The 57,671-nt window shown below is 57.3% G+C and carries 44 protein-coding genes (1 of these 44 running past the window's edge); 19 read left to right on the top strand and 25 right to left on the bottom strand.

Annotated features, from left to right (window positions below):
- Positions 1 to 165: the final stretch of an outer membrane homotrimeric porin gene (locus tag ACE3NW_RS08625; protein WP_374282429.1), read on the top strand. The gene continues 1,362 nt to the left of window position 1, outside the view; only the last 165 of its 1,527 coding nucleotides appear in the window; its start codon lies beyond the left edge, outside the window; its stop codon occupies positions 163 to 165.
- 335 nt (positions 166 to 500) lie between these two features.
- Here the strand turns inward: ACE3NW_RS08625 and pstA are convergent, their stop codons facing one another.
- The 3 genes from pstA to ACE3NW_RS08610 all read right to left on the bottom strand — a co-directional run bounded on the left by pstA (position 501) and on the right by ACE3NW_RS08610 (position 3,353).
- Complete coding sequence (pstA, locus tag ACE3NW_RS08620; RefSeq protein ID WP_374282453.1) at positions 501 to 1,319, bottom strand: phosphate ABC transporter permease PstA; 819 nt, start codon at positions 1,317 to 1,319, stop codon at positions 501 to 503.
- 242 nt (positions 1,320 to 1,561) lie between these two features.
- Entirely contained in the window at positions 1,562 to 2,452 is an 891-nt protein-coding gene (gene pstC, locus ACE3NW_RS08615) for a phosphate ABC transporter permease subunit PstC (RefSeq protein WP_374282427.1), read from the bottom strand.
- An 82-nt stretch (positions 2,453 to 2,534) separates the two neighbouring features.
- Positions 2,535 to 3,353, bottom strand: a complete 819-nt coding sequence (locus ACE3NW_RS08610; RefSeq protein WP_374282425.1) for a PstS family phosphate ABC transporter substrate-binding protein — start codon at positions 3,351 to 3,353, stop codon at positions 2,535 to 2,537.
- 247 nt (positions 3,354 to 3,600) lie between these two features.
- On the opposite strand from ACE3NW_RS08610, the gene ACE3NW_RS08605 reads away from it, so the two are divergent.
- The 4 genes from ACE3NW_RS08605 (at position 3,601) to phoU (ending at position 7,892) form a co-directional block, all read left to right on the top strand.
- Complete coding sequence (locus tag ACE3NW_RS08605) at positions 3,601 to 4,278, top strand: response regulator (RefSeq protein ID WP_374282423.1); 678 nt, start codon at positions 3,601 to 3,603, stop codon at positions 4,276 to 4,278.
- Positions 4,279 to 4,383: 105 nt separating this feature from the next.
- Positions 4,384 to 6,240, top strand: coding sequence for an ATP-binding protein (locus ACE3NW_RS08600; RefSeq protein WP_374282421.1), 1,857 nt, complete (start codon positions 4,384 to 4,386; stop codon positions 6,238 to 6,240).
- Entirely contained in the window at positions 6,237 to 6,992 is a 756-nt protein-coding gene (gene pstB / locus ACE3NW_RS08595) for a phosphate ABC transporter ATP-binding protein PstB (protein ID WP_374282419.1), read from the top strand. Before ACE3NW_RS08600 ends, pstB begins: the two co-directional genes overlap by 4 nt.
- Before the next feature lie 93 nt (positions 6,993 to 7,085).
- Positions 7,086 to 7,892, top strand: a complete 807-nt coding sequence (gene phoU / locus ACE3NW_RS08590) for a phosphate signaling complex protein PhoU (protein ID WP_374282417.1) — start codon at positions 7,086 to 7,088, stop codon at positions 7,890 to 7,892.
- 90 nt (positions 7,893 to 7,982) lie between these two features.
- Here the strand turns inward: phoU and dapA are convergent, their stop codons facing one another.
- The 16 genes from dapA to ACE3NW_RS08510 form a co-directional block, all read right to left on the bottom strand.
- Positions 7,983 to 8,861, bottom strand: a complete 879-nt coding sequence (gene dapA / locus ACE3NW_RS08585) for a 4-hydroxy-tetrahydrodipicolinate synthase (RefSeq protein WP_374282415.1) — start codon at positions 8,859 to 8,861, stop codon at positions 7,983 to 7,985.
- A gap of 112 nt (positions 8,862 to 8,973) precedes the next feature.
- Positions 8,974 to 9,249 carry an HU family DNA-binding protein gene (locus tag ACE3NW_RS08580; protein ID WP_291332992.1) on the bottom strand — a complete coding sequence of 92 codons (276 nt, stop codon included), beginning with the start codon at positions 9,247 to 9,249 and terminating at the stop codon, positions 8,974 to 8,976.
- Between the two features lie 113 nt (positions 9,250 to 9,362).
- Entirely contained in the window at positions 9,363 to 10,175 is an 813-nt protein-coding gene (locus ACE3NW_RS08575) for a MinD/ParA family protein (RefSeq protein WP_374282412.1), read from the bottom strand.
- Complete coding sequence (locus ACE3NW_RS08570; RefSeq protein ID WP_374282410.1) at positions 10,175 to 10,987, bottom strand: GGDEF domain-containing protein; 813 nt, start codon at positions 10,985 to 10,987, stop codon at positions 10,175 to 10,177. Before ACE3NW_RS08570 ends, ACE3NW_RS08575 begins: the two co-directional genes overlap by 1 nt.
- Positions 10,971 to 12,084 (bottom strand): peptide chain release factor 2 gene (prfB, locus tag ACE3NW_RS08565; protein WP_374282408.1). Its coding sequence is split into 2 segments (ribosomal slippage): positions 10,971 to 12,008 and positions 12,010 to 12,084, totalling 1,113 coding nucleotides; the frame shifts between segments, so codons are not numbered across the junction. The genes ACE3NW_RS08570 and prfB overlap by 17 nt, the downstream gene beginning before the upstream one ends.
- A 100-nt stretch (positions 12,085 to 12,184) precedes the next feature.
- Complete coding sequence (lnt, locus tag ACE3NW_RS08560; protein ID WP_374282406.1) at positions 12,185 to 13,789, bottom strand: apolipoprotein N-acyltransferase; 1,605 nt, start codon at positions 13,787 to 13,789, stop codon at positions 12,185 to 12,187.
- Complete coding sequence (locus ACE3NW_RS08555; protein ID WP_374282404.1) at positions 13,786 to 14,649, bottom strand: hemolysin family protein; 864 nt, start codon at positions 14,647 to 14,649, stop codon at positions 13,786 to 13,788. The genes lnt and ACE3NW_RS08555 overlap by 4 nt, the downstream gene beginning before the upstream one ends.
- A 79-nt stretch (positions 14,650 to 14,728) precedes the next feature.
- On the bottom strand, positions 14,729 to 15,661 hold the full coding sequence (locus tag ACE3NW_RS08550; protein ID WP_374282402.1) for a hypothetical protein: 933 nt from the start codon (positions 15,659 to 15,661) through the stop codon (positions 14,729 to 14,731).
- 37 nt (positions 15,662 to 15,698) lie between these two features.
- Positions 15,699 to 17,645: a tRNA uridine-5-carboxymethylaminomethyl(34) synthesis enzyme MnmG gene (gene mnmG, locus ACE3NW_RS08545; protein WP_374282400.1), complete on the bottom strand. Its 1,947-nt coding sequence runs from the start codon at positions 17,643 to 17,645 to the stop codon at positions 15,699 to 15,701.
- Positions 17,638 to 18,879 carry a M20 family metallo-hydrolase gene (locus tag ACE3NW_RS08540; RefSeq protein ID WP_374282398.1) on the bottom strand — a complete coding sequence of 414 codons (1,242 nt, stop codon included), beginning with the start codon at positions 18,877 to 18,879 and terminating at the stop codon, positions 17,638 to 17,640. The genes mnmG and ACE3NW_RS08540 overlap by 8 nt, the downstream gene beginning before the upstream one ends.
- A 159-nt stretch (positions 18,880 to 19,038) precedes the next feature.
- Complete coding sequence (locus ACE3NW_RS08535) at positions 19,039 to 19,305, bottom strand: PxxKW family cysteine-rich protein (RefSeq protein ID WP_374282395.1); 267 nt, start codon at positions 19,303 to 19,305, stop codon at positions 19,039 to 19,041.
- A gap of 194 nt (positions 19,306 to 19,499) precedes the next feature.
- Positions 19,500 to 20,210 carry an ABC transporter ATP-binding protein gene (locus tag ACE3NW_RS08530; RefSeq protein WP_374282393.1) on the bottom strand — a complete coding sequence of 237 codons (711 nt, stop codon included), beginning with the start codon at positions 20,208 to 20,210 and terminating at the stop codon, positions 19,500 to 19,502.
- A 3-nt stretch (positions 20,211 to 20,213) separates the two neighbouring features.
- Complete coding sequence (locus tag ACE3NW_RS08525; protein WP_374282391.1) at positions 20,214 to 20,984, bottom strand: ABC transporter ATP-binding protein; 771 nt, start codon at positions 20,982 to 20,984, stop codon at positions 20,214 to 20,216.
- Positions 20,981 to 21,952 (bottom strand): branched-chain amino acid ABC transporter permease, encoded by a 972-nt coding sequence (locus ACE3NW_RS08520; protein ID WP_374282389.1) that lies wholly within the window; start codon positions 21,950 to 21,952, stop codon positions 20,981 to 20,983. Before ACE3NW_RS08520 ends, ACE3NW_RS08525 begins: the two co-directional genes overlap by 4 nt.
- Complete coding sequence (locus ACE3NW_RS08515; protein WP_374282387.1) at positions 21,949 to 22,854, bottom strand: branched-chain amino acid ABC transporter permease; 906 nt, start codon at positions 22,852 to 22,854, stop codon at positions 21,949 to 21,951. The genes ACE3NW_RS08520 and ACE3NW_RS08515 overlap by 4 nt, the downstream gene beginning before the upstream one ends.
- Before the next feature lie 157 nt (positions 22,855 to 23,011).
- A complete protein-coding gene (locus tag ACE3NW_RS08510) occupies positions 23,012 to 24,133 on the bottom strand; it encodes a branched-chain amino acid ABC transporter substrate-binding protein (RefSeq protein ID WP_374282385.1) in 1,122 nt (373 codons plus the stop codon).
- A 638-nt stretch (positions 24,134 to 24,771) separates the two neighbouring features.
- On the opposite strand from ACE3NW_RS08510, the gene ACE3NW_RS08505 reads away from it, so the two are divergent.
- The 5 genes from ACE3NW_RS08505 to ACE3NW_RS08485 all read left to right on the top strand — a co-directional run bounded on the left by ACE3NW_RS08505 (position 24,772) and on the right by ACE3NW_RS08485 (position 35,255).
- Positions 24,772 to 26,994: an amylo-alpha-1,6-glucosidase gene (locus ACE3NW_RS08505; RefSeq protein WP_374282383.1), complete on the top strand. Its 2,223-nt coding sequence runs from the start codon at positions 24,772 to 24,774 to the stop codon at positions 26,992 to 26,994.
- A gap of 10 nt (positions 26,995 to 27,004) precedes the next feature.
- Complete coding sequence (locus ACE3NW_RS08500) at positions 27,005 to 28,366, top strand: glycosyltransferase (RefSeq protein WP_374282381.1); 1,362 nt, start codon at positions 27,005 to 27,007, stop codon at positions 28,364 to 28,366.
- Positions 28,366 to 29,622: a glycoside hydrolase family 57 protein gene (locus tag ACE3NW_RS08495; RefSeq protein WP_374282379.1), complete on the top strand. Its 1,257-nt coding sequence runs from the start codon at positions 28,366 to 28,368 to the stop codon at positions 29,620 to 29,622. The genes ACE3NW_RS08500 and ACE3NW_RS08495 overlap by 1 nt, the downstream gene beginning before the upstream one ends.
- Before the next feature lie 28 nt (positions 29,623 to 29,650).
- A complete protein-coding gene (gene glgP, locus ACE3NW_RS08490) occupies positions 29,651 to 33,907 on the top strand; it encodes an alpha-glucan family phosphorylase (RefSeq protein WP_374282377.1) in 4,257 nt (1,418 codons plus the stop codon).
- Between the two features lie 178 nt (positions 33,908 to 34,085).
- Positions 34,086 to 35,255 (top strand): serine hydrolase domain-containing protein, encoded by a 1,170-nt coding sequence (locus tag ACE3NW_RS08485; protein WP_374282375.1) that lies wholly within the window; start codon positions 34,086 to 34,088, stop codon positions 35,253 to 35,255.
- 90 nt (positions 35,256 to 35,345) lie between these two features.
- Here ACE3NW_RS08485 and ACE3NW_RS08480 read toward each other — a convergent pair whose 3' ends face one another.
- The 3 genes from ACE3NW_RS08480 to ACE3NW_RS08470 all read right to left on the bottom strand — a co-directional run bounded on the left by ACE3NW_RS08480 (position 35,346) and on the right by ACE3NW_RS08470 (position 42,317).
- Complete coding sequence (locus ACE3NW_RS08480) at positions 35,346 to 37,589, bottom strand: GGDEF domain-containing protein (protein ID WP_374282373.1); 2,244 nt, start codon at positions 37,587 to 37,589, stop codon at positions 35,346 to 35,348.
- Positions 37,590 to 38,130: 541 nt separating this feature from the next.
- A complete protein-coding gene (locus ACE3NW_RS08475) occupies positions 38,131 to 38,802 on the bottom strand; it encodes an adenylate kinase (protein ID WP_374282371.1) in 672 nt (223 codons plus the stop codon).
- 131 nt (positions 38,803 to 38,933) lie between these two features.
- On the bottom strand, positions 38,934 to 42,317 hold the full coding sequence (locus tag ACE3NW_RS08470) for an AsmA-like C-terminal region-containing protein (protein WP_374282369.1): 3,384 nt from the start codon (positions 42,315 to 42,317) through the stop codon (positions 38,934 to 38,936).
- Between the two features lie 146 nt (positions 42,318 to 42,463).
- On the opposite strand from ACE3NW_RS08470, the gene ACE3NW_RS08465 reads away from it, so the two are divergent.
- Positions 42,464 to 43,516 carry a glycosyltransferase gene (locus ACE3NW_RS08465; protein WP_374282367.1) on the top strand — a complete coding sequence of 351 codons (1,053 nt, stop codon included), beginning with the start codon at positions 42,464 to 42,466 and terminating at the stop codon, positions 43,514 to 43,516.
- Between the two features lie 80 nt (positions 43,517 to 43,596).
- Here the strand turns inward: ACE3NW_RS08465 and ACE3NW_RS08460 are convergent, their stop codons facing one another.
- Positions 43,597 to 43,980: a hypothetical protein gene (locus tag ACE3NW_RS08460; protein ID WP_374282365.1), complete on the bottom strand. Its 384-nt coding sequence runs from the start codon at positions 43,978 to 43,980 to the stop codon at positions 43,597 to 43,599.
- Positions 43,981 to 44,063: 83 nt separating this feature from the next.
- Here ACE3NW_RS08460 and ACE3NW_RS08455 point away from each other — a divergent pair, with 83 nt between their 5' ends.
- The 7 genes from ACE3NW_RS08455 to ACE3NW_RS08425 all read left to right on the top strand — a co-directional run bounded on the left by ACE3NW_RS08455 (position 44,064) and on the right by ACE3NW_RS08425 (position 55,007).
- A complete protein-coding gene (locus tag ACE3NW_RS08455) occupies positions 44,064 to 45,482 on the top strand; it encodes a radical SAM protein (RefSeq protein ID WP_374282363.1) in 1,419 nt (472 codons plus the stop codon).
- A gap of 314 nt (positions 45,483 to 45,796) precedes the next feature.
- Positions 45,797 to 46,243, top strand: coding sequence for a flavodoxin (locus ACE3NW_RS08450; protein WP_374282361.1), 447 nt, complete (start codon positions 45,797 to 45,799; stop codon positions 46,241 to 46,243).
- A 164-nt stretch (positions 46,244 to 46,407) separates the two neighbouring features.
- On the top strand, positions 46,408 to 47,394 hold the full coding sequence (galE, locus tag ACE3NW_RS08445) for a UDP-glucose 4-epimerase GalE (protein WP_374282359.1): 987 nt from the start codon (positions 46,408 to 46,410) through the stop codon (positions 47,392 to 47,394).
- 302 nt (positions 47,395 to 47,696) lie between these two features.
- A complete protein-coding gene (locus tag ACE3NW_RS08440) occupies positions 47,697 to 48,713 on the top strand; it encodes a bifunctional methionine sulfoxide reductase B/A protein (RefSeq protein ID WP_374282358.1) in 1,017 nt (338 codons plus the stop codon).
- 541 nt (positions 48,714 to 49,254) lie between these two features.
- Complete coding sequence (locus ACE3NW_RS08435) at positions 49,255 to 53,916, top strand: EAL domain-containing protein (RefSeq protein ID WP_374282356.1); 4,662 nt, start codon at positions 49,255 to 49,257, stop codon at positions 53,914 to 53,916.
- A 323-nt stretch (positions 53,917 to 54,239) separates the two neighbouring features.
- Positions 54,240 to 54,398: an Arm DNA-binding domain-containing protein gene (locus ACE3NW_RS08430; RefSeq protein WP_374282354.1), complete on the top strand. Its 159-nt coding sequence runs from the start codon at positions 54,240 to 54,242 to the stop codon at positions 54,396 to 54,398.
- Positions 54,399 to 54,452: 54 nt separating this feature from the next.
- Positions 54,453 to 55,007 carry a tyrosine-type recombinase/integrase gene (locus ACE3NW_RS08425; RefSeq protein ID WP_374282352.1) on the top strand — a complete coding sequence of 185 codons (555 nt, stop codon included), beginning with the start codon at positions 54,453 to 54,455 and terminating at the stop codon, positions 55,005 to 55,007.
- 252 nt (positions 55,008 to 55,259) lie between these two features.
- Here the strand turns inward: ACE3NW_RS08425 and ACE3NW_RS08420 are convergent, their stop codons facing one another.
- Together ACE3NW_RS08420 and ACE3NW_RS08415 are read right to left on the bottom strand one after the other, a co-directional pair.
- Positions 55,260 to 55,943: a GTPase family protein gene (locus tag ACE3NW_RS08420; protein WP_374282350.1), complete on the bottom strand. Its 684-nt coding sequence runs from the start codon at positions 55,941 to 55,943 to the stop codon at positions 55,260 to 55,262.
- Positions 55,944 to 56,009: 66 nt separating this feature from the next.
- Positions 56,010 to 56,999 carry a GTPase gene (locus ACE3NW_RS08415; RefSeq protein ID WP_374282348.1) on the bottom strand — a complete coding sequence of 330 codons (990 nt, stop codon included), beginning with the start codon at positions 56,997 to 56,999 and terminating at the stop codon, positions 56,010 to 56,012.
- 521 nt (positions 57,000 to 57,520) lie between these two features.
- Here ACE3NW_RS08415 and ACE3NW_RS08410 point away from each other — a divergent pair.
- Positions 57,521 to 57,671, top strand: a 151-nt coding sequence (locus ACE3NW_RS08410) for a helix-turn-helix domain-containing protein (protein ID WP_374279632.1), incomplete at its 3' end; no start/stop codon positions are given.

Genomic DNA, 57,671 nt, shown 5'->3' with positions numbered 1-57,671 from the left:
CTTGTGAACTCCTACAAGATCTACGAAAACCTGGAAATGAACCTGGAGTTGGACTACCTGGTCAACTGCATGGACAACAGCACCTGGAAGAAGGCCCAGAATCCTACCTCCTTCCAGAAGCAGGACATGTACTCCGCCAAAGTGGTCTTCGCGTACACGTTCTAATTCAGGCGTCAGTCGTCTCGCACGACAGTATACGCATTCAAAGGGAGGCCTTCGGGCCTCCCTTTTTGCATTTGTTGCCTCATCACAGGCTGCAAAAGGAGCCACGAGGGAGGCAGACTCGGAGCATTGCCGGGCTTGCATGCTGGCCAGTACCCCGTGAGCAGGATGATCTGTGCGCGGGGCGAGGCACGGGACATGTTATCCACACCTGAAGCAGCACGCCTTGCCGCTGCCTGCAACACGGCCAAAGCAGGCAGAGCCCGCTTGCGCGGGCCCTGGCAGAGAGAGGAAGATGAGAGGGATTTTGGAGAAGGAGGCAGGAGGGTGTTGAGATATCAGCGGCGCTTCTGAAGCCTGTCGCGCAAAATAATGGCGATCAGGTTCATGCCCAGCACCAGCAACAGCAGTACAAGGCCTGTGCCGTATTGCAGGGGGCGGGTTTTGTCTATTTCCGTACCGGCAGTGGCAAGCACATACATGTGGTAGGGCAGGGCCATGACCGGGCTGAAGATGGAATCTGGCCCCTTGGGCGTGTAAAATACCGAAGCCGTGAACATGATGGCGGCTGTTTCGCCCGCAGCGCGGGCCACGCCAAGAATGGCACCTGTCAGCATGCCGGGCAGTGCGCAGGGCAGAATAACGCGGGCAATGGTCTGCGATTTGGTAGCACCCAGCGCAAGCGAGGCTTCACGGTAGGTATCGGGCACGTTGCGCAGCGCTTCTTCTGCCGTGCCGATAATCACCGGCAGGGTCAGCACAGCAAGGGTGAGCACGCCAGAAAGAATGCTTACCCCAAACCCGCAAAAAGTAACAAAAAATGAAAGGCCGAACAGGCCAAAAACCACAGAAGGCACACCAGCCAGATTGTTTACCCCAAGACGCACAAAGCGGGCAAAGGCGTTGCGCTTGGCGTATTCATTCAGATACACCGCCGAGGACACGCCCAGGGGAAAGGCAATAAGCAGCGAACCAAGCGAAAGAATGGCCGTGCCGATTATGCAGGGCAATATGCCACCCTTGGTCATCATCTGCCGGGGGGCTTCTGTCAAAAATGACCAGCTCAGGGCTGGCAGTCCGTTCTGGAACAAAAACGCGCATACGGCCAGCAGTGCCATAACATTACAGGCGGCCACGGCCCGCAGCAGCCAGAACATGAATGTCTGATATTGGGTACGTCCCCTGCCGCTGGCAAACTGCATGCGCACACCCTCCGTTACCGAGGGGGCTGCATCGTGGTTCAGGAGGTCCTGTTCAAGCGGGCGCGGTGCAAGCTTGATATTGGGCCCTTCGGTGGCAACTGGGGTGAGGCGACTTGTGGCTGACATGAATTATTCCTCGTGTAAGCTGGCTTCAAACTGCGTGCTGCTTAGTGCTCATTACTGTGCCTGCACACGGCCTAGAGGCTGGATGTTCCAACCTGGCGGTGCTTTTCGGCAATGTATCCGGCGGCCAGATTGAAGGCCAATGTCAGGAAAAAGAGTACAATGCCGATGGCGAACAGGGCGTGGTAGTGCTCGCTGCGAAAGGCCGCTTCGGCCATTTCTGCGGCAATACTGGCTGGCATGGGGCGCACCGGGGCCAGCAGCGAAGTGGGTATGATGCCAGCACCGCCCGCCACCATGAGCACAACCATGGTTTCACCAATGGCGCGCGACATGCCAAGCATCACCGCCGTGCCAATGCCCGAAAGCGCTGCGGGTATAACCACCCGCACAGTGGTTTGCCAGCGTGTTGCGCCCAGGGCCAGCGAGGCCTCGCGCAGATCGCGCGGCACGCCAAACAGGGCGTCTTCCGAAACAGAGCAGATGGTCGGCACACTCATGAGCGCCAGCACCAGCGAGGCGTTGAGCAGATTGAGCCCCGAATCGGCATCCAGAAAATCCTGCAAAAAGGGCGCAAGCACCACCATGCCCAAAAAACCCAGCACAACTGAGGGCAGGGCGGCCAGCAGCTCCACAAAGGGCTTGATGACACGCCGCACCGTGGGGTGGGCAATTTCTGTCAGGTAGACCGCCGTCAGCACGCCCATGGGCACAGCCAGCAGCGATGAGAGCACCGTTACCGCCAGCGAGGCTACAAGCAGGGGAAAAATGCCAAACAGGCCCGGTTCCTCAGTAGGATACCACAGGCTGCCGAACAGAAAATTGAAGAAGGAATACTCGCTGAACAGCGGCAGGCCTTCCATAAAGAGAAAAATAACAATACCGGCCAGGGCCAGCAGAGAGCTGCCTGCCAGGGCGGTAAGGGTGACCCGCACCGATTTTTCCTTGATATCTCTGGAGCGCATTGCGCTTTCTCCCCGGCGGTTGCGGGCGGCCCGTAGCCGTCCGCTCCGCCGATGCTGTGGGTGTATGGTGGTAGCCTGCTACCTACTTGCCCAGGGGCACATAACCCACTTCAAGCACGTCCTTCTGGCCCTTGCCGGGGTCCAGCAGATATTCCACAAATGCCTTGGCACCACCGGCAGGAGCACCGTTGGTGAACACAAAAAGTTCACGCGCGATGGGCCACTGCTTGGAAAGAGCGGTCTGGGCGGTGGCGGTCACGTCATTGACCTTGAGGCCCTTGGTGGACTTGTCCATGTAGCCAAGGCCCACATAGCCAAGAGCGTTCTTGTTCTTGGAAATGGTCTGCACCACCGCGCCGTTGGAGGCCTGCATAAGGGCAGCGGGGCTCACGCGTTCTTCCTTCATGATCAGTTCCTGCCAGCATTCAAACGTACCAGAAGAGGTGTCGCGCGAGATAACAACGATCTTGCCGTCGGCGCCGCCCACTTCTTTCCAGTTGGTGATCTTGCCGCTGTAAATGTCGCGCAGCTGGGCAGAAGTGAGGCCGGTGACGGGGTTGGCGGGGTTGACCACGGGCACGATGGCATCCACGGCAATGGTAATGCGGTTGGGGGTCACGCCGTTTTTCTTGGCAGCGTCAACTTCTTTTTCCTTGATGTCGCGCGAGCTCATGGCGATGTCGCACTGTTTTTCAATGAGGGCCTTGATGCCGTTGCCGGAACCGCCGCCGGAGATGCTCAGTTCCACATCGGGGTGTGAGGCCATAAAGGATTCGCCAGCCTTTTGCACAACGGGCAGCACCGTGGTGGAACCATTGATGACGACCTGCTGGGCAGCCATGGCGGGAGCGCTGAGGCTCAGAACCGTAAGTGCGGTGGCGAACAATTTTCCGATAGTCATGGAGTTTCTCCTCTATATGTCTGGGTTGATACCGGGTAGCTCCCCGGTACGTTTCCCTTTTTGCCCTCCTCTGTTACAGAAATATGACGAAACGGAGAAGACTGCGTGAAGCTGTGGCTTGCGTGATTAACCAATTAAAATATAAAGAAATATTTTAAAATATCTTCGTCACGCAATTGTAACATGCCCTCCATGAGTTTGGCGCACAAAGTGGTTTTACTCTGCTTGCGTCATAGAGGTGAAACATATGAGCCAGCAAATATTGATAGTTGAAGACGAAGCCGACATTCGCGAACTTTTGCGTTTCAATCTGGAGCGTGAGGGGTTCACGGTACACGAAGCAGCCGATGGCACGCAGGGATTGGCCCTGGCCCGGCAATACACGCCCGATTTGGTCATGCTTGATGTGATGCTGCCGGGAGTGGACGGATTTGAAGTGTGCCGCCGCCTGGGCGCGCAGTCAGAAACGTCGCACATTCCTGTGCTTATGCTTACGGCCAGAGGGGAAGAAGTGGACCGCGTGGTGGGCTTGAGCCTTGGGGCAGATGACTATGTGGTCAAACCCTTCAGCGTGCGTGAGCTGATGCTGCGGGTCAAGGCCGTGTTGCGGCGCGGCGGGCGCACAGCCGAAAGCCCCGTGCTCGAGCGTCACGGCATTCGCGTGCGAACCGAGGCGCATTCCGCAGAGGTGGGCGGCGAACTGCTAAATCTTACTGCTACGGAATTTCGCCTGCTCGAAGACCTGTTGCGCCACGCCGGGTCGGTACGCACCCGTGAGCAGCTGCTCAACAACGTGTGGGGGTATTCCTTTGAAGGCTACGCCCGCACAGTGGATACACATGTGCGCAGGCTGCGGGCCAAGTTGGGCGAGGCGGCCCCCATGCTGGAAACAGTGCGCGGCGTGGGCTACCGCATCAAGGAATAAACGGCAAGACTGACGTATCTGGTGTAGTGGAGCAAGGCCGCCCAGAGGGGCAGACGCATGCCTGGGTATGGCGGCCATGACAGCATGTTACGAGTGAGAAAAATCATGCTTTCCTTTAGAACACGAATTTTTTGCAGCGTGCTTGTGGCAGCACTCATTGCTTCGGGAATAGCCGTGTACTACGGCAGGGCTTCCTTTGAGCAAAGCCAGGTAGACGCTGCCCGCGAGAGGCTGCTGCGCGAAACCACGCTGGCGGCTGCGATTCTTGACAAGATAGGGCCAAGCCCGGCTGGTGTGCGCGAGCTCTCAACCATACTGCGCATGCCGCAAGAGCGCCTTTCGCTGCTCGACAACAGCGGCAACGTGCTGGCAGATACAGCCCCAGGCGCGCAGCCGGTGTCAAAGCTCGACAACCATGCCGACAGGCCAGAAGTTCAGGCCGCCATGCGTGAAGGGCAGGGCTTTTCCATCCGTTCAAGCGGCACGCTTGGCACAGATATGGCCTATGCCTCGGTGCGCATAAACGATGGGCATCTGCTACGCATTGCCCTGCCGCTGGCCAGTTTGCAGCAAGAAATTGAAAGCCGCGTGGCGGTTTTTACCAGAATTGCCATTGTTACCCTGGTGCTTTCGCTGGTGCTGGCGGGGCTGCTTTCTGGCGCATTGCGCAATTCGCTATCGCAGATGGTCTCTGTGGTCGAAGCCATATCGCTGGGCAATTTTCAGCGGCGCCTGCGTCGCATTCCCGGCAGGGAATTTGCCCCGCTGGCTGAATCCGTGAACCGCATGGCCGAAAATATCGAAGACCATGTGCGCACGGCGGCAGAGCAGACCGCACAGCTTGAAAGCATACTCGAAACCATGAGCGACGGCGTGCTTGTTTTGGGGCCGCACGGGCGCATACGCAGATGCAACCGCGCGCTGGCTCGGGAATTTCCCGCTGCCGCGTCGGCTCTGGGCGCACAGGTGGTAGAGGTCATACCTTCACCCCAGCTCCAGGCAGCGGTGGATGCGGCCATGGCTGCGTGCCCTGCCCCCGCCCAGAAGGATGCAGCTGCAAACGGTATGGGAGAAATCTCTGGTGAAGGGGACAGCCTTGCCGCCAGTGACGAGCACGCTGGCTGCCGTCAGCAGCGCTATCTGCAACTGGAGCTTTCTTCCGGCCAGGTCATGTCGGTTTGCATATCCCGCCCCAGCGGGCTTGAACATCTCGGCCAGACAGGCATCGGCGCGGTGGCGGTATTTCATGACATTACCGAGCTCATGCGGCTTGAGCGCGTGCGGCGCGACTTTGTGGCCAATGTGTCGCACGAGCTGCGCACGCCGCTCACGGCCATACAGGGCTATGCAGAAACGCTCATCAGTCTGGACGCTTCGCCCGAATGCCGCCGCTTTGGCGAGATCATTCTCAAGCACGGTGTCAGCCTCAGCCGCATGGTAGAAGATCTGCTCACTCTCGCCCGTCTTGAGGGCAAGACCGGCAGCCTGGAACTCAACCCCATCGACCCGCGCGAGGCAGTGTCGCAGGCGGTTGGCATGTGCCGCGAGGCTCTTGAACGCCGCAAGTGCTCGGTTGTGGTAGATATTCCCGAAACCTGCCGGGTGCGGGCAAGTCTGCCACATCTGTCACAGGTATTCAGAAATCTTATCGAAAATGCCGGGCGCTATGCACCAGAGGGCAGCAGTGTGCGCATCAGCGCGCGCGAGAGCGGCCCCGATGTTGTCATCCGCGTGGTGGATGACGGCCCCGGTATTCCCAAGGCTGACCTGGAACGGGTTTTTGAACGTTTCTATCAGGTAGAGCGGCACAGAGGGCAGGCCACCACCGGCCTGGGGCTGGCCATCTGCAAACACATAGTTGAGCGGCACGGCGGCCGTATAAGGGCTGAAAGCCCCACACCGGATGGCAGCACGGCCCTTGTTTTCACCCTTTCTTCCGTCCACGGAGCGGCACTTTCATGAACGAGCATCTGCTGGCACGCAACGTCAGTGTGTACTATGGGCAAAACAAGGCCCTGCACGAGGTGAGTCTCAATTTTGAGCCGCGTAGGGTTACAGCCCTCATTGGGCCTTCTGGCTGCGGCAAATCAACCTTTTTGCGCTGCCTCAACCGCATGAATGATCTGGTTCCCGGCGCGCGCGTCGAAGGCGAAATTCTGTTGGACGGGCAGGATGTCAACCGGCCCGATACGGATGTTGTTTCGCTGCGCTGTCGTGTGGGCATGGTTTTTCAGAAACCCAACCCCTTTCCAAAAACCATTTACGAAAATGTGGCCTACGGTCTGCGGGTCAATGGCCTGCGCGACGAAAGCCTTATAGCCGAAAAAGTGGAACTCTCGCTGCGCCGTGCGGCCATTTTTGAAGAAGTGAAGGATCGCCTGCAAGGCCCGGCCCTTGGCCTTTCTGGCGGGCAGCAGCAGCGCCTGTGTATTGCCCGTGCTCTTGCGGTGGAACCAGAGGTGCTGCTTATGGACGAACCAGCCAGCGCCCTTGATCCCATTGCCACACAAAAAATTGAAGAAAGCATACGCGAGCTGCGCGAATCGCTCTCCATCATTATTGTCACGCACAACATGCAGCAGGCGGCCCGCGTGTCGGACTACACGGCATTTTTCTACATGGGCAGGCTCATCGAGCACAATGCCACCGATGTGATGTTTACCCGGCCAGCCAAAAAGCAGACAGAAGACTACATTACAGGCCGCTTTGGCTAAACGGGCCGCATCCGGGCCAGGCACAGATGTGCCGGGCAAATGGCAAGCAACGAAAATTTTACATTCAAGCGTAGTTGTTCCGGGAGAACGATCATGCAGCAACAGGCCAATTATCTGCAACAATTGCTCGTGTCTTTGCGTACCAGGCTGCTGGTCATGTGCGCCAGCGTGGGCATTGCCCTTGAAGACGCCGGCAAGGCCATGGCCGCAGGCGACCCTGGCAGGGCAGCATCTGTCATCGAGAATGACGCCGCAGTGGACGCCCTTGAAAATGAAATAGACGAGATGGCCCTGCAACTGCTGGCCCGCACACAGCCCGTGGCCAGAGATCTGCGTTTTGTGGTCAGCGCCCTGCGCATGGTTGTTGACCTTGAGCGCATCGGCGACGAGGCCGTGAGCATGGCCGAGCAGGCCATATTGATGCAGGACAAACCCGGCTTTGGCGTTATTACGCATGTGCGCGAGATGTTTTATAAAGCCAGCGATGCTTTTGACAGGGCCGTGCGCGTTTTTCGGGAGAACAACGCAGAAGAAGCCCTGCACATGCTGCGCGGTGATGAAGAAGCCGTGCAAAGCGAAGTGCGCATCATTCAGGAAATTATGGAAGGCCTTTCCGACCCGGAATCCAGCCTTGAGCCCTATCAGGCCATGCACGTCATACTGGTGGCCCGCTCGCTCACGCGCGTGTGGCGGCGCTCCATCAACATTGCCGAGCAGGTCTACTTTATCAATCAGGGTGAAAGCCTCAAGCACAAGGGCGACGACCGCAGCGATGAAGCCCGTGCCGCAGCAAAAAACGCTGCCGTGGCAAATGCAGCCGTAGCGCAGCACGAGGCTATACTGCACGAAGCCGCAGACGATGACGAGGCTACAGAAGCAGGCCAGGATGAAAGAGGCTAGGCCGTAGCCGCCCTGTAGCATCTGCCGCAAATGCAAAAGCCCCCGAACCTGTGCGGTTCGGGGGCTCTGTTTTTGTGCAGCAGGCTGGCGCTAGATAAGGTTTTGCTGGCGCAGCACTTCAATAAGCTTCTGCTTGGTATCCTGGGCCATGGCCCAGAGGGGCAGACGCACTTCGGCATCCATGCGGCCCATGAGCGCAAGGGCGGTCTTGGCCGGAATGGGATTGCTCTCGAAGAAAAGGGCCTCGTGCAGGGGAAAGAGCGAATGGTGGATGCGCGCCGCTTCCTTGAGGTCGCCCTTGTTGAAAGCATTGCACATGGCCGCCACGCGACCGGGCACAAGGTTGGAGGTAACGGAAATCACACCCGTGCCGCCAAGCGCCATAAGGGAGAGGGCGGTGAGGTCGTCGCCGGAAAGCACGCTGAAGTTTTCGGGGCAGCTTTCAAGCACGCGGCTGCCCTGAATCATGTCGCCGGTGGCTTCCTTGACACCCACGATGTTTGAAAAATCGTGGGCCAGGCGGGCCAGGGTGGCGGGCAGCAGGGTGCAGCCCGTGCGGCCAGGCACGTTGTAAGGCACCAGCGGCATGTCCACAGCCTGGGCAATGGCCTTGAAATGCTGGTACATTCCCTCTTGCGTGGGCTTGTTGTAGTAGGGGGTGATCAGCAGTGCGCCGTCGGCACCCGCCTTTTTCGCAAACTTGGTCAGGCGGATGGCCTCCGCCGTATTGTTGGAACCGGCACCGGCCAGCACGGCCACGCGGCCCTTGACCTGATCAATGCAGATTTCAATCACTCTTTCGTGTTCTTCGTGGGTCAGGGTGGCAGATTCGCCGGTGGTTCCGCAGGGAACCAGACCGTGAATGCCCTCGCTGATCTGGTGTTCAATAAATGCGCGGTAAGCTTCTTCGTCCAGCTCGTTGTTTCTGAACGGGGTTACAAGCGCGGTCAATGCACCTGAAAATTGCATTACATGCTCCTGTGTGTCCACACGCTGCAAAAAGCGAACAAAAGCCCGCGCGAAGGATTGACCTTCGCAGGCAGGGCGGCCCTCTGGGCCTCAGTTCGGCAGCGTTAAGGCCTTACTGATTGATAAATTCTTTCAATTCCTTGCCCGCTCGGAAAAAGGGCAGGCGTTTCGAGGCAACTACGACGCTTTCGCCGGTTTTAGGATTGCGGCCGGCGTAGCCTTCGTACTCCTTGATTTTGAAGCTGCCGAAGCCGCGTATTTCAATACGCTCTCCAGAAAGCAGCGATTTTTTCATGGCGTCAAAAAAGGTGGTTACCACCAGCGACGCATCGTCAAGAGGAATGTTGGTTTCGTCGGCCAGTGCCTTGATAAGCTCGCTCTTGTTCATCATGCCTCCGTGACCGCGTTACATGTTTGCCCAATGGGGGACAAGCTGGGGCATTTATTAGTAATTTAACCTTATACCTTTTTTCGGACAAGGTAAACTGTTTGGCGCAAAAACTACTCCTGAACCTGCATGGGCTGCAATATGTTGCGGGGCCCAAGCCAGTCAAGCATTCCCAGGCGAATGCGCTGCAAGCGCCCGGCCAGAGTCTGCAAATCGTGGGCAGCTGGGCTGCCGGGGGCGTGCATCATCAGCGGTTTTTGCAGGCATACGGCTTCGGGCAATTTTTTGTCCGAGCGCACATGACCAAGCAGCACCGGCTCGATATGCAAAAAATGTTTGCACGCTCCGGCCAGTTTGTCGAACGAAGATTTTGCCTCGGCCTGCGAGGTGGCCTGGTTGACCAGCACCATGAAATCGCGCAGGCCATAGCGGTTGTTGAGCACCTTGATGAGGGCGTAGCTGTCGGTGAGCGATGTCGGCTCGGGGGTTATGACAACAAGGCGCACCGATGCCATGGCGGCAAAGGTCTGCACCGTGCCCGAAATGCCCGCGCCGATATCCATGAAAACAAAGTCGTACTTGTGCAGCACGGGTTCAAGACGTGCAAGCAGCAGATCGCGCGCGTCAGGTTGCAGCTCGGTAAGTTCGGGAACCCCAGATGCGGCGGGCAGCATGGCAAAGCTCTCGCCATCAATCTGGCAGAGCACATCAGCGATGTCGGCCTCGCCCAGAAGGGCGGTCTGCAAATTGCCTTCGGGCGTAATGCCAAGCAGCACATCAAGGTTGGCAAGGCCAAGATCGCAGTCCATCAGCAGGGTTTTAAAACCCATCTGGTGCAGTGCGCAGGCTATATTGAGCGACATGTTTGTTTTGCCCACGCCGCCTTTGCCGCTCAGCAGGGCAATGCTCAATGTCGTATTGGCCATCAGTTTCCCCCAAAGAAGAGAAAGCGTTTTTCGCTGGATTGTACAAGCGTGTTTCTGGATTCAAGGGCAGCGCCGCCCGCAACGCAAATATGCCCGTGCTTTTGTGCAAGGGCCTCATGCATGGCCTGCGTGGCCTTGCCCAGCAGGGCCTCTGGGGTCGGTCGGCCCCCCTGGTCTGCACAGGCAATACCCAGGGCGCACAAGGCCTTGACGGCATTTTTGCCCTTGCCTGAGCCTGCGGTCACTTCTGCCGCGTGGACAGCAAATATCTTTTGTATCTGTTCGCCCATCAGCCGGGCACGCAGCACGCCCACCCCCGGCAGCAGCAGGGCAAAGCGCCCTGCCCCGGTACAGCCCAGGGTGTCGCATTCTTCGCGGCATTGGCGCAGGCAGTCCACAAGCCGGGCCTCAAGGGCCAGAACCGTGGGCAGGCCCAGCCGTGCCTCAAGATGTTCCCGGTCGCACAGGCCTGCCTCGACCAGCGCAAGGTCACCGCCTGTGCGGGAAAGGCGCAGCAGTTCGCGCTGTATCTGCACGGTAAACATTTCTGCCATGAGCAGATGGGCAAGATGGTCGGGCGCATTGCCAGTGCCGCCGCCCATGTCGGGCAGCAGGCCCGGCCCGGCGGGCAGGGCACACCAGCGGCCTGTGGGGTAGCGGCGCAAAAATTCCTGCCACCTGGTTACGCTGAAACCCGGCAGCAGACGAGCCACCAGCACAGATTCCGTGCCGGAACGCGAGGCTGTGCCGTCTGCCTGTCGCAGGGCGCGCAGCTCGCTGGCCAGTGCGTCAAAATCAGCGTTGTTGCTCATGGCGGTGCAGCAGGTAATCGTGCTGGAACTGGTCGATTTGGCCGTTCAAAACGGCTTCCACATCTCCTGCTTCTGAGCCGGTGCGGTGGTCCTTGACCAGCCGGTAGGGCTGAAGGGTGTAAGTGCGTATCTGACTGCCAAAGGCAATGGCATCCTTGCCGGCATATTCTGCCTGGCGCTCGGCCTCGCGCTTTTGCAGCTCAATATTATAGAGCCGCGCACGCAGCACGCGCATGGCGGCATCCTTGTTGTGGTGCTGCGATTTTTCGTTCTGGCACTGGGCCGAAACACCCGTGGGAATGTGGGTTACGCGTACCGCCGAGCTGGTGGTATTGACGCTCTGCCCGCCGGGGCCGCTGGAGCGGAAAATATCCACCCGGATGTCGGCTTCCTTGATGTCCAGTTCAATGTCGTTGCCAACATCGGGGATGACATCCACCGAGGCAAACGAGGTGTGGCGGCGGCCAGAAGAATCAAAGGGCGAAATGCGGATAAGCCGGTGGATGCCCCTTTCGCTTTTAAGAAAACCAAAGGCATGCGGGCCCGAAATGCGCAGGGTTACGCTTTTGACCCCGGCTTCGTCGCCGGGCAGATAGTCCAGCTCTTCAACGCTGTACTTGTGGCGCGCGGCCCAGCGGGTGTAAAGGCGCAGCAGCATTTCGGCCCAGTCTTGCGATTCGGTACCGCCAGCGCCGGGGTGGATTTCAAGAATGGCATCCTGATTGTCTTCTTCGGCAGAGAGCAGCATCACAAGTTCTGTTTCGTCCAGCATTGCGGCGAGGTCGCGGGTTTGCTGTTCGAGAGATTCCAGGGCTTCGGGATCTTCGCTTTCAGAGGCCAGGGCCAGCCACTCGTTCATGTCGTCGTGGCAGGTCTTGAGGCGGGAAAGGCGCTCGATTTCTTCTTCAAGACGGCGTTTTTCCTGCAAAACGGGGGTCAGGGCCTCTGGATTGTCCCACGCGCCGGGGCGCGAAATTTCGTGTTCTATATCTTGCAGGCGCTTTTGGCTGGCGGCAACGTCAAAGACGCCCCCAAAGGGTGGCAAAACGTTGGGAAAGGGGCTGGCAGGTGGCGCGCAGATCACTGAGTTGCAGCATTGTGGGTACTAGGGGTTAAAAGTGACTGTTTACAGGTGTAGCGTGGTTTGGCGGTGCGATATGTTACGGCCAGCTGCCCGGTGGGCGCGCCCTTGCCGCATCAGGGATGCGGTGCGGCAATACGCCGCGCAATGCTGCCCCCTGGGCCAAAAAGCAGCAGACCCAAAAAGGCCGCTGCCGCAAGCGGCAAAAGCCAGGGTGAAACAACGTGGAACACGCTTGGCGCAGTGGTCAGTGCGGCTTTGCCCCACACGGCCTGGGCCTTGAACTGCCCCCCCTGCATGGCAAGGCGGCCACGAGGGTCTACCACCACAGAAATGCCCGTGTTGGTTCCGCGCAGTATCCAGCGGTTCTGTTCCACCGCCCGCAGGGCAGTGAGATAGAGATGCTGGCGGGCAGCCGGAGTATTGCCGAACCAGCCGTCATTGCTGATATCTACAAGAATATTGGCCCCGTCCGCCACGCGGTTCTGGGCAAGCCAAGGGAATATTCCCTCATAGCAGATGAGCATGCCCAGGGCAAGATTGTCATGGCGCAGGGGAGCGATGGCCGTACCTGTCTGGTACACGCCCACGCCTTGCAGCAGGGCCTCCAGAAAACTCATGTTGAGCCACTCCGGCAGATATTCCCCAAAAGGAACAAGGTGTTCCTTGTCGTAATAGCCCACGGTATCGCCGTTGGGCCCCAGCAGAAAGGCCCGGTTGAACACGTCGGGCTCACGCTTGCCGGGGCGGCGCTCCATGCCGGGCGCACCAAAAAGCACAGGGCTTGCGCTGTGGGCGGCAAGCTCGCGAATGCGGGGAGAATGCAGGCCATTGGCTTCAAAAAAGAAGGGCAGTGCCGTTTCTGGCCAGATTATAAGGGGTTTTGCCCCTGGGTGTTCTGCCAGCCCCTGATAGGTGAGGCCCAGATACAGGTCTACGGTTTGCCGCTGAAAGGCCGGAACCCACTTCTGGTTCTGGTCCACATTGCCTTCGACAAACAGCACGTCGAGGCTCTGGGGGCCAGTGGGGTTGCTGTTGAGCGGGTTGGCGTACAGCCGCCAGCCGCCGTAGCCCAAAAGCACAGCTGCCAGCAGCAGGCCGGGTATCAGGCTTGCCCTGTTGGGGCAAAACCGCCGTGCGGAATCGGCAAAACCAAGGCAGCACAGCAGGGCAGCCATGGTCCACAGGCCGGCAAGGGCATAGCCACCCACCACATCCGCAGCCTGCACCAGCACTGGCCAGGGCGAAAGCGCCCCCGCCATGTCAAGCCAGGGAAAACCCAGCGCATAAGCGTAGACGGTTTGCAGCATGTACCAAAAAAGCCCCAGCAGCACGGCCTGAACCCAGGCTGGGCGGGCGCGCAGCATGTGGGCCGCCACTGCAAACAGACCGCCCACACTGCCAATGCATGTGACAATGAACAGTGCGCAGGGAATGGCCAGCAGCCAGGGCAGGCCCCCCACGTTATGTACGGGCAGTGTCAGCCAGTAGAGGGCGGCAATGCCCCCGGCAATGGTGGCAAGCCAGCCCATGCGCAGGGCCGAGGCACGGCTTGAGGCCTCGCGGCCAATCAGAGCAAGCGCCGCAGGCCATGCAAGCACCAGCGGCGGAAAACTCATGAAATCGTTGGGAAAACCCAGCCACAGCCCCACAGCGGCAGCAAGGCACAACAGCCAGCTGCGCAACGAGGGCCTCGCGGCTTCCAGGTGGGATAGCTTCATGCTTTGGCCGCTTCTTCCTCTTCTGTTCCGGGGGCGGCGTGATCGGCTGGCTCCATGCGCAGGCGGATAATGAGCTTCCTGTCTGCTTCAAGCACGGTAAAGGCCCAGCCGCGCAGGGTAAACCTTTCGCCGGGGCCGGGAACATGCCCCGCCTCCATGCTCAGGTAGCCGCCAATGGTATCAACCTCGTCCGAATCCAGGTCAACGCCAAGGTCTTCCAGGTCTTCCAGCAGGGCGCGGCCAGTGAGTTCGTAAACATTTTCGCCGAGGGGGCGAATGTCTTCCTGACGCGGCGCATCGTGCTCGTCTTCAATATCGCCCACAATTTCTTCCAGCACGTCTTCAATGGTGATGAGGCCAGAAGTGCCGCCGTATTCGTCAAGGGCAATGGCAATGTGCTGCTTGCGGGCGCGAAACTCTTGCAGCAGGGTGCGTATGGACTTGGTTTCGGGCACAAAGAAGGGTTCGCGCATGACAGCAGATACCGAGGGTGCGTCGTCGCCCTGGTCGAGCAGGCTGCTCAGAACGTCCTTGGCGTGCAGAATGCCCACGATATTGTCGCGGGTGTCCTTGTAAACGGGAATGCGTGAATGCCCGGAGCGCACAATGATGCGTGCCACTTCCTGAAGCGGCATGTCGTCGGGGACACAATCTATGTCGGTGCGGGGGATCATTGTGTCCTGCACCTGTAGATCGTTGAAGCGCAGGATGCCAAGGAGCATGGATTCCTCGTAGGGTTCCACCTCACCGTCGGCTCGTGCTTCCAGAATTGCTTTTTCGAGGGATTCCTGATCGTCGTGCCCAAACAGTCTGCTCAGGCGCGACCAGATGGTACTGTGACCTTCCGTGCCGCCGTCCAAAATAACCTCCTAGGTTGGCGTGCCGAATATGCGCGGTGCGCGTGCGCCGGGGGCAAGGCCTTCCGGCAAAAAATTCCATCTATCCTGTCAGCTTGCGCTGCTGGATATCCATTTGCATAACCCACTGGGTAATGGGCGAAACACCGCTCTTGGGGGTGCTGTGAAACCAGTTGATATCACACTTGCCCTGTTCCAGCACTGCCCAGTTGCTGAATTCCGTACCCAGAACCAGGGCCGGAACGGGCTCCTTCTGCATACGGATGTTGAGCACATCGCAGGTACACCAGAAGGTTACGACACGGTCTTCCTTGTTCACCTGATAGATGATGAGACAAAGTAACTGTGAACCTTTATCGAGGTCAACTGGCTTGTCTTCGACCGATTCGGCGGGAAAGCGCAGGGCCATGCCAGTGGCAGAAATATCGGCCACCTGAACCAGCTCGTTTTCCATGCCTGCCTTGTAGTGCAGCAGGGGCCTGCCTATCTCGCAGGTGTTGCGGGGTATGGGTTTGGCGGGGTCCATCTCCCACACGCCGATAACGCGCACCAGGTCTTTGGGCGGCTTGACGCGTATGAAGTGACGTTTTTGCCCGGCGTCTATTTCTTTGGGCATGGAGAGCAGTATGTACGATTTTTCGTAGCTGCCCTTTACCTGCTGTATGGTAGACTGAAATTTGAAAAAGGCGGGGCCTTCGGGCAGCATGGCCCGAAAATAGACTTCTGCCTTTGTTCCTTCAAGCTCGCGCGATGCGTAGGAAAGAATTTCCAGTTCAAGCGTGGCGGGCAAAATCTTGGTGAGCGTGCCAGCCAGCCCCTTGTGGCTGTGCCTTTCCTCAACGTTGAGGTCAAATATTTCGTTTTGTCCCTGCGCGGTTTCAAGCATGCTGCGGATCATACCCGCGCGCTTGGCCTCGTGCCGGATGCTCTGCACCCGGCCTTTGACCACGACGAGCGTGACGCAGAGCGCCACAAGCAATAAGCCGACAACAATAAGAAGCTCTGTGCCCGTCATATGTCCACCGGTGTCAACAGTTATATGTCGTTGTCTATCACGGCAGGGATGCCGCGGCGGCGCTGGCATGCTTCTCTGGACGCAACAGCCCAAGTTTGTGGAGGTGAACCTCCAGGCAGGCAACTGCCGCAGGGGTTACGCCAGATATGCGCCCGGCCTGGCCGAGGCTGCATGGCCGCACCCGGTCGAGTTTTTCCACCACTTCATGGGACAACCCCGCTACCTTCGCATAATCGAGTTGCGGGGGCAAGGATGTTGCCTCCAGTCGGGCCGAGCGGGCAATGAGCTCGCGCTGCCGTACCAGATAGCCTTCGTACTTGATCTCAATCTGCACGCTTTCGCACGCGCCCGTACCAGCCTTTGCCCTGGCGGCGGCCAGTTCTGCCCCGGCCTCGGTCAATGCCGCGTGCGGTGCTTCTGCCAGCATGGACTCAAGAATATCAAGGTCCAGGTCGGGGCGCTTCAGGGCTTCTGCCAGGGTTTTGCCCGCAGGCAGGCAGGATTCTGACGCATTCTCGGGCAACTTGTGCCCAGGGATGCGTTTTTTGCCTAGGTAATCCCTGAATTGCTCGGCAGATTCCGTTTTTATGCAAAACATGCGCCATTGTTCGTCATCCACAAGCCCCAGTTCGCGGCCAAGCGGTGTCAGGCGCGTATCGGCATTGTCCTCGCGCAGCAGCAGCCTGTGCTCGGCGCGCGAGGTAAACATGCGGTAGGGCTCCTGGGTTCCCAGTGTCACAAGATCATCAACAAGAACAGCCATGTAAGCCTGATCGCGCCCCGGCGTAAAGGGGGCCAGCCCGCGCATGCAGCACGACATGTTGAGCGCGGCCCACAAGCCCTGGGCGGCGGCTTCTTCGTAGCCGGATGTTCCGTTGATCTGCCCCGCCAGCCACAGGCCGGGCACGGCCTTGGTTTCAAGTGTGGGGCGCAGCTGGATGGGGTTGGCGTAGTCGTATTCGATGGCGTAGCCGGGGCGCAGCACCACGGCGTTTTCCAGCCCTAGCAGGGCGTGTACCATGTCCAGCTGCACATCAAGGGGCAGGCTGGTGGGAATGCCGTTGGCATACACCTCTGCGCTGTTGAGGCCTTCTGGTTCCAGAAAAATCTGGTGGCGCTCGCGGTGAGGAAAGCGTGCAACCTTGTCTTCAATGGAGGGGCAGTAGCGTGCGCCCGTGCCCTTGATGACGCCGGTAAACATGGGTGAGCGGTCAAAACCGCTGCGAATGATCTCGTGGGCGCGGTCGTTTGTCCAGGTTACATGGCACGAAACCTGTTCAAGCTGCGGGCCGGGGCCGCGAAAGCTGAAGCCGGGGGGCGGTGTGTCGCCTGGCTGTTCCTCAAGTTTTGAGTAGTCGATGGACGATTTGAGAATGCGCGGAGTTGTGCCTGTCTTGAGGCGCCCAAGGGTCAGGCCCAGGCTGCGCAGGCTGTCAGACAGGCCCAGGGCCGGGGCATCACCCAGGCGGCCGCCGGGCAGATTGGTAAGGCCCATGTGGATGCGGCCATCCAGAAACGTGCCGGTGGTCAGCAGTACGTGCCGCGCCGCAAAGGCAAGCCCCTGCGCAGTACGCACGCCGGTAACATGACCATCATCAGTGGTAACCTCAATGACGGAATCCTGCCAGATGCGCAGGCCGGGCGTGTTGTACAGGGTTTTTTTGAGCACACGCTGGTAGGCCTCGCGGTCGATCTGGGCGCGTGTGGCGCGCACGGCGGGGCCCTTGCTCATGTTGAGCACGCGAAACTGTATGCCCGCCGCATCGGCCCACAGGCCCATCATGCCGCCAAGGGCGTCGATTTCGCGCACCATGTGGCCCTTGGCAAGGCCGCCGATGGCTGGGTTGCACGAAAGGTAACCAAGGCGGTCAAGGTTGCCGCTCACAAGCAGCACCTTGTGCCCCATGCGGGCAAGGGCCACGGCGGCTTCACTGCCCGCGTGGCCGCCCCCGGCGACAATGCAGTCAAATGTGGAATCAGACATGGGATGTATTCATAAGAATATGGGCGAACACCTGCGCATCCTTGATGGTGGCGGTGATGGATGAGCGCTCGTCCGGTTGATGGCAGGTATTTTCAAGGCAGGCCCACACGGCGGCGGGCAGCCCCTTTTGCCGCAAAAATGCGGCCACGGTGGCTCCGCCAATGCCCACAGCCTGAGCCTCCATGCCATAGATACGGGCGATGGCGGCCTTGAGAGCCGTAACCACCGTGCCTGTTTGCGGAATGGCCGTTGCTTCCTGCCGCTGCACAACGCTCACGGTGATCTGCACAAAGTGGCGCGCGGCTACCTCTGCGGCCACCTCGCGCATCTTGGCCAGCACGTTGTCCATTTCAACGTGCGGCAGCAGGCGGCAGTCCACATAAAAAACGTCGTTGCCGGGCACGGTGTTGATATTGGGCACGTTGGCCTCGTGTTTGCCCGGCACAAAGGTGGAATGCGGCGGGTCAAACAGGGGGTTGGCATCGCCAAAGGCCGCGCGCAGGGCGTTGTGGCACGACAGGGCCATGTCTGCCGCAGCCAGAAAGGCGTTGCGACCCTTTTGCGGGGTAGAGGCGTGGCACTGAATGCCCGTGGTCTGCACCTTGAGCCAAAGCTGGCTTTTCTCTGCGATCTCGATCACATCGCCCTTGGTGGAACCGGCGTCGGGCACAATGTACAGGTCATCGGGGTTGAAAAAGTGCGGGGCAGTGTTGAGCAGATGTTCCAGCCCAAAGATGCTGCCCGTTTCTTCGTCGGCCATAAAGACAAGGCCCAGCGAAAGTTCGGGGGTGATGTTGTGGAGCAGCACTTCTTCGGCCAGCAGCAGCATGCTTACAATGGCCTGCTGGTTGTCTTCCACGCCACGGCCATACAGAAAATCGCCGTCGCGGCGCACCTGCCAGGGGTTGCTTGTCCATGCATCAAGATCGCCAGGCGGCACAACATCGGTGTGGCCAAAAAGCCACAGGGTGCGGCTGCTTTTGCCGGGAATGCGCGCCACAAGGTTGGGCCGCTGGCCGTCGCTTACGCGGGGGTCGGGCGCGTCCACGCGTGAAAGGGCGGTAACACCGCAGGCCTTGAGCCAGTTGGTGATGCAGCGCACCTTTTCCATTTCGCCCTGGCCGCCGTTGTCCGGCCCCAGTGCGTGACAGGCCGTTAGCACCGCCTGCAATTCGGCCACGCGGTCTTCGCGACCAGCCAGCCCCCGCAGCAGCGTGTCGAGTGTCTTGAACATGGTGATTCCCGTATGGCGTTACAACGCGCAAGAGGCTGCTTGCGCAGCCCCTTGAAAAAGTCTTCAGCCCCGGCACAACCGTTGTAAGGCAGCCTGCTTACGCACAATGCGCATACTGACCACCAGCGGCGTGTCGGAACCGATGTAAGCCTTGGTCGCCTAGCGGCCACCCTTGGCGGCGCGCTTGGACGCCTTCAAAGGGTTGACCTTGGCGGCAGCAGCAACAGCAGCCTTGAAATGGGTAGCAAAGTTGCAGCGTCCGGCCGTCCACTTTTTGGCGGGGACAGGGTAGCTGGAGCAGAACTGTTCGCCTTCGAACTCGCGCACGCGGTCACAGCCAGAACACTGTTCAACCACCGGGGAAAGAACAAAACCGTTGACCACCACGCCTTCAGCGGTTTTGGTGGCTTTTTCCAGAGGGGTCATAGCAAAACCTCCATGCGCAGCAGCGCCGTATTGCTAAAATAACGGCGGAAGAGCCGCCGCGTTGGAATGGAAAAATATAGTTGAAAGCAAATTTCTGTCAAGTAAAACACGCAGAAAATTTTTTGGCAAGCCGTGGGGCGCAGGGCGTAACCTTATTGCCCGGTATTGCTGCAATTTATTCTGCGCCGGGGCGTTTATCCGCCCAGATATGCCTCGCGCACGCTAGCATTTGCCAAAAGATTTTCGGCCTTGTCTTCCATAACCACGCTGCCAACCTCCAGCACATAGCCGCGAGTGGCCAGCTTGAGGGCCGCGCGTGCGTTTTGCTCGACCAGCAGCACGGTGACGCCGCGTTTGTTGATGGCGCGCACAGTCTCAAAGATAGAGCGCACCAGCAGCGGGGCAAGGCCCAGTGAAGGTTCGTCGAGCAGCAGCAGGCGGGGTTCGGCCATGAGGGCACGGCCAATGGCCAGCATTTGCTGCTCACCGCCCGAAAGTGTGCCCGCAAGCTGGTGTTTGCGTTCCTGCAAGCGCGGAAAGAGGTCAAAAATCCATTCCAGCGTGCGTTCTCTGCGGGCCTTGTCTTCTATGCAAAAAGCGCCCAGACGCAGATTTTCGAGCACGCTCATGATGCCAAAAACGCGGCGGCCCTCGGGCGACTGGGCAATGCCAAGGCCCACAACCTTGTGGCTCGGCAGGCGCAGCAGATTTTGCCCTTCAAAAAGAACCTCGCCCTCAAAGGGGCGCACAAGACCGCTGATGGACAGCAGGGTTGTGCTTTTGCCCGCGCCGTTGGCCCCAAGAATGGTGACTATCTCGCCTTCTTCCACCCTCAGGTCGATGCCGTGCAGCACTTCAACGCTGCCGTACCGCACGCGAACATTAGACAATTGCAACAGGGACATGGCTTACCACTTTTCGTCGTCTGCGCCCAGATAGGCTTCGATAACGGCGGGATCCTGGCGCACGTCTTCGGGCTTGCCCTGGGCAATCATGGTGCCGTGTTCCAGCACCACCAGTTTTTCGCAAATCTTCATCACAAGGCGCATGTCGTGCTCGATAAGCAGCACGGTGATACCCCGGTCGCGTATGGCGCGGATTGTTTCAACCAGGGCGGCGGTTTCCTGGTCGTTCATGCCGCCAGCGGGCTCGTCCAGAATCACCAGGCGCGGGTCGGATGCCAGTGCGCGGGCAATTTCGAGCAGCCTCTGGTTGCCGTAAGAAAGGCCGCCCGCCGCTTCGGTGTACCGGTCGGCCAGACCCACAAACTGCAATTCTTCCATGCAGCGGGCCACGGCGGCTTTTTCTTCCGCCCTTTGGGCCGGGGTGTGCAGCATGCACGAAAGCAGGCCCGACTTCATGCGGCAGTGACGGCCCGCCAGAACGTTTTCTAGCACAGAGAGCCGCCCAAACAGCCGGATGGTTTGGAAGGTGCGGGCAATGCCCAGTTCCACCACCTTGTGGGGACGCGTGCCAGCAATGGACTGGCCGTCAAAAAAGATGCGCCCCGCCTCTGGCGTGTAGTTGCCGGTAATGCAGTTGAAAACCGTGGTCTTGCCCGCGCCGTTGGGGCCAATTAGGCCAACAATGCTGCCAGCTTCCACATCAAACGTAAGATCGTTGAGGGCCACAAGCCCGCCAAACATCTTGCTCATTTCTTCAAGGCGCAGCAGGGTCATGCGTGCCTCCCCTGGTCGGAGGCCGCAGGCGGCGTTTCCACACGGTAGCGCCGCTGCCGGGGGGGCAGCAGGCCCTGGGGCCGCCAGATCATCATAACCATCATGGCAAGACCGAATATGAGCATGCGCGCGTTGGAAAATTCGCGCAGCAGTTCTGGCAGGCCAATGAACATAAAGGCGCTGATGAGCACGCCAAGCTGGCTGCCACCAGAAAGAATGACCACTGCAAAGATGATCACCGATTCCATGAAATTGAATGATTCCGGCGCAATGGTGGTCATTTTTGCGGCATAGAGCGTGCCTGCCATGCCAGCCCAAAAAGCCCCCAGCACAAAGGCCGCCAGCTTGTAGTGGGTAACGTTGACCCCGCAGCCTTCGGCGGCCACATCGTCTTCCTTAATGTAGTTGAGGGCGCGGCCAAAACGCGAGTGCCACAGGCCGTAAAACAGCAGCAGGCTCAGGCCTACCATGCCCCACACCAGAAAATAGAACTGCATGCTTTTGACAATCTTGAAGCCAAAAAACATGGGTCTGCTGATGCCAAAAATACCGTTGGCACCGCCCGTGAGGCCAAAAACATCGTTGATCAGTGCGATGCGTACAATTTCAACAATGCCAATGGTCACAATCAACAGATAGTCGCCGCGCAGATGGATAATGGGCCGGGCCACCACCAGGGCAAAAATGGCTGCTGCCGCACCAGAGAGCGGCATGACCCAGAGTACGGGCCAGTGGCAAACAGTGTTGAGAATGGCGGTGGTGTATGCGCCCACGGCAAAAAACGCGGCATGCCCCATATGGAATATGCCCGCCTGCCCAAGAATGACATTGAGCGAGAGCGCCAGCAGGGCGTACAGGCCAATGCTTACGCACACATCGAGCCAGTAGGCGTTGCAAAAGAAGGGCAGGGCGCACAAAACAAGGCCCGCAGCCACATAGAGAGCGGTATTGCACGGAATATTTTTCATAATTTGTCCGCCGTGCGTTCGCCCAGAATACCTGTGGGGCGGATAATCAGAATGAGAATGAGCACGAGAAAGGCGATGGCGTCCTTCCAGGCAATGGCTATGTAGCCAGCGGCCAGGGCTTCGATAACGCCGAGCAAAAGCCCGCCCAGCATGGCCCCGGGAATGTTGCCAATACCGCCAAGAATGGCGGCGGTAAAGGCCTTGAGACCGTATGACCAGCCCATGGTAAAGTCGATCTGTCCGTAATAGATGCCCACCATCAGGCCCGCCGCGCCGCCGAGGCCGGGGCCGATCAAAAAGACCAGCGAGATGATGCGGTCAACATTGATGCCCATGAGCTGCGCAGCACCGGGGTCGATGGCAACGGCGCGAATAGCCGCGCCCGTGCGCGTGCGCTGGATAAAGGTAGAAAGTCCGAGCATCAGCACTATGCTGGCCGCAATAACCAGCAGGCGCACGCCGGGCACTTCAAGGCCGAGCAGATGCACCGTAAAGTCGGGGCGCAGATAGTCGGGGTACACGTAAAAACGAGCCCCGTACACCAGCATGACGGCATTCTGAAAAAATATGGATGCGCCGAGAGCCGAAACAACGGCAGAAAGACGGCCAGCATTGCGCAGGGGGCGGTATGCCGTGCGCTCAAGCAAAAAGCCTATGATCGCAACCAGCAGCGCAACCATGATAAAAACGGCGGCAACCGCCAGAAAGGGGTTGAGCGCACCGGCCATGTTGCAGCTGACAAGCAGGGTAAGCCCCAGATAGGCGCCAATGGTAAACAGGTCGCCGTGGGCAAAATTGATGAGCTTGAGCACGCCGTACACCATGGTGTACCCCAGCGCCACAAGCGCATAGATACCGCCCACGGCCAGGCCGTTCAAAAGCTGTTGGAGAAATTGTTCCATAATGTTCGGCGTTGGTACTCGGCATTTGGCGGGCGACCGGCATTCCGGTCGCCCGCCGTAATGAACGCGCCCGCAGCGGGCTACGCTTTTCGCCGGGGCGGTTTATGCTCCTGGCGTGTATCTGTGCAGCACGGGCGCGGCCTGTGGCCGCACCACACTACTTGGGCTGCAAAACAAAGTTGCCTGTGGCGTCCACCTTGTAGGTGCGGTAAAACTCGCCCACGCGGTCGCCCTTGGCGTTGAAGCCAAGGTTGCCAGAAAGACCGGGCATGCCCTTGAGCTCCTTGAGCCAGGCAGCCATGGCCTTGGGCGTGTCCTTGCCCGCTTCAAGCGCGCCTTCGATAACCTTGAAGGCGTCACCAGCAAGCACGGCCCACACCGAAACAGGCACGGTATTGTACTTGGCCTTGAAAGCCTTGAGGAATTCCTTGGCTTCAGGCGTGTCCATATCCTGGGGCAGCGGCGGGCTGATAAAGAAGTAGCCCGTGGCGGCCTCGGTACCGGCGATCTTTACCAGATCCTGATGGTTGGCGGCATCGCCGCCCATCATGGGAACATTCCAGCCCATTTCTTTTTTCTGCCGCAACAGCATGCCGGTTTCAGGGTAGTAACCGGTAAAGAAAACCAGGTCGGGGTTGGCGGCCTTGAGCTTGGTCAAAATGGCAGTGTAGTCGCGCTCTCCGGGGGTAAGAGCGTCATAAAACACAACTTTTGTGCCAGCCTTTTCAAGCACGGCCTTGGTTTCTTCTGCCAGACCCTTGGCGTAGGAAGAATTGTCGTGCAGCAGGGCTACAGCCTTGTAGCCACCTTTTTTAATGGCCTCGGCAGCAGAGTTGCCCTGCGCGTCGTCGCGCGGGCACGTGCGGAAAAAGAGCTGCAAGCCCTTTTCCGTCAGGCGCACGCTGGTAGAGCCGGTGCCGATCTGCACCAGTTCCGCTTCGTCCAGAATGCTCTGACTGGCTTCGGTCACGGCAGAGCCGTAGGTTCCGATAACAGCCACCACACCGGCAGAAGCCAGCTTTTGCGCGGCCAGAGCGGCAGTGCGCGGGTCGCCTGCGTCGTCCTCGACCACAAGCTGAACCTTGCGGCCCTTGATGCCACCCTTGGCATTCACATCGTCAACCAGCAGGGTGACAATGTTTTTCATGTCCAGACCTTCGGACGCCCATTTGCCCGTAAGCGGACACATGAGACCCACCTTGATGTCACCAGCCAGCGCCGCAACAGGCACAAGCAGGGTGAGGGCCAGAGCCCCGATCCAACGACCAAGTGCTTTCATGAACTACCCCCGTCAGGTATGCTGAAATTGTGAGCAACGAACAAGCGTACCCTAAAAATGAACAAAGAAAAAGCCCCCAGTGCGGCAGGGCAGCGCTTTACCGTGGGCCTGCATGCCCCCAGTGGTCTGGGCTGCTCACGTCGGGCGGGCTGTAGGCGTGCCATTTGAAAATGCAAAAAGATTTTTGGTTACACGCAATTTTTGCCTTACGTGTTTTTAAAATAAAATTGGGTTTTGTAATACTGCGGTCGTCAGGCTGTTGCCAGTTTGTCAACTGTCTTTGTGAACGTTGCAAGTGCTGCGCTTACCATGGAATTGCTGATCATACTCAGGCACGCTGAATAAAAACAAAAGAGCGTCTGGCTCGACATCTGAAATTTTATGGGATACGATAGAATCGTAAATACGGGGAGAAAAGTTGGTTACCCCAATGTTTTCCCCCTGTTGCGGTTTATGTGGTCAGAGTTCCGGCTGTTTCCGTTCCTCTCTGTGCCCTTGCTGCCGTAACCCTTCCACATAATATTGCCGCATATTTACCCGCCGCAGCGCTTGCCCGGCGGTATGACGGCAGTTGCGCCTCGTTTTCTCCATTCCGCAGCTTTCGCCGTCGCGCTTAAACCGTGCGTCAAGGAGGCCGTATGCGGTTCAGCTTTGACAAAGCAGCCTGCCAGAACACGCGCAGGGCCCTGCACCGGGAGTGGTTGCTCGCCAATCGGCGGGGGGACTGCTCGTGCAGCAGCATTTTGTGCTGCAATACGCGCAAATACCACGGTTTGCTTGCGGTCAATACACCGCAGGGCAGGCATGTGCTGCTCTCTGCCCTTGAGGAATCCGTCTTCGGCGGGGACAGGGAATTTTTCTTTTCCACCCGTCAGCACCCCGGCACGCTCTATCCCCACGGGCATGAATATCTTGAGGCCATTGAACTGGATCAATGGCCGAAAAGTGTTTACCGCGTGGGCGAGGTAAGCCTGAGCCGAGAGATTCTGCTGGCCCGTGAAACCAGCCGGGTTTTGTTGCGCTATGAGCTGCGCGGGCCAGAGGGAATTCCTCCGCTGGTGCTGCGCATCAAGCCCCTGCTGGCCTTTCGCAATGTTCATGCCCTCACGCGGGCCAACCCCTGCCTGCGGCACGACACGCAAAAGGTGGCGGGCGGCTTTGGCATACGCCCCTACGAAAGCCTGCCTTCGCTGTACATTCAGGCCGCCATGGTGGCCGACCCCGCCACAATGCCTGACGCGGCAGAAACGTATGGCGCGGCAGAAACAAAAGAGCGGCAAGCTTCTGCCCAGACCGTCAGCTTTGTTCCCGCGCCAGACTGGTTTCGCAACGTGGAATATTTTGAGGAGCGCGAGCGCGGCTTTGACGACAGCGAAGACCTGTTCATGCCGGGCGTGCTCGAAATAGCCCTGCCCCCCCTGCCGCAGGGCGGCTGCGTGTATGTGGCCGCCGGTACGGAACCGTGCCCAGGCAGCAGTTCTGGTGGCAGCGCAGGCAGTTGCGCCGATGAGCTTGTCCGGCAGTGGAAGGCCGAAAGCCGAACCCGCACCGCCGCCCACACGGCGGCAGAACTCAAGGGCGGCGGGCTGGTGGGGCAGCTGAGCCATGCCGGGGAGCAGTTTTGCATCACCACGCCATCGGGTCGGCCCGCCGTGCTTGCCGGTTACCCCTGGTTTGACGCCTGGGGCCGCGATACGCTCATCAGCCTGCCAGGGCTGACATTCCACGCCGGGCGCGAAGAATTTGGCCTGCGTGTGCTGGCCGATCTTGGTCAGCATATCCGCAACGGACTTGTGCCCAACATGTTTTCCGAGTCTGGCGAGCACGCCTACAACTCTGTGGATGCCTCGCTGTGGTACGCCTTTGCCCTGCAACAGATGCTGACAACGGTTCCCGATGGTCTGGCCTGGGCGCAGCAGCATGCCTGGGAAGCGCTTAAATCCATCATCAAGGGCTACCGTCGCGGGCCGGGCATGGGTATTTTTGTGGATGCCGAGGGCCTGCTGCACGCGGGCGATGCCCACACCCAGCTCACCTGGATGGATGCCCAGGTGGACGGCCAGCCTGTTACACCCCGTCACGGCTGCCCGGTTGAAGTCAATGCCCTTTGGTACAATACCCTTGCCTTTGCCGACAGCCTTGCCGCCGCCTTCCGCGAACCGCTGCTCACTGGCGAGCGCCAGCGCGCCGCCCTGCGCGATGCGTTTTTGCGCCGTTTTTGGACCAACGACGACGGCGGGCATCTGGGCGATGTGTGGCGTGATGGCCAGCTCGACCGCAGCGTGCGTCCCAACCAGATATTTGCGGTTTCGCTGCCGCATGCGGTGCTTATCGATGATTGCCACGCCCAGGTGGTGGAATGCGTGCGCAACCGTCTGCTCACGCCCTATGGGTTGCGCACCCTTGCCCCTGATTCTCCCGCCTATGTGGGGCGTTACGGCGGCAATGCCCACAGCCGCGACGCGGCCTACCATCAGGGAACCGTATGGCCCTGGCTGCTGGGCCATTATACCGATGCCCTGCTGCAAACCGCCTGGGATCTGAACGGTGCTGTGCAGGGGCTGCTTGATACGCTTACCCCGCTGTTTTGCAAGCATCTGTGCGAGGCGGGCATGGGGAGTATTTCAGAAGTGTTTGACGGTTCGCCGCCGTATGCACCTGGTGGCTGCACCGCCCAGGCCTGGAGCGTGGCAGAGTGTCTGCGCATGCTCAAAAACATGCAAAGAGCCGCACCAGAAATATACAGTCAATGGGAGTGGCAGGTGGCCCGCTGTCTGGCCAACCCCTCTTCTGGCGACAAAACCGGCGTGTGCCGAGCAGCCATGACCGTTTACCCGGTAACACCCGGCAGCGAGGAGTAGGTATTCCGTCATGCGAGTGCTTATGTTTGGGTGGGAATTTCCGCCCCATATCAGCGGGGGGCTGGGTACGGCATGTTTTGGCATGACGCAGGCCCTGGCAAAAAAAGGTGCGGAAATCATCTTTGTGTTGCCCCGTGTGGAAGGGAGCGCCGGGCAGAACGGATTTTTGCGCATGCGCGGGGCATCGGGCACGCCCGTGAGCCAGCAGGTTGCCGAAAGCATGGCCGTTGCAGGGCAAGACCTGTGGGCCAGCAGCATACGCTGCCTGCCGGTGGAAAGCCCGCTGGTTCCCTACCTGACTCCCCAGGGCTATGCCGAAGCGCTGGAATATCTGCGGCAGGGGCCGCAATGCACGGTTACCAGCCAGTGCGTTGGCCATATCCCCGGCAGTTATGCGCACGCTGTTTCTGGCGGAGAGTCCGTAACCTTTGAGCTGCACGGGGGCTACGGGCCAGACCTCATGACCGAGGTACACCGCTACAGCAGGCTTGCCGCCGCCATTGCGGTGCAGGAAAATTTTGACGTCATCCACGTACACGACTGGATGACCTATCCGGCGGGCATGCTGGCCAGGGCGCTCACGGGCAAACCGCTGGTGGCGCATATCCACGCCACGGAATACGACCGCAGCGGCCTGAATATCAACGAGCAGGTGGCGGGCATCGAGCGCGCCGGGCTCAACGCAGCCGATGTGGTGGTTGCCGTAAGCCGCCTGACGCGCAAAACCGTCATCGAGCGCTACGGCGCAGCGCCAGAAAAGGTTGTGGTGGTTCACAATGCCGTGGCCCGGCACGAGGCCCAGCGGCACTATCTTGTGCCAGAGCGCATACGGCACGAAAAGCGCGTGCTGTTTCTGGGCCGCGTCACGTTTCAGAAAGGGCCGGAATATTTTATGGAAGCGGCCCGTCTGGTGCTGCAAAAGATCCCCAACGTGCGCTTTTTTATGGCTGGCAGCGGCGACATGCTGCCAGAGCTTATCCGCAGGGCGGGGCAGCTGCGCATTGGCAAGCGCTTCCATTTTGCCGGATTTTTGCGCGGTCAGGACGTGGACCGCATGTTTGCCCTCAGCGATCTATACGTCATGCCATCCGTTTCAGAGCCCTTTGGCATCACGCCGCTTGAGGCCATGCTCTACGATGTGCCGGTGCTGCTCTCGCGCCAGTCTGGCGTTTCGGAAGTGCTGGAGCACGCCCTGAAGGCCGATTTTTGGGATACCACCGACATGGCAGACAAAATATGCGCCGTGTTGCGCTATCCCTGCCTTGCCGCCGAGCTGGTGAAAAACTGCCGGGAAGAAATGAAGTCCATTCGCTGGGAAAATGCCGCCCACCAGTTGCTGACCATTTACCGGGATGTCATTGGAGGTCACTGATGCCTGCGCTATGTCTGTGCTTTACCATCCACGAGCCCTACCAGTTACGCCGGTATACCGTTTTCGACATGGGGCAGAGCTCTGTTTACGAAGATGACGACCGCAACTGCGAGGCTGTGCTGCGTGCCTCACGCCTGTGTTATCTGCCAGCCTGCGAAATGCTGCTCAAACTTGTGCGCAGGTTTGAGGGCGCGTTTGTGGTTTCGCTGTGTGTTTCTGGCACTGCCCTTGATCTTTTTGAACAGTACGCCCCAGAAGTGACAGAAAGCCTCGGTGCGCTGGCGGCCACGGGCTGCGTGGAATTTGTGGCCGAAACCTCTGCGCACTCGCTGGCATTTCTGTATTCGCGCGAAGAATTCGACCGGCAGGTCAAGACGCAGAGCGCCAGGATCAAAAGCCTTTTTGGCAAAAAGCCCACAAGCTTCATGCACACCGAGTGCGTGTTCAACAACGATCTGGCCGCAGCCCTGCAACAGCTTGGCTTCAAGACAGCTCTGGCCCAGGGCACGGATCATGTGCTTGGCTGGCGCAGCCCCAATTGGGTTTACCGCCCTGTTTCTGGCCCCAGGATGAACCTTTTGCTGCGCAACGCCGCCCTTTCAGACGACATGGGCCTGCGTTTTGGCGACAGAACCTGGAGCGGATGGCCCCTTACTGCAGAAAAATATGCCTCGTGGCTCCACAGTTTGGCAGATCATGCGGATGTGATTAATATCTTTAATGATATTCATATGTTTGGTCTGCGGCATGCGCACGATTCGGGCATATTCGACTTTATGGCGGCCCTGCCCGAAGCCCTGCTGGCCGACAGCCGCTTCAGCTTTGTCACGCCCGCATCACTGGCCGGAAAGCACAAGCCTGCGGGCGAAGTGGACGTGCCGCAGTTCATGTCGTGGGAGGATTCGGGAAACGACCTCACCTCGTGGCTTGGCAACGACATGCAAAAAGACGCTATCCACGCCCTCTACAGCCTTGCCGCCCGCGTGCGCGCCAGTGGCGACAAAATGCTGCTGCACGATTTTGCGCGCCTGCAAACCGCCGACCACTTCCGCCACATGTCCACCAAGTGGTTTTCTGGCCCGCGTCAGGACAGGCCCAATCCTTTCGACAGCCCCTACGATGCCTACATAACCTACATGAATGTTCTGGCCGACCTTGAATTGCGCCTTGATGCCGCCGAGCTGGCCAGCAAGACAGTCAAAACGCGCAGACCAAGCCAAAGCCGCCTCAGTTCAGGAACTGGAGCCTCAGCCTGATTGAATGGCCTTTCCATAAGGAGAAACCATGAATTTTGAAAATAATTCGGTCACACTGTTTGAGGTAAGCTGGGAAGTCTGCAACAAGGTGGGCGGCATTTTTTCTGTGGTCAGCAGCAAGGCCTTGCAGGCTGTGGAACAGTTTGGCGAGGATTACTTTCTTCTTGGCCCGGCCCTGGCCGAAAATCCCGGCTTTGAAGAAACAGACGAAAATGTGTGGGATTCCCTTAAAATGGCCTTTGCCACAAGGGATCTCAAGTGCCGCATGGGCCGCTGGAACATCCCCGGCAGGCCCAAGGTGATACTGGTCGATTTTGCCAAGCGGTATTCGAGCAACCAGCTTTTGTACGATCTGTGGAAGGGCTACGGCGTTGATTCGCTCTCTGGCGGCTGGGATTACATTGAGCCGGTCATGTTTGCCACGGCCTGCGGCGCGGTTATTGCGGCCATTCACGAAAGCCGCGTTGAACCAGTGGAAGGGCGCAGCGTGGCCCTGTTCCATGAGTGGATGTGCGGCGCGGGCCTGCTGTCTCTTAAAAAACTTGCACCCGGCATTGGCACTGTTTTTACCACCCACGCCACCATGCTTGGGCGGGCCATGGCCGGAACCGGGCGCGACATCTATTCAAACCTGCGCAACATCAATCCGGCCAACGAGGCCGCAGCCCTGAACATCACGGCCAAGTGGTCGCTTGAAGGGGCCAGCGCGCGCGAGGCCGATGTTTTTACCACGGTTAGCCCCATTACCGGCGAGGAATCCACGGTTCTGCTGGGCCGCCAGCCCGATGTGATCACCACCAACGGTCTGGATATGCGGCTTGTGCCTGATTATTCGGTGGACCGGGCGCTTCCGGTGGCACACCGGGCGCGCATTGTGGCGGCCGCAAACCGGTTTCTGCGTTGCGAACTGCCAGAAAATACCCGTATTTTTGCCATTTCTGGTCGGTACGAGATGCATAACAAGGGCGTGGATATCTTTCTTGATGCCCTTGCCCGCATGGAGCAGAGCCTTGCAGGAACGGAAGCGTCCATTCTGGCCCTGTGCCTCGTCATGGGCGGGCATACGGGCGTTAACACCGCCGCTGTTAACGGCGAACCCGGCGCGGATGACAACGGTCAGCCGTTTATCTGCTCCCATTTTGCCTGGAATGCCCCGCAAGACCCCATCCTCAATGCCTGCCGCCGTCTGGGGCTCAACAACCGCCCGGAAAACAAGATAAAGGTTATTTTTGTGCCGGCCATGCTCAATGGCGAAGACGGCTTTTTGAATATGCCGTATGACGAGGTAATGTCGGCCTGCGATGTGGGCTGTTTTCCCTCGTGGTACGAACCCTGGGGCTACACCCCGCAGGAAAGCGCGGCCTGGGCCGTGCCCACGCTGACAACGGATCTTTCGGGCTTTGGCATGTGGGCCAAGGGGCAGTTGCAGGAGGATGCCGCTTCGCAAAACGGCGTGTGCGTCATGCTGCGGCGCGGCATGAATTTTGAGCAGAGCGCAACCGTGCTGCACGAGCATCTGATGCGGGCGGCCACCTGCGCGGTGGACAATCTGCCGCAGTGGAGGGCCGAGGCACGGGCGCTGGCAGAAAAAACATCGTGGCAGTTCTTTTTTGAAAATTACATCACGGCCTTTACCATGGCCCTCAAAAAGGCCTCCAGCCGTGTAAACTGCGATGCCGGGCATGTGGCCCTGGCCCGCGTGCTTTCCACCTCGTGTTCCACAACGCCATTCCTGCGCCCCATCATGGCCGTGGCCGAAGTACCAGAAGAGCTCGCCCGGCTGCGCGACATTGCCCGCAACGTGTGGTGGTGCTGGCACGACAAGGCCAAGGCCCTGTTCATGGCGCTCAGCCCCTCGCAGTGGGAAAACTGGCGCAATCCCTTGCAGATGCTCGAACAGGCGTCGCCTGAGCGCTTTCGGGATCTGCTGGAAAACGAAGACTACATGAGCATGTACCGCGAGGTTGTGGCCAAGTTCGATGCCTATATGGCAGAGCCCATCCGCTCGTTGAGCGAGGATGTGACGCCCGAAGCCCCCATTGCGTACTTTTCGACAGAATACGGTTTGAGCGAATCCATTCCCATTTATTCCGGCGGGCTGGGCGTGCTCTCTGGCGACCATCTCAAATCGGCCTCGGATATGGCAATTCCCCTTGTGGCTGTGGGGCTTTTGTACAAAAACGGCTACTTCCGGCAGGATATAGATTCTGAAGGCCGTCAGGTGGCGCAGTACCCGGTAAACAATTTTGGTCTTTTGCCCATATCCATGGTGTACGATGCCGACAAACAGCCGGTTTACGTGCAGCTTGAGCTGCCGGGCCGCCTGCTGTTTGCGCGGGTATGGAAGCTGGCCGTGGGCCGCATAACCCTGTACCTCATGGATACGGACACGCGCCGCAATACCGACGAAGACCGCCGCATTACCGACAAACTGTACGAGGCCAACCGCGAGGTGCGGCTGTTGCAGGAAATGCTGCTGGGTATGGGCGGCATGCGCATGCTGCGCACGTTGCGCATTACGCCAAGTGTTTTTCACATGAATGAAGGGCATTCGGCCTTTATGGCCATGGAGCGCATGCAGGAGTGCCTGAGCCTGGGCATGAACTATGCCGAGGCCACGGTGCGGGTGCGGTCCAATACGGTATTCACCACCCATACGCCCGTACCTGCTGGCAACGAATCTTTTTCGCTGGAGCTTATGGAGCGGTATTTTGGCGGCATAGCGGCCAATCTGGGTATCTCGTGGCAGCAGTTTGTGCAGCTTGGGCAGATTGAGGGCGGCAACAGCAATGCCTTTGAGATGACCGTGCTGGCCCTGCGCCATTCGTGCTGGGCCAATGGTGTCAGCCGCCTGCACGGTGTTGTTTCGCGTCATATGTGGAACAACCTGTGGAAGAGCCTGCCCGTGGCCGAAACCCCCATCAGCCATGTGACCAACGGTATTCACGTGCCCTCGTATGTGGGCAGCTGGATGAACGAACTGCTGCGCCAGTATCTTGGTTCTGGCTGGATGCAGGCCCCCCCAGGCTCCGGCGTGTGGGACAAGGTGGACCAGATTCCCGACGAGGCATACTGGGCAGCCCGCATGCACCAGAAGGAAGCCCTGCTCGACGATCTGCGCCGCCGCATACCGGACTTTATCCAGAAGTACCATTTGCCGTCCGACGAGCGCAAACGTATGGAATCCATGCTCAAGCCAGATACGCTCATCATCGGCTTTGCCCGGCGCTTTGCCCCCTACAAGCGGGCCACGCTCATTTTTGCCGACCCGGACAGGCTGGCGCGCATTCTCAATAACGCCAACAGGCCTGTGGTACTGGTATTTTCGGGCAAGGCGCACCCGGCGGACGAGGCGGGTATCAACCTGATTCAGGAAGTGCTGCGCATGTCCCGCGACCCTCGCTTTTTGGGCCGCATATTCTTTATCGAAAACTACAGCCTGGCGGTGTCGCGCATCATGGCCCAGGGCTGCGACGTGTGGCTCAACACCCCGCGTCGTCCGCACGAGGCATCGGGTACAAGCGGCATGAAACTGCCGGTCAACGGCGGCATCAACCTGAGCATATCGGACGGCTGGTGGTGCGAGGGCTATAACCGCCAGAACGGCTGGACCATCGGCCCCGTGGTTTCCACCGAGCTGCCCAGCAGCGAGCAGAATGACTATGCGGATGCTGAAGCACTGTATTCGCTGCTGGAGAATGCCGTTGTTCCGCTGTACTTTGAACGCAACGAGGCCGATCTGCCGCAGGAGTGGATAAACACTTCCAAACGTTCGCTCAAAAGTCTCACGGCCATGTACAGCAGCAACCGCATGCTGACAGATTATATCCGCCAGTTTTATCTGCGGGCAGCGCACAGGCGCAACATGCTGCGCGAAAACAGCTGGGAGGCTTGCCGGGCGCTGGCAAACTGGCAAAACAGCCTGCCCGCGCGTTTTTGCACGTTGAAGGTGGATGAGCTGACCATCAGCGGTATTGAAGACAATACCATGATCTGCGGCGAACCCGTGAGCGTGCAGCTGCGCATGCACCTTGGCGAAATGCAGGCCGAAGAAATACTTGTGCAGCTGGTTATCGGCAGGGCGCTGCCCAATGGCAGCTTCCGCGACAAGCCCGAAATACTGCGGCTTGAACCACGCGGGGGTGTTAAAGAGCAGAACGACATGCGCTATGTGGCCAGTTACATTCCCTCGTTCAGCGGTCACTACCGCTACGGCGTGCGTATCATGCCCGTGCATCCGGCGCAGGCCTCGCCGCTGGAGACAGACCTCATTCTCTGGGCCTGACACGGCCTGACTCAAAAAAACTGTTTTGCCGCGCCCGGTGTTATTGGATGCCGGGCGCTTTTTTTGTGCGGGCCGTTTATTGCCAACAAACGGCCCGTGCCCTATGGTCAATAGACATGCCCAATATCAGGCACACCATGCGTGGCACGGCCTGCACCGCAACCCCAGGGAGAAATGCATGATCCACTCCTGCCTTTTTTCGACCCGTATTGTCGCCGCACCCAGGCTTGCCCGGCTGGCGGCCATGCTTTGCATTGCGTGCATGGTGCTCACTGCCTGCGCGGGCAAAAAACCGCATCAGGACGAAAGCGTGCGCGGCATTGTTGTGGACCTGGCCGCTAAAAAAGCCGCCGAACCCGACGTGCCGGGCCTTTCTGTAGCCGTGCTGCGCCATGGGCAGGATGCCCCGATATGTGCAGCCTTTGGCACAGCATCGCTGGAGAATCCCGTACCTGTAACAACAGCCTCGCGTTTTAAGATTGGCTCCATCACCAAGGTTTTCACTGCCACGCTCATTCACCGGCTTATTGAAGAGGGTAAACTGGGCTATGATACGCCCATCAACCGGTTTTTCCCCACCTATCCCAATGGCAAGGGCATCACCGTGCGCAATCTGCTGGAGCATACATCGGGCATACCCGAAATGCTTGCCCAGCCAGCAGTGCTGCAAAATCTGGCCCGCGATTGGCCCGCAGAAGAGCTTATTGGCATGGTGGCAAAACAGCCCCCCCTGTTCAAACCCGGAACGCAACAGCGTTATTGCAATACCGGCTTTCTCATGCTTGCCGTTATTGCCGAAAAAATCACGGGCCGCACCTATGCGGAGCAGATACGCGAAGTGTTTGTGGACAAGCTGGGCATGAAGACCCTGCTGACAGGGGTGGACGGCGCTGTTGTACCCCGGCTGGTGAGCGGGTACAGCGGCAGTGACGGCGAAATGCAGCTGCCCCTTGCCGCCAGTATCGCCATTGCGCTTGGCACGGGCAATCTGGTTGCCTCGCCCGATGATGTGGTGCGGCTGGTCAATCTTGACCGTCTGCTGAAAAACAAGGTTCTGGAAACCCTGCCCCTCAGACCGCTGGTTTTGACAGACGGCAAGGAAGCTGTGTACGCCTCAAAAAGCAGCCATTACCTCAGCAGCGAGCTCGATGGCTGCACGCTGTTTTTGTTCAGCGAACCCAAGATAGATCTGATTGGCAAACTTGGCTCGTTTCCCGGTTTTGGCTCCGCATTTTTTTATGACCGCCAGACAGGATACGGGGTGGCAGTCAGTATCAATAATGAAAAAGCCATACCGCAGGCCATTGCCCTGGGTGCGGAAATTCTGAATGCCCTGCGGCACAGATAGAGCTGCTGCCCAGTCCCGATATTGGCCTTAAGATGTAAACGGGCGGCTGTTGCTACAACAGCCGCCCTTTCTGCATGCACAATACGGTGGCTACTGCACGGGAGAATCCTTGGAGGGGCTGTCGCTCATCTCTCTATAAAATACGCACCTGTTGCGGCCCATTTTTTTTGCCGCGTAGGTGGCCTTGTCTGCCTTGTTGAACAGTTCAACATACGTTTTGCCGTCTCTTGGGCAACAGGCCACGCCAACGCTGGCGGTGAGGGTAAGGCACGAGTTCTGGTCACAGCACTCTGTGCGCAGCTGTTCCACCAGAGTGAGCGCCCGCTCGCGGATGGAGTGCAAGGACATTTTCTCCGTACAGAAAACCAGAAATTCGTCACCGCCCACACGGCCCACAATGTCTACGCCACGAAAGTTGCGGCGTATGATCTGGGCCATGTCAAAAATGGCCTTGTCACCCATGGCATGACCAAAGCGGTCGTTGATGCCCTTGAAGTTGTCAAAGTCAATCATGAACATGGCGTACATCTGCGGCAGGGGAGATTCGTGCATTTCCAGAAACTGCGAAACCGCTTTCTCTGTGCTCATTTTGTTGCGCATGCCCGTGCCGCTGTCGCGTGTGGCCTGGGTGCGCAGCTGTAGTTCCAGTGCCTTTTGCTGGTCAATGTCGGTGATGATGCCGATGGCGTAAATGGGCGTGCCCTGTGTGTTGGCAATGCATGAAGCCTCAACACGAAACCAGCGGTATTCGCCTTCTGCGGCGCGCAGGCGTATCTCTGCCGTACATTTGTGCTGGTGGGGCGCGAGCCTCACTTCCTTCTGGAAGGCGAGCAGACGCTCCCGGTCATCGGGAAACAGCGGAATGGCCGTATCAGTTTCCAGTATGTTGAAAACAGAGCCAAAAGTGTGCAGCCACTGCGGCGAACACGAAAAATAGCCGCTGGCAAGATTCTGTTCAAAAATATTGATGTCGTGCTGTTCCAGAATAAACTGGTGGCGCTCGTCGGATATGCGTTTGGAGAGAGCGGCTTCCTTGTTGTTGGTGATGTCGAATACAATGCTCTGGATATAGGAGCGCCCGTGTTCAATCCTGACCTCGGCCCCCTTGTGGTACAGCCATACAAGCGCGCCAGATTTGGCGCGGGTTCTGTATTCCACATCAATGGGCTGGTCGTTTTTTATCTGTCTGCGCATGGTGCGCAATACGGAATCGCGGTCCTGCTCGTAAATGGTGGCCGCAAAACTGTTGCCGTAGGCTTTTTCAAATTCGGCATCTGTAAAGCCAAGCATTTTTTTGTAGTTTGGGCTGATAAAGAGAAACGTGCCGTCAGGGCTGAAAAACTTGAGCACACCGCCAGAAATGCTGGCGATAATAGTGCGGTAGTCCTCTTGCTGGCGGCGCAGCTTGCGCGAGGAATTGCGCTCAAGCAGCAGAACAAAGGTGATGATTATGCCCGCAAGTATGGCCAGACGCCACACAAGCTCATTGGTGATAAGCGTTTGCTTGGAAACAGCGGCATTGCCCACGCCCTGGGGAACAAGCGAAACCATGCGCCAGCCAAAGCGATCAATGGGGCTGGTGGCCACAAACAGGCCCATGGTGCTGTCAAAAAAAGAAGCCGGCGACTGCTGAGAATCGGAAAGCGCCTGCCTTAGCCGGTCTGTAACGGCTGCGGGCAGGCCTTGGCTTGCAAAGGATGGAAAAAGGTTTTCCATGCTTTTGCCGGGCGGCGGAGCCACAAATATGGGGTCTCCCTGAGCATTGAGGACCAGATTGTAGGTATTGCTGCCAAAGGCCCAGGTTTCCAGATTGGTTTCAATGCCCTCGGCGGGAAATTCACTGATTATAACGGCCTTGACCCTGTTTTGCACCACCATGGGGTTGGCCACAATCAAAAGACGCTGTTTGTCTGTGCCACCCTCTGTGTCAACCTGGGTTTTACCTTCGCGGGCCTGCAAAAAAACTGCATTCCGGCTGAGATCTACCTGGGCACCGCTGCCATCGTGTCCCTTGCCCCAGCCATCTACAATGCTGAAGCGCCGCACCCCGTGTGCATAAAACAGGGGGGCAACGGCAAGAACTTCTTCCCGGCTGGCACCGCTGTTGTTTTGTGCCAGATACTTGGTCAGACCGTTCATTTCCATCATGCTGGCGCGGACAGTCTGATAAAAGTTGTTGCTGGCGCGCGCATTGACCTCGGCCAGTCTTGTGAGGGTGCTGTTTGAAAGGTTCGAGGTGGTGTCGGTGGCGTAGTCGTGGATAAAGAAAATGGGCGTTAGAAAAAGCAGTATTAATATTACGAATGAAATTAGTGGCTTGGATATTTCTGGCATGTCTCAGTATCCATGGTGCTTGAACCAGGCTTGGGGGGTGAGACTAAAGCCCCGGGAAAACCAGGGCTAATATTCGCTCGGCTTGCACACTGCATTGGCGAAATGACAGGAACTGTTGCGTGGGCCTGGACAGATAAAAATCTGTACCACAGCCCAATGCTGGGATTGAAAGTCTGTTTCTGTAACAGCATGATCTTTGGCAGGTTAGTGCAAAGTATGCGTTTAAGCAGTGGTCTTGAAAGTTTCATGCCTTTATGAATGATTTTCAAATATTGTCAATAGGTATTTGAATGTTGTTGTTGTATTAATTTAAGATTTTTTAACTGAATGTTTTAATTGGTAAAATTTTTAATCAAGATGTGATGCTGTCACAACTTGGGGTATTGCTTTGCGCAGGCATGTAGGATTGGGCACATGTGCCTGTAAAAAACAGCAAGAGGCCCCGCCTGTGGCAGGGCCTCTTGCATATGGCGTTTGCAGAATGCCTGCGTGCATAACCCGCAGGGGTCAGGCGGCAGGGCTGCAACTGCAAAAAAGCAGATTAGGCAAGCTTGGAGAGCAGGGTTTCCTTGATGGAATCAATGCTGCCTTCGCCGTTCAGTTCAATGTACTTGGTCTTGCCGGCGCCAGCCAGATCTTTGTAGTAATACGCGGCGGCCAGGGTACCGTCGGTGGTATTGTAGTAAATGTCGTGGCGCTTGCCGATGGCGGCTTCGTCCTGGTCGTCAGAGCGGCAGGAGAGTTCGCCGCCACAGACGCGGCACACGTCGCCGTTGGGCTTGATGGCGTCGATGAAGATGTTGTTGGGGTGGTTGTTGTTGTTCTTGCAAAGGCGGCGGCCCATGATGCGGTTTTTGGCCACTTCGCGGGGCAGCAGAATTTCAACCACGTAATCAAGCTGCATGCCTTCTTTCTGAAGGGCGTCCCACAGCTTCTGGGCCTGCACCATGTTGCGGGGGAAGCCGTCGAGCAGCCAGCCCTGCTGACCCTTGGTCTTCAGGGTTTCCAGCACCATGGGAATGGTGATGTCATCGGGCACGAGGTCGCCGCGATCAATGTAAGCCTTGGCTTTTTTGCCCAGCTCGGTGCCGCCGCCGATGTGCTCACGGAAGATGGCACCGGATTCGATGTGGGCGAGGTTGTACTTCTGCTTGATCAGGTCGCCCTGAGTGCCTTTGCCGCTGCCGTTGGGGCCAAAAATAAGGATGTTCACTGGTACTCTCCTTGCCGGAACCGAGTTAGTTTGTGCAAAAAAGAACACAACTGGCACCCTATCCCCTAAAACTGGCCCTGTCAACGGGTGCAAAGAAGAATGCTCGGCAAGTTGTGTTTGAGGCGGGTTTGCTATCTAAAAAGTTTCCAGGTTCCTTCCACCACACTGCCAAGCACATCCACAACGCCCATGGTGAGGCCGCCAAGGGTGTTGAGCAGTAACTTGCCTGCACCAATGGATGTTTTGCTGTTGTCGAGGCTGCCGTAAAGGCGCATGGGAAACTCGGGCAGATTTTTCATGTTTACGGTAAAATTGCAGTCGAGGGTGTCGTTGTTCAGATCAACCCAGCCGCCGCCGGTAACCGTCAGATCATTTCCCTTGAGATAAAAATCACCACTCCTGGCTATGCCGCCGGTAACAGCACCAGAACTGCCCGACGCGTCAAACCGCGTGGGTTTGCCCTTGAGCTGGCCGTCCTTGTCGCGCGACTGATAAAAACCGTTGTGAACGTTGAAGCGCCATTTTCCGTTAAGGCGGGATGGTATCTGGCCAGAGGCGGTCAGGTCGGCATCCACCTCGGAATGGATTGTGGCCTGCCCGCCCAGAGCCGCACTGCCGCCCCTGTCCTTGCTGGCAGCGGCCAGGTCAAAGTTGTCGATGCTTAGGGAATTGGCAAAGCTAACGCCCTTGTTAAAGCGCAGTTCGCCGTGCGCGGCCAGCGGTGAGCCATAAAACTTGCCGCCAAGTGTTTCATATCTGAGGTTGCCGTTTTCCATCCTGACTTTGAGGCGCATGTCCTGGGTGTGCAGCTTCCATACGGTAAGCAGGCCCACCTGCGCCTCGCCCTCGGCAGAAAAAGCCTTCATGAAGCGCAGATCCCATGGTTTGCCCTCAACCGGCTTTTTGGGCTTGGGGCTGTCGCCCGTTGCGCCGCCCGACTTGTCGCCCATGTAGCGGTCGATATCCAGATGGGGCATGTTCAGCTTGAAGCGCAGCGCAAGCTCCTTGCGCCAGTCAAGCCCTATGGAGCCTGTAAGGGTGTTCTGGTCAATCTTGGCATTGATTTCGGTGAGCGAAAGCGATGCAGCATCGCCCCTGAAGGCCGTATCAAGCTCGACCCGGCGCAGGGCTTGCGGCACGCTGGGGCTGGCCGCGCCCATCAGCCGCAGTGTTTTGGAAGAATCGGGAATAAAGGCGGATATTTTGCCCTGCCAGGACAGACCATCCTTACCCATGCCAAGCTGGGCCGAACCAGAAATATCGGCTCCCAGGGCGTTGGCGTGCGCATCGCTGACCGAAACCTGGTTGCGCGCTGCCTGACAGCTGAACTTGCCCGCAACCTGCGCCTGCAAGCCCTCTGGCTGAATGGATTTTTCTGCGCTCAGGTTGGCCCTGAGCGTGCCGGGCAGATTCTGAAAGTCCATATTGCCGCCGCCCGCGCCGTCGCCGCTGAACCACAGCCTGCCGTTCAGGGCCACATCGGCATCAATGCCCTCGTCGGTGATGGTGGCGGCCCACTGGCCCTCAAGGCCCAAACGGCCCTGATCCCACGCTGCCGTGCGGGCCTTGAGGCTCACATCCAGCGTTTTAAAGCCCACAGCACCCAGCGATGCCTTGGAGCTGGCATTGCTCGGGGGGCGCAGCTGGCCTTTTTCGGCCCTTGCGGTCACAGTGCCGCGCAGTTTGCCCAAGAAGGTATCCAGCTCGCGGCCCTGGCTCATTATGTCCACATCGCCGCGCATCCTGCCGCCGCTCACGGGCATGACGGGCAGATCCCTGGCAAGGTTTTCGCCGTTCACATCGCGCATGTGCAGGCGGATGGCATAGGGTGCTTCGGGGCTGCCGCCAAGGATTGTATCGCCCTTGACGCTGCCGCCGTACAGTGTGCCGTCCACGATCAGCAGGGTGTCTTCAAAATGTGTAACCGGGTCCACCAGCCCCTGCTTTATGACCACCAGGGCGTCGTTGATGACAATGGGGCCGTAGTTGACGCGCGTGGCTCCCAGCCGGATGTTGTAATCAAGCCCCACCTCGCCCGGCACAACAGGCTTGCCCGGCATGGGCGTGAGGGGGCCGTGCCCGTAGCGGGGTTCTGCGGGCTGTACGCCCACAGATTCCGGGATGGCGCGGCCCAGGTTTACCGTTTCGGCCTTGAGGTCGAGCACCAGTTCGGGCCTGGCCCAGTTTGCCACGCCGCCAGAACCAAGAAAACGGCTGCCAGAGGCGGTTACGTCTATGTGCGGCACGCGCAGTCCCTTGCCGTCTACTGAAAAATCAAGGCTGCCCAGGGTCACCTCGTCCAGGGCCACTTGCAGGCCGGGCGCAAGGTTGCGGGCAAAGCCCAGCCATTCTGTGAGGCTGGCCCTCTGGATCTGAAGCCTGCCTTCCATAAGAAACATGTCCGGCCCGCCCAGATGCAGCATGCCGTTGACGGCCACATCGTCGGGGCCAAGCAGCAGGCGCATGTTTTCAAGGCTGACCGACTGGCTGTCGCCCTTACGTCCTCCCACCGTGCCGGTGATATGGGCGGGCAGCAGTACTTCGTCCTTGCGCAGCTCGGCCTCAAGATCGTTGGCGAGGCTCCAGCCACGCTCGTCGGCCTTGAGCGCCAGAGAAAAATTGAGACGGGCCAGCCAGATGGGCAATTGCAGCGTGCCCCTGGCCGCCAGCAGCGGCGTGCTGGAAAGGGGGGCGGAGATGTTGGTTTTGCCCTCGATGCTCAGATGGTCAAGCCGTGCCGGGGGCTGATTCTCTGGTTGCAACACGGCCGTGGCGCAAAAAAGATTGCCCTGAAGGCGCGTGGTTTCTGCTGCTTCAATGTCGCACTGCAAGCCCGTGGCTGTCAGGCGTGTCTGGTCTGTTCCGATGAGGTTTACCTCGCCCTGCGAAACCGCCAGTCTGAACCGCCCCGGCAGCAGCGATGCCTGTGCGCCTGTGCCGGTGGCAAGCTGGGCTATCCACGATTGCAGGGATGATTCATCCGCAGCGGCATTGGCCGCTGGAGCAGGCTGGTTTGCAGAAGCGGCAGCGGCACTGGCCGGGGCACTAGGTTGGGCAGCAGAAGTGGCAGCGGGGGCGTTGGCTTGGCCGCTGACTGGGTCTTTTGCGGTTTCTGCCGGGTCAGGTTGCAGCAGCGAGCTGGCCAGGGCCACAGGCACTTGCCCCTGAAACTGCGGGCGCAGCAGGGTGATATTGCGGGGCAGCAGTTCGCCGCGCAAAAGGGCCAGAAAATCTGGGCGCAGCGTGGCATAGGCAACGGTAAAGCTCAGCCCCTTGCCCTGCACGCTGGCATTGCTGACAGCCAGTGAAGGCAGGGGCAAAAGCGCCACATTGACCGATTCAACCGTGATGGCAAGCCCGGTGCTGGCGGCGATCTGTTCAATATAATGTTCGGCCAGGGCTTGCGGGTTGCGCTGCAACAGCCAGAAGACCCCCGCCGACATTGCCGACAGGGTTAGTAGCAGCGCCAATAGAATGCGCGTTATCAGGCGAATCCGGCTGGGGTTTAACGGCATGTGTATTCTCGCGTCTTGACGCCTTGGGGCGTCAAGGCTAGGTTTTGAACCTATTGCAAATCGGGCCTGTTGGCAACCGCCAGGCATGGGATGCCAAGTATCTGGGCGCAGTTGGCGCAGAACCTCATTACCGATGGCGGGGGCGCATGCAGCGGCTATTGTGGATAGGCAGTCCTTTTTTTAGCGACGCCCTTGCTTCCTGCGGCTGGGATGCGGTGGCCCGGCACAATTTTGAGCATGCTGCCGTATTTGGCTGGCATGATCTGGTGCGCATTGCCGGTTTTGAGCCTGACGTGCTGGTGGTTGCCGATAAAAGCCGTGCCCCCTTTGTGCTGGGGGTAGAGGACTTTCCCTGCCTTACCGTCTTTTACAGTGTGGATTCTCACATCCATTCGTGGCAACCGTATTACGCGCAGGCTTTTGATGCGTGTCTTGTGTCGTTGCGCGGGCATGGGGGCCGGTTTGCTGGGGCGTATCTGCCAGCGGAAAGGGTGTGGTGGTCGCCAGCCTTTGCCTGGGCAGATGACTGGCCGGAATCCGGCATCGCAAGAGATACGGACTGCGTTTTTGTGGGCACGGTCAACGCCAATCTGCCCCTGCGCGCTGCCTTTCTGGAAAGGGTGGGGGCTCAACTGCCGGGCTTGCGCGTGGTGACAGGCCCCTACCGCCAGCTGTATGCCCGCGCGCGCGTTGTGCTGAACCACTGCGAGCACGGCGATCTGAATTTCAGGGTTTTTGAGGCCATGGGCTGTGGCAGCTGCCTTGTAACGCCGCGCATAGGCCACGGCTTGACCGATCTTTTCAGGGAAGGCGAACATCTGCGCTGCTATGCGGCAGATTCGTCTGATTCCGGGCTGTGCGCTTCGGTGGATGCCGCCGCTGATGAGGCTGTGGCCCAGGTGCGGCATCTGCTAGAACACCCGGACGAGGCCGACCGCATGCGGCGGGCCGCTCTGGAATGCATTGACAATGCGCACAGGGCAGTACACCGTGCCGAGGCCTTCAGCAGCCGGGTGCGAGCATTGCTGGCCAGCGATCCCCACATTGTTGCGCGCCGCCGCAGCAATGCTGCCGACGTGCGCAGGCAATGCCTGCGGCTGCCCTATCTGCACTGGGCCGAAGAACTGCGCTCCACTGGGTTGGGAGAGGCCTATCTGGCTGCGGCCAGAGGGGAATTCGGGCTGCCCTGGCAACAGTAGGGGCAACAGTTGCGCTGTTGCTGCCGCGCGGCATCTGCTGGCGGTTCGCAGCTGTCAGGGAGCTGGCGCTGTGGCGGCGATCAGTTTCTGCCGTTGCGGTGCGGTGCGGAAGGTATGCCCACGGCGGGATCAAAATGCAGATCCAGTGCCGGGTCTACGCCGGGGGCCGAGGGGCTGGCGCTCTGGGCCGGGTCGCCAAAGCTGAGGTGCAGCAGGGGGTCTTCTGCCGGTTGGGGCGCAGGGCGGGGGGCCAGGCGCGTGGCGCCGTTGCCGCTGCCAGCCGCTGCGGAGGCGGCAACATCCATGGCATCAAGGCGTGATTCAAGCGAACGCAGCATCATGCGCATTTGGGCATGTTCTTCGTGCAGGGATTTGCAAAGTTTTTCCTGGCTGCGCAGCATGTGGTACAGCACAGCCAGTATTCCGAAAAAGCACAGAAAGATGAAAAGCATGATGGAAAACATGGCAGGCCTCCAAAAATACGGGCCGGGCAGGCCCGGCCGACAGTTTTTATATACGTTCAACACTTCTTGGGCAAGGAGCTTTTATGGCCGCGCAACACATTGAACCGCATCTTGTAATGGCAGACGAGCGCGGCAATATTTATGATGATCCTGATCTGCTCATGGTTTGCCGCCGGGGAGCCCAGTGGGGGCTGCCGCGTCCCGACGAGCTGATCCCCCTGCCGGACGAGAGCGAATTTTTTTTGCTGCCGGGGCGCAATGCCGTGGGGCTTGATCCCGAAACCGGGCTTATCACGCCGCCAGAAGGCGAGGCCCCGCTTGCCGTGGCGGCCTTTGCCGCCCCCGGCTATACCATTTCGGCCCACCCAGCCTACGAAAGCGGCGAAAACGCCCCGCTTTTGCCCCTGTTTGCCTATGGGGCAGTGGGCTATGCCAAGGGGCGGTTTTATATCTGTGCCCGCCGGGTAGACACCGAGCCCCGGCAGATATTCAGCCATATTGCGCGCGGGCGCATCGAGCAGGGGGCACGCGGCCTGCTGCGCGATTATCCCAAGAACAGGCTTATCCGCCACATCATGGATAATTGCGTGGCGCGTTACGATTGCCCTGCGGCGCGCAACTTTGCCCTGGGCCGCTACGAGGCCCCGCTGCCATCCTCGCGGTCGTGCAATGCCAGCTGTGTTGGCTGTATTTCTGCGCAGGAAAAGGATTCGCCCATCCAGTCCACGCCGCAATGCCGGCTGGCCTTTACGCCCAGCCCCGAAGAACTGGCCGAGGTCATGCGTGTTCACGCCGGGCGCGAAACCCGCACGCCCATCTATTCCTTTGGTCAGGGCTGCGAGGGCGACCCGCTCATGAATCCTGATCTGCTGGTTGAGAGTGTGCGGCAGTTCCGCGCTGGGCAGGGCCCCGGCACGGTAAACTGCAATACCAACGCCTCGCGTACCGATGCCGTCATACGGCTAGCAGAGGCGGGGCTTACCAGCATGCGCGTGAGCCTCAACAGCGCCCGGCCCGAACTGTACAACCGGTATTACCGGCCATCGGGATATTCCTTTGACGATGTGCGCGCCTCCATACGCGAGGCACGGCAGCGCGGCATATGGGTTTCGCTCAATCTGCTGGTCTTCCCCGGTGTTACTGATACGGAAGAAGAACTCGACGCCCTGGCGCATCTGGTGGGTGAAAACGGCGTGAGCATGATTCAGTGGCGCAATCTCAATATTGATCCCGAATGGTATTTCAAGCTGATGAGCAGCAGCGAAGGGCCGGACAAGCTGGAACTTTCGCCCAGCATGGGGCTCACCTCATTCATGAAACGCCTCAAAAAGCTCTGCCCCTGGCTGCGCTACGGCTATTTTAACCCCTATCTGGGCGAAAAGGCCGAGCTGGCCGTCCCTCTGCCGGGTGAGTGGAGCATGCCAGCCCCCAAGGCGCGTGAAGGCGCGGCACTGCCGGAAGACGGCGACGACGCCATGGGCGAGGACACGCCCAGCGAATAATACCGCGCCCAAAAGATGCCCCTATTCAGGCCCCGTTGCTGCAACGGGGCCTTTTACGTGTGTAGCCGCAAGGGGCCGGGCCAGAAAATTATTTTATTTTTGTGATGTCCATCACAGATGTTTTGTGGCGCTGGTGCTGATGTGGACTTGCGCGGGTCACTGCCCGCCGTGTGTCACGAAAAGTATTGGGCCACGTACCAGATTCGGTAAAAATCATGGGGCATGATGGTTTGCCTTGACAGCCGGATTGAACGGCCCTATCCATTTAGAAAATGAATTTCAATTTTAAACTACAGGACGTCAAGGAGACCACCATGAGCAAGGTACTCATCGTATTCGGTTCCAGCACCGGCAATACAGAAAGCATCGCCCAAAAGCTTGAAGAGCTGGTTGCAGCTGGCGGGCATGAAGTTACGCTGCTCAACGCAGCAGACGCCTCGGCAGAAAATCTGGCAGAGGGCTATGACGCCGTTTTGTTCGGCTGCTCGGCGTGGGGCATGGAAGACCTGGAAATGCAGGACGACTTTGTTCCCCTGTTTGATGAATTTGACCGCATGAAGCTGGCTGGCCGCAAGGTGGCTGCCTTTGCTTCCGGCGATCAGGAATACGAACATTTTTGTGGCGCTGTTCCCGCCATTGAAGAACGCGCCAAGGAGCTTGGGGCGGTCATTATTGCAGACGGCTTGAAGATGGAAGGCGACGCCGCCAACGATCCCGAGGCTGTGGCCTCGTTTGCAGAAGACGTGCTCAAGCAGCTGTAAATGCGGCGCGGTCTTGCCGCACCAGCCAAAGGCCCGCCAGCGAACCCGCATGCCATGTGCATGGGGCGAGTGAGCGGGCCTTTTCTATCCTCTTGCCAAATGATTTCGACAAGTGCAAAATTACCCTCCGCCAATTTGCGGCGAGATGAAGGAGCGGAGCGAGTATGGCTGTTCTGGTTTGCGGTGGTGCTGGGTATATCGGTTCGCACAACGTGCGCGCCCTGTTGGAGCGCGGCGAAACCCCGGTGGTGCTCGACAATTTTCTTACCGGTCACCGGGCATCTGTTCCGCAGGGGGTGCGCCTCTACACCGGCGACATGCGCGATCCCGCGCTGCTTGACGCGGTATTTGCAGAGCAGCCCATTGAGGCCGTACTGCACTTTGCCGCCTGCTCGCTGGTGGGCGAAAGCATGGAGCAGCCGCTCAGGTACTTTCAGAACAACATCCACGGCATGATGGTGTTGCTTGAGGCCATGGTTCGTCACCATGTGGACAAGATTGTTTTTTCGTCCACCGCCTCGGTATACGGCGAGCCCGATGCCGTGCCCATCCCGGAAAGCGCCCCTCTGCGGCCCACCAATCCCTACGGCGAAAGCAAGCTTGCCATGGAGCGCATGATGCACTGGGTGGGCGGGGCGCACGGCATACGCTCTGTGATTCTGCGCTATTTTAATGTGGCGGGGGCCTGGGCACAGGGCGAAATTGGCGAAGACCACAGGCCGGAAAGCCACCTGATCCCCATTATTCTTCAGGTTCCGCTGGGTAAAAGACCGCATGTCACTATTTTTGGCGATGACTACCCCACGCCAGACGGCACGTGTATCCGCGATTATCTTGATGTGGTGGAGCTGGCCGATGCCCACATGCGCGCTGTTGATTATCTGCGTGCTGGCGGTGCAAGCGAGGTGTGCAACCTGGGCAATGGCACGGGGTTTTCTGTGCGGCAGATGGTGGAGGCCGCCCGCCGCGTTACCGGGCACGAGATTGCGGTTGCCATGGGGGCGCGTCGCCCCGGCGACCCGGCAAGACTTGTGGCCTCGGCCCAGCGTGCCAACGAAGTGCTGGGCTGGACTGCGCGGGCAGACATAGACAGCATCATTGCCTCGGCCTGGGCCTGGCATTCGCGCCATCCAGAGGGTTTTGACGAATAATATTTTCCTGTGCTCCACATGTGCTTGCGCCTGTCCGTCCTGCGCCTGTCCGTCTTGCGGATGGGCGCTTTTTTCTTGCAGGGGCGTGGCACGTGCCGCACTATCATTTTGTGCCGCGCCACACCCTCGACAGGCGCGGCCAGGTGCTTATGTAAAAGTACCACCCACCGATGCGCCGGGAGGAGCACATGCCCAAATTTGCACGGACGTTATTTCTCCTCATTTGCATACCATTTATCCTGCTGTGTCTTGGCCTGCCCCCTGTGGCGGGCAATGCCCAGGCAGAAGGTAAGGAGGTTTTGATGCAAAAGACCTATCCCATGCCGCCGCTCTCTGGTCTTGAGGCCGATGTGCTGCTACGCAAGGCCACAGAACCGCCCTATACTGGTGAATATATTGATAACCACGCGGCAGGAACCTACATATGCCGCCAGTGCGGCATGCCGCTGTACCATTCTGAGGACAAGTTTGAATCCGGTTGCGGCTGGCCCAGTTTTGACAAGGAGGTGGCGGGCGCGGTGCGCCGCGTGCCCGATGCCGATGGCCGCAGGGTAGAGATTGTTTGCGCCAACTGCGGCGGGCACTTGGGGCATGTTTTTGAGGGTGAGGGCTTTACGGAAAAAAACACGCGCCACTGCGTCAATTCGCTTTCCATGAAATTTGCCCCGGCAGGAAGCGATGAAGAAAAGGCCGCGCTGGCCCGGCTGGACAACAAAACCTCTGGCCCTGCTGGTCCTGCTGCCCATGCGAGTGCTGCGGCCAATACGGCGCAACCCACGGCGGCAAGTGGCTGCACGGCCACGGCAATTATGGCTGGGGGCTGCTTTTGGGGGGTGGAAGATGCCTTTCAGAAGATACCGGGCGTGTGTGAGGCTGTTTCCGGCTACACGGGCGGCCATACGGTCAATCCCAGCTACGAGGATGTTTGCCGGGGTGATACGGGCCATGCGGAGGCCGTGCTGGTGCGATTTGACCCGGCGCGCGTTTCATACGAGCAGATACTGCGGCGTTTTTTTGAAATCCATGACCCAACCCAGCTGAACAGGCAGGGCCCCGATTGGGGTGAACAGTACCGCTCGGCGGTTTTTTATGAAAATGCCGGGCAAAAGGCCGTGGCCCAAAAGCTGATGGGGCGTTTGCGCATGCTTGGATACAACGTGGTTACCCAGCTTGCGCCCGCCGGGACATTTTATGCGGCAGAGGCCTATCATCAGGACTTCACCCGCCGCACGGGCCGTGGCGCGTGCCATATGTCTGTGCCGCGTTTTTCACAACGGGCAGACGGAACCCCGGTGGAGGACGACAAAGGCTTGAAATAGCCCCAGGCAAAGACGGAGCATTGCTTTTTTGTATGATTTTGCCTGATTCTCAAGGCTAGGTTCAGAAATTCAGGCGGCAACCAGCCAAAAGCAAAGGCCCCCATCATGCTTTCAAAGTTTAAGCATGGTGGGGCTTTTTGCTTTGTCTACCTGATGGGGGTCTTACCAGTTCCGCACTGCGCCCATCGGGTGGGGGCCGTTGTCCCCCGAGTCTTCTGCCAAAATAGAAATGCAGTTCCATAAAGCAGGCTGCAAACTCCCATTATTGTTTTATTTTTCGATTTGAAGCGGATTTCGACTCGGAATCCGAGATGACGTTGCGTGCGGAAAAATATTTTAGAAAAGGAATAGTAAAAATATCCATATATATTTAATAGTTGCCGACAGTGGTGAGAAGGGTTTTTTGTTCACAAATATTTTTGCTTGTGGCATAAATGTATATACCCATACTTTGCCCACGGAAGGCGGATTGAAGTTTGCAGATGCAGAGATAAGAGGCGGTTGCCATGGAATGATCGCCCTACAATGCCAGGAGTATCTCATGAACAGTATCAAATGGCTGTTTATGGTACTGGCCGCAGCGATATTTCTGGCGGCCAGCCCACCGGCCGTAGCCGTCGATCAGGCTCGGAGTCTTGGGCTGACGGATGATGAAAGGGCATGGCTACAAGATCATTCCGTTATCCGCGTAGGCAATCAAACCAACTTGCCACCTTTCGATTTTGCCGTCGGGAACTGGCCGCAGGGCTACAGCATTGATCTTATCAATCTGCTTGCCCAGCGCATCGGGTTAAAAGTGGAATACGTCACCCGGCCGACCCGGGAAGAGCTTCTACAACTGTTCAAGCAGGACTATCTGGACCTGTTGCATTCGCTTTATCGCACACCGCAACGGATAGAGCTCGGCATCTTCTCCGAGCCCTACTTTCGCATGAAGCAGGTATTCGTTACGCGCAAGGTTGACGCGAACATTTCCGATTTCAAGCAGTTGAACGGCAAGACCGTCGCGACCGGCAAGACGTGGGCAGACTCGGAATTTTTGGCGGCACAGTACCCCGGCATCAAACGGATCTTCCGCGACAGCGTCGAGCAGATGCTGGAGGCCGTGTCGAACGGAGAGGCCGATGCCGCAGTTCAAGGGGATGGGGTTGCCGAGTACTGGCTGCGGAGACGAGGATTTACGGATCTGAAGATTTCCGCCTGGGCCACGGAATTTGACAAGGGAAGGCCTCAATCTTTTTACTTCATGGCGCAGAAGACCGCTCCGCAGTTGATCTCCATGCTCGACAAGGCGCTGGCCTCGGTGACCCCCGGCGAGTTGCAGGAATTACAAACCAAGTGGTTCGGCTCCGGCGCCGTCAGCGAAGCGACATCAGAGGTCAGACGCATCGACCTGACCGAGGAACAACGGGACTACCTTCGCCGCAAGGGGCCGGTCAGGATGTGTTCCGCGCCGTCGACCCCGCCCTTTGCCCAGATTACCAGCGACGGAACCCATCAAGGAATCGCCCCCGATATCATCTCGAAATTGGCAAACCTCATCGGCACGGAGATCACCCTGGTTCCGACCACAACGTGGAACGAATCGGTCGAATTCGTCAAGGCCCGGCGATGTGATATCCTTTCCTATGCGGGGATGACCGAACAGCGGAAAGAGTTCCTTGATTTCACCACCCCTTATTTATCCATGCCCATTGTCGTCGTGACCCGGAACGATCAACCCTTCATCGTCTCTTTAAAACCATTTTTAAATGAATCCTTTGGCGGCATCAGGGAAACGGCCTATGTCGCGGCCTTCAAGGCGCAGTATCCAACGGCCAGTATAACAGAATTCGATAGCAGTCTCGAAGGGTTACAACAAGTCAGAAGGGGAAAGTTGTTCGGCTTTGTCAGCGCTTTGCCCATCGCCGCCTACCAGATACAATCTCACGCGTTTCTCGATCTCAAAGTGGCCGGACAACTGGACGAAAAATTCGAGATGGCGGTGGCGACACGCAACGACGAGCCGCTGTTGGGCAGCATTTTCCAGGCCGCGATCAATGCCCTACCTCAGGATCAACGCCAGGAGATTCTCAATAGATGGCTTGCCGTCCGTTACGAGCAAGGCTTCGATTATGCCCTGATGTGGAAAATCGGACTTGTCGTCGCAGTCTTGTTCGCTGGCGTTCTGCTCTGGAATCGACGGCTAGCCAAGCTTCACGCCCGGATTGCCGCGCAGAATGCCGAACTGTCCATTGCCGCCGCTGCCTTCAACTCCCAGGAAGGCATGATTGTGACAGACCCGGATAAAGTGATCCTGCGCGCCAATCAGGCATTCCTGGAGATCACCGGCTATCGGGCAGAAGAAGTGATCGGCCAAACTCCACGTTTGTTTTCATCCGGGCGTCACGATGCGGCGCTTTATCAGGCCATGTGGGACGCCATCGACCATGCAGGCACCTGGCAGGGAGAAATCTGGAACCGCCGCAAGAATGGCGATCTTTATGCCACCTGGCTTACCATCTCGGTTGTCAGGGACGAAAAGGGAGACGTCGCCAATTACATCGGCACGCAATTCGACATCACCGAGCGCAAGAGAACCGAGCAGGCGCTGGCCGAAAGTGAAGCCCGATTCCGAAGGTTCTTTGAGGATAATGGCTCGCTCATGTTGCTGGTCGATCCGTCGAACGGTGAGATCATCGCCGCAAATCGTGCTGCGTCGGCCTATTACGGCTATGCGCCGGAACGTTTGACGGGAATGAACATCAATCAGATCAATATACTGCCCCCCGATGAGGTCGCGCTCGAATGCCAGCAGGCGCTTCACGAGGAGCGTTACTATTTCAACTTCCGTCACCGACTCGCTTCCGGCGAGGTTCGCGATGTCGAGGTTTATTCCACGCCGGTGGAATTCGATGGCAGGCCCATCCTCTCTTCCATCGTGCATGACATCAGCCAGCGCAAGGCGGCCGAGGCCAGATCACGGCGCCTGGCCAATCTTTACGCGGCGTTGAGCCAGTGCAATCAGGCGATCGTACACTGCGCCAGCGAAGTCGAACTGTTCCCGAAGATCTGTCGCTGCGCGGTCGATTACGGCTTTGCGAAAATGGCCTGGATCGGCTTTGTCAACGAGGAGGGCTCGCTGCTCGAACCGGTCGCCTCGTATGGCGACGACACGGGGTATCTGGATGATCTCCTGATTCCAATGGATGAGGGTAACCCGCTTTCAAGGGCACCTGCCACCACCTCGATCCGCAAGGATCAGGCAATATGGTATCAGGATTTCGCCCATGATCTAGAGATCGGTCCCACCTCGCAATCTTGGCATGAACGCGCGGCGAATGCCGGCATTCACGGGCTGGCTTCCCTCCCGTTGCATCGCGCAGGTTCTGCGGTCGGGTGCCTTGTCATCTACGCCGACACGGTCGATGCCTTCGATGAGGAGGCCCGCAAGCTTTTGATCGAAATGGCGATGGACATCAGTTTCGCGCTGGGCAATTTCGCCCGGGAGGCCGAGCGACTGCATTCGGCAAAGGCGCTGTGCGCCAGCGAAGCGCGCTATCGTCTCGTTTTCAAGACCAGCCCGAACGCCATCGCCATCAACCATCTGGACGATGGGGCTTATGTAGAGATCAACGACGGATTTACCGGCATGACGGGCTTTGGCCAAGATGATGTCCGGGGACGCACGTCCTTCGACATCGATATCTGGGGCGATCCCGAAAGTCGTGTGTATCTGGTTGAACGACTGAAGCAGAATTCCATCTGCCAGAACATCGAGACCCAATTCAGGAAAAAGAACGGGGAACTACTTTGGGGTTTGATGTCTGCGTCGGTCATTGAACTCGATGGTGTACGCTGCATTCTTTCCGTCACACGGGATATTACCGATATCAAGAAGGCCGAGGAGGAGATCAAGACCCTCGCATTTTACGACCCGTTAACGCATCTGCCCAACCGGCGGCTTCTGATGGACCGCTTGCAGCAAGCTCTCGCCCTTTCCACCAGAGACATGTGCAAGTGCGCCTTGTTGTTCATTGATCTCGATAACTTCAAGACCCTGAACGACAGCAGTGGCCATGCCATCGGCGAGCTCTTTTTGCAAGAAGTTGCCGAGCGTCTTGTCGCCAGTGTGCGCGAGGCCGACACCGTGGCCCGACTGGGCGGAGACGAATTTATTGTGCTCATCGAACAGTTGAGTAAATCTATTGAAGAGGCGGCAAAACAGGCCGAGGGAGTCGGCGAGAAAATCCTTGCCGCCATCAATCACCCTTATCAGCTTGCCGACAGAGAATACCGAGGCACGACCAGCATCGGCATAGCCATGTTTGGGGGGCAGCATGAGAATCCTGACAAGCTTCTGATGCAGGCCGATATGGCGATGTATCAGGCTAAGGCGGCAGGACGCAATGTGATACGCTTCTTTTCGCCTGACCTCCAGAACACCCTCGATTCCCGTGTGGAGACGGAAAATGACTTGCATCTGGCCATCGAAAGAGAACAGTTCTCTCTTCATTACCAACCGCAATGGGATAATGGCAGCCTTGTAGGTGCCGAGGCGCTGATACGTTGGAACCATCCGGAGAGGGGCGTGGTGATGCCGGGAGACTTCATTCCTTTGGCCGAGGAAACCGGGTTGATCCTGCCATTGGGGCAGTGGGTGTTGCAAACCGCCTGCCGACAGATTGCGGCCTGGAGTGACCAGCCGGACATGGCCCATCTCACGCTCGCGGTCAATGTGAGCGCCCTTCAGTTCCGGCAGCCGAACTTCATCGAACAGACGGTTACGACGCTGGAGCAAACTGGGGCCGACCCTCAGCACCTCAAGCTCGAGCTCACGGAAAGCATGCTGGTGGATAACGTCGAAGACGTCATCACCAAGATGTTGGCTCTGCGGTCACGTGGCGTGACGTTCTCGCTGGACGACTTCGGGACCGGCTACTCGTCGCTGTCCTACCTGAAACGCCTGCCCCTGGACCAGGTGAAGATCGACAGGTCGTTCGTCAAGGATCTGCTGACGGACGCCAATGACGCGGCCATCGCCCGAACCATTGTCGCCCTGGGACAGGCCATGGGGCTGTCGGTTATCGCCGAGGGCGTGGAAACCGAAGCCCAGAAGGGCTTCCTCACCAGCTTGGGCTGCAATGCCTTTCAAGGGTACCTTTTCGGGCGGCCAATGTCCCTTGATGCGTTTCAAGCGCTGGTTCGCTGCGGAGTTGTGTGACACCACAGGAATTATTGAATTCAGAAGGTTAGAGTCTGTCCTTTCACGCCGTCGACAGGGGTTCAAATCCCCTTAAGGACGCCAAATGTAGGTATCAAGAAGAACTCCAAAATGCGTAACTGCTTTGGAGTTATTACTTTTTTGTTCCAGTATCGTTTCCCAAAGTGCGCCCAAGTCACCTTGTATCCGCACATTTTGTAGGTATATTTGTAGGTATCGAAGCCGTGGTGCTAAGATGATACCTACACTTTAAACACCTATACATACATCTATTTTTCTACGATGTAGGTATCTCCCCATCAAGAAACTCAACGGGAGAACATGTGCTTAACGATACCCTCATTCGCAGTTTGAAGGCAAGTGACAAGCCACAGAAGCATTTTGACGGTGGCGGGCTGTACCTTTTCATCCCCTCCAATGGCAGTAAGCTCTGGCGCATGGCCTATCGCTATGGCGGCAAGAGCAAGCTTCTGTCTTGGTGACTATCCCACTGTGGGCCTCAAAGATGCCAGAAATAGCGCGAAGACGCCAAGCGCTTGCTGGCGCAGGGTATCGACCCAGCGCAAGAAAAGCGGGAACAGCGGGATGCGCTGATTTCTGAAAACCGTGATACCTTCAAGGCCATTGCTTTGGAATTGCACGGCTCACAGACTGTGGATTTCACAGAAAAGCACCGCCAAACCATGCTCTTTCGGCTTCAAACCTATCTCTTGCCTGTGCTTGGCAATAAGACCATCAAACGCATTGAGCCGCAGGACATTCTTGCCATTGTCAAACCCATTGAAGCGCGGGGACAAAACGAAACCGCCCGCCGCCTCATGCAAATTATGGGGCAAATTTTCCGATATGCCGTGGTGACGGGCCGCGCCAAGCAAAATATCACGGGTGATATGCGCGGGGTGTTGCGGCCTCGTCGTGTGACCCACCGCGCCGCCATTACAGACCAGCGCAAGGTGGGACCACTTCTCACCAAAGGTGAAGACTGCCTTTTTACCCTCGGAGAGCGCACGTATTACGAAGCAATACTGAAGTGCGCCCTACGGGGTATTTGCGAGGATAATAGCACTACGAAAGGGGGAATTTACAACTAAGCTGTTGAAGTAGCAGGATGTGTTTGAGGGTGCTTGGATGTGTCAGGGCGTGCGTGGAGGATTTTAAGACTGGGGAAATTTTCTTCAGAGAGACCGCTTATTATAATTGATTGTAGTTTAGAGATTTAATTATATATTAGATGATGAATTTATACAAAAATTAATTTGCAATCCATATTTGTAAATACACTATCAAAGGTAGTCGATTTGTTGAAAGACCGTTGGAGTTTAACTACAACCTGTAGTTTGGGGTTACTTTACCAATTGCCTACGTTGAGTAGGGATATTATCTATGACCATGTCCATAAGCTGCTCGATATTATAATTATGTGCAGCAGAATAATAGACTGGCAAATTAATTTTTACTCCGGTACTTTCTTGGATTCTAATCTGAAAGCGAAGAGACATATTTTCCAAAAAATCTTTTAACGGTTCTTCAGGCTCATTACGTTGTTTATCCCAAAATCTACCTTTCATAGCCATATCAGCTTGATTAATCGCAACTAAAATTCGATCTGCTTGGATGTTAGGAATAATTACGTCACATAAGAGTTTGTTTGTGGTTCCCAAGTCTCTATGAGACCCTTCAATAACAACTAGAGCCAAGTCAATGAAGCCATGAGTTATATTATCTCTGGTATAAGTTTTATAAAGTAAATCTATAATCTTTTTTGAATGAATACGATCGGCTTCAACACCGTCACCTAAGCCTGGTGTATCCCAAAAGCGCGCCACATCACTTAATTCATAACTTGTTAAATCCATTGTTTCTGGGTCAACACCACAACCGACAGTTGCTACCGTTTCACCAAACAGTACGTTGATAGTAGTAGATTTACCAGCACCTGTCACACCAGTTATCATCACGTCAAGAGGATAGATAGACATAGATTCAAGTTTTTTTTTAATGTCATTCTTTCTATATGATGAAAACATATCGGCCTCTTGTCGTGATAGATATTACTTGTATGTTATTGATGTAAAATTACAGTGGATCTAACTCTACCAAAAAGAGAAAAAGCTTTTTATTGCACCAACAACTGCCCCCGCAACAGTCCCTACTGTCTTGCCAATAAATTCGCCTGTCTTACCAAATATCTTACCTATGTTACCACCAATTTCTGCTCCGTCTGCCGCATATTCGCATACTGTTTGAGCAAATGATTTTTTTATCTCTTCTTGATAATCTTTGAGTTCGTCATTGTCGCTCCAAACTTCACAAGACTTATTAAGATTTTCAATGTATCCTAATCTCTTTTTGGTTGGAGTGTTTTTCACAATATAGTAAAAAAGCTTTGAGAGATTATATGGATTTTGCTTTTGATCTCCCTCTTTATATCCAGCACTGTAATAGATGGGAGTTGTATCAACCCCGGTTCCTTCTTTAATTCTTCTCTTAACTGACGCTACTTTCTCATCGAGAAACTTAATAAGCGGAAGTTCAGGTTTATTTTCAATATCATTCCAATATTTTCCTTTCATAGCTATGTCGCATTGATTTATTGCAACTAAAATGCGTCCTTCACGCTCTTTTCCCAAATTTGGAATTATGACTGAATTGATAAGTTCATATGATGTTCCAAGATCACGAGAACCACCATCAAGAATGACAAGCACAAAATCTATGAGTGCTTTTCCGTTTTTATCTCGCTCGTGTAATTTTTGTGTTATGTTTTTAGCGTGGCGTGTGTCAGCTTCTTTTCCGTCTCCTAATCCAGGGCTATCCCAAAGTATTAAATTTTTTAGTTCATAACGGCTGATATCCATTGTTTCTGGATCAACTCCGACTCCAACCTTTGCAACTTCTGTACCGAACAGTGCATTGATCGTAGAACTTTTTCCGCACCCTGTTGCACCAGTAATCATTAAGTTGATTTCTTGATTTTTTAGCTGAAGAATGTTTTTAAAAAATCTCTTTTTTTGTTCTTCTGACAAATCAGAATTAGAAACATCGTGTTCCATTGCTGAGTAAATATCATTCTTGTTTTCCATCAGAATCTCCATTTATTTATTTGCAAGAAAAATGATGCTTGCAAATTTATAATTTTGACACCACATTTTTTTGTTTAAGCTTGATATTTAATATCAATATTTATGCCTTTTAAGATAAAGGCAATATGTTTCATGAATAGTACAATGTTGACCTAAGTCAGCACAATGCTGTGCTGTCAAATAAATAAAGTGAATGTTATATATTCGTAATTTCCTAGCATGAAAGACTTCAGTTGGAAAGTGTGTTTTTACGGTTGTTTGTGTGGTAACTGATGTTCAGACGGTGACTGTGCGCGGCAGGCCTGGATGACGACAGGCAATGATAATTATAAAGGATTATTGCATTGATTTTGTGATAAAAGCATATTGCAACTTGCATAAAGCATAATTGCAAAAATTTTTACATTATTTCATTTTGTAGGGCGGATTCAACTTACAAGTGCAACACCCTCAAAGTTGAATGAAAAGGCAAGGTGGTATAGCCCTTTAGCCTCTCCATCCAACCAAAGATTGAAGGGCGTATGGGCTATGCACACCTTGCCAGGGAAGAACGGTACTACATCTGCCAGGCAGTGAAAAGTGGAACGTCACTGAGGGCCATAGCCAAAGCGATAGGCCGTAGCGTCTCAACTGTAAGCCGCGAACTTGCGCGAAATACCGGGGCGCGTGGCT

Source organism: Desulfovibrio sp., from assembly GCF_041907885.1.
Lineage (GTDB): Bacteria > Desulfobacterota > Desulfovibrionia > Desulfovibrionales > Desulfovibrionaceae > Desulfovibrio.
This window is presented reverse-complemented; position numbering and strand designations above follow the sequence as displayed.

Coding starts and splice junctions, on each gene's coding strand:
- pstA (WP_374282453.1), bottom strand. CDS start 1,319: ATGTTCTGGCTGCTGCGGGCCGTGGCCGCCTGTAATGTTATGGCACTG.
- pstC (WP_374282427.1), bottom strand. CDS start 2,452: ATGCGCTCCAGAGATATCAAGGAAAAATCGGTGCGGGTCACCCTTACC.
- ACE3NW_RS08610 (WP_374282425.1), bottom strand. CDS start 3,353: ATGACTATCGGAAAATTGTTCGCCACCGCACTTACGGTTCTGAGCCTC.
- ACE3NW_RS08605 (WP_374282423.1), top strand. CDS start 3,601: ATGAGCCAGCAAATATTGATAGTTGAAGACGAAGCCGACATTCGCGAA.
- ACE3NW_RS08600 (WP_374282421.1), top strand. CDS start 4,384: ATGCTTTCCTTTAGAACACGAATTTTTTGCAGCGTGCTTGTGGCAGCA.
- pstB (WP_374282419.1), top strand. CDS start 6,237: ATGAACGAGCATCTGCTGGCACGCAACGTCAGTGTGTACTATGGGCAA.
- phoU (WP_374282417.1), top strand. CDS start 7,086: ATGCAGCAACAGGCCAATTATCTGCAACAATTGCTCGTGTCTTTGCGT.
- dapA (WP_374282415.1), bottom strand. CDS start 8,861: ATGCAATTTTCAGGTGCATTGACCGCGCTTGTAACCCCGTTCAGAAAC.
- ACE3NW_RS08580 (WP_291332992.1), bottom strand. CDS start 9,249: ATGAACAAGAGCGAGCTTATCAAGGCACTGGCCGACGAAACCAACATT.
- ACE3NW_RS08575 (WP_374282412.1), bottom strand. CDS start 10,175: ATGGCCAATACGACATTGAGCATTGCCCTGCTGAGCGGCAAAGGCGGC.
- ACE3NW_RS08570 (WP_374282410.1), bottom strand. CDS start 10,987: ATGAGCAACAACGCTGATTTTGACGCACTGGCCAGCGAGCTGCGCGCC.
- lnt (WP_374282406.1), bottom strand. CDS start 13,789: ATGAAGCTATCCCACCTGGAAGCCGCGAGGCCCTCGTTGCGCAGCTGG.
- ACE3NW_RS08550 (WP_374282402.1), bottom strand. CDS start 15,661: ATGACGGGCACAGAGCTTCTTATTGTTGTCGGCTTATTGCTTGTGGCG.
- mnmG (WP_374282400.1), bottom strand. CDS start 17,645: ATGTCTGATTCCACATTTGACTGCATTGTCGCCGGGGGCGGCCACGCG.
- ACE3NW_RS08540 (WP_374282398.1), bottom strand. CDS start 18,879: ATGTTCAAGACACTCGACACGCTGCTGCGGGGGCTGGCTGGTCGCGAA.
- ACE3NW_RS08535 (WP_374282395.1), bottom strand. CDS start 19,305: ATGACCCCTCTGGAAAAAGCCACCAAAACCGCTGAAGGCGTGGTGGTC.
- ACE3NW_RS08530 (WP_374282393.1), bottom strand. CDS start 20,210: ATGTCCCTGTTGCAATTGTCTAATGTTCGCGTGCGGTACGGCAGCGTT.
- ACE3NW_RS08525 (WP_374282391.1), bottom strand. CDS start 20,984: ATGACCCTGCTGCGCCTTGAAGAAATGAGCAAGATGTTTGGCGGGCTT.
- ACE3NW_RS08520 (WP_374282389.1), bottom strand. CDS start 21,952: ATGAAAAATATTCCGTGCAATACCGCTCTCTATGTGGCTGCGGGCCTT.
- ACE3NW_RS08515 (WP_374282387.1), bottom strand. CDS start 22,854: ATGGAACAATTTCTCCAACAGCTTTTGAACGGCCTGGCCGTGGGCGGT.
- ACE3NW_RS08510 (WP_374282385.1), bottom strand. CDS start 24,133: ATGAAAGCACTTGGTCGTTGGATCGGGGCTCTGGCCCTCACCCTGCTT.
- ACE3NW_RS08505 (WP_374282383.1), top strand. CDS start 24,772: ATGCGGTTCAGCTTTGACAAAGCAGCCTGCCAGAACACGCGCAGGGCC.
- ACE3NW_RS08500 (WP_374282381.1), top strand. CDS start 27,005: ATGCGAGTGCTTATGTTTGGGTGGGAATTTCCGCCCCATATCAGCGGG.
- ACE3NW_RS08495 (WP_374282379.1), top strand. CDS start 28,366: ATGCCTGCGCTATGTCTGTGCTTTACCATCCACGAGCCCTACCAGTTA.
- glgP (WP_374282377.1), top strand. CDS start 29,651: ATGAATTTTGAAAATAATTCGGTCACACTGTTTGAGGTAAGCTGGGAA.
- ACE3NW_RS08485 (WP_374282375.1), top strand. CDS start 34,086: ATGATCCACTCCTGCCTTTTTTCGACCCGTATTGTCGCCGCACCCAGG.
- ACE3NW_RS08480 (WP_374282373.1), bottom strand. CDS start 37,589: ATGCCAGAAATATCCAAGCCACTAATTTCATTCGTAATATTAATACTG.
- ACE3NW_RS08470 (WP_374282369.1), bottom strand. CDS start 42,317: ATGCCGTTAAACCCCAGCCGGATTCGCCTGATAACGCGCATTCTATTG.
- ACE3NW_RS08465 (WP_374282367.1), top strand. CDS start 42,464: ATGCAGCGGCTATTGTGGATAGGCAGTCCTTTTTTTAGCGACGCCCTT.
- ACE3NW_RS08460 (WP_374282365.1), bottom strand. CDS start 43,980: ATGTTTTCCATCATGCTTTTCATCTTTCTGTGCTTTTTCGGAATACTG.
- ACE3NW_RS08455 (WP_374282363.1), top strand. CDS start 44,064: ATGGCCGCGCAACACATTGAACCGCATCTTGTAATGGCAGACGAGCGC.
- ACE3NW_RS08450 (WP_374282361.1), top strand. CDS start 45,797: ATGAGCAAGGTACTCATCGTATTCGGTTCCAGCACCGGCAATACAGAA.
- galE (WP_374282359.1), top strand. CDS start 46,408: ATGGCTGTTCTGGTTTGCGGTGGTGCTGGGTATATCGGTTCGCACAAC.
- ACE3NW_RS08440 (WP_374282358.1), top strand. CDS start 47,697: ATGCAAAAGACCTATCCCATGCCGCCGCTCTCTGGTCTTGAGGCCGAT.
- ACE3NW_RS08435 (WP_374282356.1), top strand. CDS start 49,255: ATGAACAGTATCAAATGGCTGTTTATGGTACTGGCCGCAGCGATATTT.
- ACE3NW_RS08420 (WP_374282350.1), bottom strand. CDS start 55,943: ATGTTTTCATCATATAGAAAGAATGACATTAAAAAAAAACTTGAATCT.
- ACE3NW_RS08415 (WP_374282348.1), bottom strand. CDS start 56,999: ATGGAAAACAAGAATGATATTTACTCAGCAATGGAACACGATGTTTCT.